We start from the raw sequence: 54,153 nt of genomic DNA on the forward strand, positions 1-54,153 counted from the left end.
CCGAGGTGGTCCTGCCCGCCTTCGACGAGGCCTACGAGCAGGGCAAGACCCGCAACGTCGCGCTCTCCAATTTCTCGCCGGCGTTGCTCGACGAGGCCCGCGAGATCCTCGGCGCGCCGCTGGCGGCCCACCAGGTCGAGTGCCATCCGCTCCTCCAGCAGGAGGAACTCCGGGAGTACGCCGTCGAGCACGACCACTGGCTGGTCTGCTACTCGCCGCTGGGGAAGGGCGCGGTGTTCGACGAGCCGGTGATCCAGGACGTCGCCGAGAAACACGACGTCTCGCCGGCCCAGGTGAGCCTGGCGTGGCTGCTCTCGAAGGAGAACGTCGCGGTCATCCCCAAGGCGTCCAGTCGCGAGCACATGGAACAGAACCTCGCCGCCCGGGACCTCGAACTCGACGACGACGATATCCAGCGCATCGACGACATCGACCGGACCTACCGGGAGATCGACCCCCAGCACGGGGTCTGGAATCAGTAGCGTCCGCGAGATCTGGAACCAGTAGCGTCTGCGAGAAACGGCCGGAATTTCTGCGGTGACCCCGCAGTCGACCCGCAACCGACCAGCGCTCGACTCGCAGCCTATGCGCTAGTCGTCGTCCGAGTGGTCGTGGTCGTGGTCGTGATCGTGGTCGGCGTGGTCGTGATCGTGATCGTGGCCACCGTCGGAGGCGGCCTCCGCGTCGCTGTCGCCGGCACCGGAGATGTCGCCGCCAGCGACGAGGGCGTCGTGGTCGCCCTCGATCATGTCCAGGTTCTTCAGGTTGTCACGCTCCTCGAAGTCGGTGACGGCCTCGCGCAGGTCCTGCTGGGTGAGCGTCGTCCGCTCCTCGGTGAGCGCCTCCAGGACGGCCTCGCGGAGGACGAGCCTGAGGTCGCTCCCGGTGAGTCCCTCGGTGATGTCGGCCAGTTCGTCCGGGTCGAACTCGTCGATGTCCATCTGCTGGGTGACCACGCGCAGGATGTCCGAGCGCATCCCGTAGTCCGGCTTGGGGAAGTTGACGATCTCGTCGAAGCGGCGCCAGACGGCGGCGTCGAGCTGGTCGGGGTGGTTGGTCGCGCCGATGAGGAGCACCTCGTCCTCGATGAGCGAGACCTCGTCGATGCTCTTGAGCAGCGTGTTGACGGCGCGCTTGATGGCGGCGTGTTCGTCCGAGGAGCGCGTCTTGGCGACGAAGTCGAACTCGTCCATGAAGAGGATACAGGGGGCGAGTCGCTTCGCGACCTCGAAGGTCTTCTCGACGTTCTTGGCCGTCTCGCCGAGGTACTGGGAGGTGATCATCGAGAGCTTCACCTCGACGAAGGGGAGCTGGAGGTCGTGGGCGAGCGCTCGCGCGACGCTGGTCTTCCCGGTGCCCGGTGGGCCGACGAACAGGAGCTTCCCGATCTCGCGCAGGCCGATGCGGGCGAGGTAGTCGCGGTGCTCGATGGCCTTGACGATCTTCTCGATCTCGCCCTCCTGGTCCGGCGTCAGGACGAGCTGGTCCATCGTCATCTGGACCTCTTCGGGGGCGCGGATGTCGACGAGGTCGAGCATGTTGTCGCCGTCCTCCTCGTCTTCGCCGTCGTTCCCGAAGGCGTCGTCGAGCAGCGCGTCGATGAACGCGCGGTCGGCCCGCGCGGGGCGGTTCTGCTCCCGGGCCAGTTCGTAGTCGACGCCGTCAATCTGGTCCTCCCACTCGGCGGCGAGCACCGGGTTCTCGTTGACGTGGTCGGCGTCGACGCGCTTGCGGAACCACTCCTCGGCCATGTCGCGGTCGGTGAACTCGACGGTCCCCGCGAACTCGTCGCGGTCGGTGAACATCAGGCTGGAGATGGCCTCCCAGGGGCGCTCGACGTCGGTCGCCTCGGCGATGGCGCCCTGGTCGGCCGTCAGCGGTCGTTCGATGGTCGCGTCGCTCCAGAACGGCGCCCGATACGCCGGGGGGAGGTCGTCCGGGTCCAGGTCGCGACGGTCGTTGAACAGCTGCGTCGTCAGCATGAATTCGACGACATCGACGTCGGGGTCACTCATTCCCACCCAAGTTCGCCGGGCGGTGGGATAAGTGACTCGAATCGGAACGTGGCGCCGTCCTGGGCGCCCTCCCCTGACAATATAAACCGTATAAAAGTATTAGTAAGTCGGTAACATGTGGCATATCATGGCGATGAAAGCTCCGGGGCCGCTCGCAGACTGGTACCAGGCGCGGATCGGGACGCCGTCGACCGGGGACGAAGTGCTCGGTTACTGGATATTCTCGCTGGGTATCATCCTCGGGACGCTAGGGCTGGTGCAGTTCTTCTTCTCGCCGGCCAACTCCGCCTTCCGGATGCTCGGCTACCTCATGGGGGCCGTCGGACTCGTCGCGCTCATTATCGGGCCGACGATCCGGCTCCCGCTGAGCAGGCGGGCGACGACGCTCTCCTCCGTCGGCGCCGTCGCCTGTCTGGCCGCCATCGCCTGGTTCCTCCTGGTCTACCCGGGGAACTGGGAGCGGCCGGTCGGCCACGTCGGGGTCGTGTCGCTGTACGCCGCCGGCCTCGTGCTCACCGCCGTGGGGGCGGTGTTCGCGCCGATCCTGACCGGCCCGCGCGGCACGCTCGAAGAGACCACCGCGGCCGTCGAGGCCGCCGAGGCCGAACGCGACGCCCTCGGCGAGGACCTGTCTGCCCGGGACGCGGCACTCGCGGACGTGCTGGCCGACCGCGACGCCACGGCGGCGGAACTCGCCGTCGCCCGCGAGACAATCGCCGGCCACGAGGAGAGCAAGGCCGCCTTCGAACTGTACGAGGACAAGAGTGGCCAGTGGCGCTGGCGGCTCCGCCACCGCAACACGAACATCGTCGCCGACTCGGGCGAGGGGTACGCCTCTCGCCAGAAGGCGATGCAGGGGCTCCAGAGCGTCAGGTCGAACGCGCTGGGCGCCGCCGTCACCGTCCACGAAGTCGAGGCGGACGCCGTCGACGAACCGCCGGAAATCCTGGTCGCCGAGAGCCAGGGCACCTTCGAGTACTACGAGGACAAGGGCGGCCAGTTCCGCTGGCGCCTCCGCCACGACAACGGCGAGGTCGTCGCGGACTCCGGCGAGGGGTACGCCTCGAAGTCGAACGTCCGCCGCGCGATGGACACCATCCGCCGCGTCGCCGACGGCGCGGTCGCACTGGAGATAGACCCCGTCGGTTTCGAGGTGTACGCCGACGCGGGCGGCCAGTACCGCTGGCGGCTGCTCCACAGGAACGGCAACATCCTGGCCGACTCGGGCGAGGGGTACGTCTCTCGCTCGAACGCGCGCCGGGCCGTCGACACCGTCCGCGAGGTCGCCGCAGACGCCGACAACTTCGACCTGTACGAGGACCACGCGGGGGAGACCCGCTGGCGACTCGTCGCCGGCAACGGCGAGACCGTGGCGGACTCGGGCGAGGGGTACGCCTCGAAGTCCAACGCCGAGGACGCCGTCGAGCGCGTCAGTTCGTACGCGCCCGAGGCCGACGCGCTCGACGTGGGCGCGGCCGCCTTCGAGATATACGAGGACCGCGCCGAGGAGTACCGCTGGCGCCTCCGGGCCCGCAACGGCGAGACGGTCGCGGACTCGGGCGAGGGCTACTCCCGGCGCGCCGAGGCCCGGGCCGCCGTCGACCGGGTGAAGCGCCACGTGCCCGGCGCCGACGAGGAGTCCGTCGAGAACTGAGCAGGTAGCGCCGCGCGCCGTTCAGTTTTCGGGGTCCGATTTTGCGCTGATGCCGCTGGATCAACGCCGAACACCGCACTCGCCGTTTGTCAGGGCTTAACACGACCGGAGCCCTAGGCGGGGGTATGTCAGACCAGACCCCCGTCGTCGTCGCCGCGAAGCGGACCCCGCTGGGCAAGGCAGACGGCGTCTTCGCCGACGTCCGGAGCGAGGACCTCTCCGTGCCTCTGATAGACGAGCTACTCGCCGACACCGGCGTCGAGAGCGAGGCCGTCGACGACCTGATGTGGGGCTGTGCACAGCAGCGCGGGGAACAGGGCAACAACATGGCTCGCGTTATCGCGTTGCTCTCGGAGCTGGGGGAGTCGGTGCCCGGCACGACGATCAACCGCTGGTGTGCCTCGTCGGCCCAGGCCATCGCGTCGGCGGCCGACGCCGTCACCGCCGGCCAGCGCGACTGCGTCGTGGCCGGCGGCGTCGAGTCGATGTCCCGCGTCGAACTCGGCGAGAACATGCACACCGTCCACCCGCGGATGGCCGAGGAGTACAACGTCGGCGACCTCCAGATGGGCATGACCGCCGAGAAGGTCGCCGACCGCTTCGACGTCTCCCGCGAGGCACAGGACGAGTACGCCCTCCGGAGCCACGAGCGCGCGGCGGCGGCCACCGACGACGGCCGCTTCGCCGAGGAGATCGTCCCGATCGACACCGAGGACGGCCTCGTCGAGGTCGACGAGGGGATCCGCCGCGACACCAGCCTGGACCAGCTCGCCGAGCTCCCGACCGTGTTCAAGGGCGACGGGACGGTGACGCCCGGCAACGCCTCGCAGATGACCGACGGCGCCGCCGCGGTCATGGTCACCTCCCGCGCGTTCGCGGACGACCACGACCTGGACGTCCTCGCCGAGGTCGGTGACCACGAGGTCGCCGGCGTCGACCCGACGATCATGGGCGTCGGCCCGGTCCCGGCGGTCCGGAACCTCGCCGAGCGCACCGGCCGCGACGTCGACGACTACGACCTGGTCGAACTGAACGAGGCCTTCGCCAGCCAGTGCCTGTACTGTCAGCGCGAACTCGGCTTCGACGACGAGATATACAACGTCAACGGCGGCGCCATCGCCATCGGCCACCCCCTCGGCGCGACGGGCGCCCGGCTGCCCGTGACGCTGATCCACGAGATGCGCCGCCGCGGCGACGACCTCGGGCTGGCGACGGAGTGCGTCGGTTTCGGCCAGGGCATGGCCATCGAGTTCCACGTGCCGTAGTCGCGCATCCGCCGAACGAAGTGAGGCGGTTCACCGCGAGCGCCCCTCCACGATACGAGACTTTACGGGTGCGCCGACCCATCGTTCACAGAATGAGTTCGGTGCGTCCACGAACGTCGAATCCCGAGTCTTGCAACCGTCCGGTCCGGCCGGGGGGCCACCACGGGATTCGGTGGAGAAAATCGGGGGGCGGCGACGGATCGACGTTTTCATTCACGCCCCACTCCGAGGGGATGACGAATGAGTGACTCGCCCGGCCCGAGCGATCCCGCGGACATCCTGCTCGTCGAGGACAACCCAGGCGACGTTCGCCTCACGCGGGAGGCGTTCGAGGAGGGCCAGATCGCCAACAACCTCCACGTCGCGACGGACGGCGTCGAGGCCCTGGAGTTCCTCCACCAGCGCGGCGACCACGTCGACGCGCCGCGGCCGGACATCGTCCTGCTCGACCTCAACCTCCCGCGGAAGAACGGCGACGAGGTGCTCGCGGAGATCGACGACGACCCCGTGCTCTCCCGCATCCCGGTCATCGTCCTGACGAGTTCGGAGGCCGAAGAGGACGTCGTCCAGTCCTACGAACTGCAGGCCAACGCCTACCTGACCAAACCGGTCGACCCGGCGGCGTTCATCGAGATCGTCCGGTCGTTCCAGGAGTTCTGGCTCTCTGTCGTCCGGCTCCCGCCCATGGAGAGTGACGATGTCGAGTGACCCGCTCAGCGTCCTCCTGATCGAGGACAACCCCGGCGACGCCCGCCTGTTCGAGGAGATGCTGCGGGAGACGGCCGAACTGCCCCGCCGCACCGACGCCGGCGACTCCGGCGACGCCCTCTCGTTCGCCCACGAACAGCGCCTCGACGACGGCCTGGACGCGCTCACGGCGGGCGACGCCGACGTCGTGTTGCTGGACCTGAACCTCCCCGACAGCACCGGGCTCGACACGCTCGCGACGGTCGTCGACGAGACGGGGATGCTCCCCATCATCGTCCTCACCGGCCTCGACGACCGGGAGGTCGGCATCCAGGCGATCGAACGGGGCGCACAGGACTACCTCGTCAAGGACAACGTCACGAGCGACCTGCTGGTCCGCTCGATCCACCACGCGCTCGAACGGAACCGACAGGACCGGGAACAGGCCCGCCGCCGCGAGCAACTGGAGGCGCTCAACCGCCTCAACCGGATCGCCCAGGACGTCACCCACGCCGTCATCACGACCTCGACCCAGGAGGAACTGGAGCAGGCGGTGTGTGACCGACTCGTCGACTCCGACGCCTACCGCTTCGCGTGGATCGGCGACGTGAGCGGTGCGGCCGGCGACGTCACGCCCCGGGCATCGGCGGGCCTCGAGGAGGGCTACCTCGACGGCGTCTCGATCACGGCCAGCGACGACACCGAGAAGGGGCCGACCGGACGGGCGATCCAGACCGGGGCGGTCCAGGTCATGCAGAACATCCGGACGGACCCGGCCTACGAACCGTGGCGCGAGGACGCGCTCGAACGCGGCTACCAGTCCTCGGCCGCGATCCCGATACTCTACGGGGACGTCCTCTACGGCGTGTTGAACGTCTACGCGTCGTCGCCGAACGCCTTCTCCGACCCGGAGGCGGAGATCCTGGCCCGGCTCGGCAGCGTCATCGGCCACGCCATCGCCGCCATCGAGCGCAAGGAGGCGCTGGTGAGCGACGCCGTCACGGAACTCGAGTTCGCGGTCGACGACTTCGCCGAGGAACTGACGTCCGTGACCGCCCAGCACGACTGTACCGTCGAGATCGACAACCTCATCCAGAACGACGAGGCGGTGCTCGCCTACGCCCACGTCGACGGCCTCTCCCGCGAGCGGTTCAGCGAGGCGGTCGACCGCTCGGCCGTCCTCGACGACGCGCGGATCCTGGGCGGTGACGCCGAGGAGTTCGAGGTCGAACTCGTCACCGACGCGGCCATGGCGCTGTTCGAGGCGCTCGCGACCCACGGCGGCAACGTCGACTCCGCTACCGTCGCCGACGGGGAGTTCCGCTTCGTCACAGAGGTCCCGGGCGGCCGCGACACCCGTCCCCTGATCGACATCGTCACGGACCACTGCCCCGGCGCGTCGCTGCTGGCCCAGCGGACGGGCCAGGCTCGTGACGAGAACTCCGCCCGCAGCCTCGCCTTCGAGGACCGGCTCACCGACAAGCAGCGAACGGCGCTTGAGACGGCCTACCTCGCCGGCCACTTCGAGTGGCCCCGGGAGACCAACGGCGAGGAGATCGCCGACCGCCTGGGCATCTCCCCGCCGACGTTCCACCAGCACCTCCGGGCCGCCGAGAAGGAAGTGTTCAGTCTGATGTTCGAAGATGAGTGATCTGTTCTCTGGTGTAGTGTGCGGGTGGTTCTATGGGCTTTCATTGGAAGAAACGGCACCGCTAACACCCAGAAAGCCCTCGCGGCGCTCGACCGCTCCGGGGCTCGCTGCGCTCCAGTTGGTGCTTGCGTCGCCCGGGAGGGTTCGACCGCCGCTCGCCCTTTCATTCCGCCAGGCCCGCTACCGCAGCCCTGCCCTTCCCCTGGTCGCGCGATGAAACGCGCTCCCGGCCGACCGCCGGGCGGTTGCGGGGCGGGCAGGAAGCGTGATTCGCGGCGGACGCCGCGAATTCGGGGAGGTTTGGTGGTAATAATCGCGAGCGCGTTTCATCGCGCGAGCGAGGCTGGACCTGGCGGAATGAAAGGGCGAGGCGCGGTCGCGTGGGCTGAGACGGGCCCTATCCGAGCGACGGAGGAGCGAGGATATCCCGCGCAGCCCGCGACGAGCGCGCCGAGGGCTTTCGAGTTGTTTGACTTCGTGCGAAGACCGACAATCCCCTAACCCACGGATCGATACGTAGCCCACCTGTACCGATCACACGGGAAAGCAGACCCCTCACGCCAGTTGCGCCTCGACGTCGTCGTAGTCGGGGAAGTCGGGCCACTCGGTCGCGACCCAGGCGTACTCGACAGTCCGCTCCGAATCGAGCACGAAGACCGCCGGCCGCGGTTCGACGACGCCGGCCATTCCGTCGAGTTCGTGGGCGATGCCGTACTCCTCGGCCACGTCGGCCGCGGGGTCCGAGTACAGCGCGTAGTCGTCACCAAGCCCGCGCTTCTCGATCAGGTCCTTGTGGGCGTAGGGGGTCGAGATGGACAGGCCGACGACGGTGGCGTCGTCGTGCCACTCCCGGTCGACGATTTCCTTCCAGACGTAGGTCGCCGGGAAGGCGCCGTCCATCGGGTGGAAGACGAGGACCGTCGGGCCGTCCTCGCGCTCGACGAGATCCGAGAGGGCGACGTCCTCCCAGTACTCGTCGTTCACGAGTGGGCGGGTGAACTCCGGTGCCTGGTCGCCTTCCTCGGGGTGGTCTGCGGGCCCCAGATCGACGACGTCGAAGTCCAGTTCCATCAGGCGTCACCTCCGCTACCGTAGGTACGCTGGAGGTAGTCGACGATGTTGGCGCTCTCGCTCATCGTGACGCCGGTGTTCTCGTCGACGATGGCGGGCACCGTCCGCTTGCCCGAGAGGCGCTTGACGACGTCGCGCTCGGAGTGCAGCGGTTCGACGAAGCGCGACCGGTACTCGAGGCCCAGCTCCTGGAGCGCCCGGGTGACGCGCTCGCAGAACGGGCAGGCCTGCAACCGGTAGAACGTGATCGGCTGGTCACTCATACGGTCGCCCCTTGGAGAGTGAGCCCGGTAAGCTCACCGCTTCCGGGCTATTCCATGACAAACCTTAATCCACATGGCGCGTTAGTCCACACGTCGATGGCTCTGGACCCCCCTTTGCGAGCCGAGTCGCTGTTCGCGTCGCCGCTGGCCCTGCAGGTCGGCGGCGTCCCGATCCCTGATAGTCTCGTCATCGCCGGTGGGACCGCCGTCATCGTGGTCCTCATCGGCCTCTCTGCCTTCTTCTCCTCCTCGGAGATCGCCATGTTCTCGCTGCCGTCCCACCGCCTGGAGGCGCTCGTCGAGGACGGCAAGCACGGTGCGAGGACGCTCGAACGGCTCAAGTCCGACCCGCACCGCCTGCTGGTGACCATCCTGGTTGGCAACAACCTCGTCAACATCGCCATGTCCTCCATCGCGACGGGGCTGCTGGCGTACCTGCTCGGTAACCAGGGACTGGCCGTCGCCATCTCGACGTTCGGCATCACCGCCGTGGTGTTGCTGTTCGGCGAGAGCGCCCCCAAGTCCTACGCCGTCGAGAACACCGAGTCGTGGGCGCTCCGCATCGCCAGGCCGCTGAAACTCGCCGAGACCGTCCTGCTCCCGCTCATCGTCCTCTTCGACTACCTCACCCGCCAGGTCAACCGGATCACCGGCGGCCGTGCCGCCATCGAGACCTCCTACGTCACGCGCGAGGAGATCCAGGACATCATCGAGACCGGCGAGCGAGAGGGCGTCCTCGACGAGGAGGAACGCGAGATGCTCCAGCGCACCCTCCGGTTCAACAACACCATCGCCAAGGAGGTGATGACGCCGCGCCTGGACATGGACGCCATCTCCACCGAGGCCTCCGTCGACGAGGCCATCGAGGAGTGCATCAACGGTGGCCACGCCCGCCTGCCCGTCTACGAGGGCAGCCTGGACAACGTCATCGGCATCGTCCACATCCTCGACCTGGTCCGCGACCGCACCTACGGCGAGGCCGACCGCGACGTCGACCTGGAGGACCTCATCGAACCGACGCTCCACGTCCCCGAGTCGAAGAACGTCGACGACCTGCTGACCGAGATGCGCAGCGAACGCCTGCACATGGTCATCGTCATCGACGAGTTCGGCACCGCCGAGGGACTGGTGACGATGGAGGACCTCACCGAGGAGATCGTCGGCGAGATCCTCGAGGGCGAAGAGGAGGTCCCCATCGAGTTCGTCTCCGAGGACGTCGCCGTGGTCAAGGGCGAAGTCAACATCGAGGAGGTCAACGAAGCCCTGGGGATCGACCTCCCCGAGGGCGAGGAGTTCGAGACCATCGCCGGCTTCATCTTCAACCGCGCCGGCCGCCTCGTCGAGGCCGGCGAGACCATCGAGTACGACGGCGTCGAGATCCGCGTCGAGCGCGTCGAGAACACCCGCATCATGAAGGCCCGGCTGCGCCGCCTCGAACCCGAGGACGTCGAGGGGGAACCCGAAGCCGACGCCGAAGCGTCGCCGGAGTGACGGGGAATCGGGTCCAGTTTTCCGCTACCTGTGGTAAGTGAGCCGCGCTATCGCGTCGTCGATCCGCCGTTTCACGCCGCCGAGCCACGCCGACGGCGAGACGGCGCGAACGGCAGACTCGTCGATCTCGATGTGGCCGCCGGCGAAGGGGTCGGTGCTGGCAGCGTCGCCCGCTCCGTCAACGCCCTCGCTGCCGGCGTCTCCCTGACCGTCCTCTCCCTCGTCCGCGTCGCCGTCGGCGGTCAGGTCCACGACGGTGCTCATCGAGCACCGGCCGCAGGTCTCCGTTCGCTTCCCGTTCACGTCCGGTGGTTCGGGCCGAAGCGTGTTAACTGTTGTCGCGGGGTCGATCAGGCCAGCTCGTCGTCGCTGGTGACGCCCGGTTCTGCCTTCGCTACCGTCGCGGGATCGATCCGCTACCGCCCCTCGGGGTCGAACAGCTCCTGGAACACCTTCTGCTGGGCGGCTCGCAGGTGCTGGTGGTAGGTCGGCCGGGAGATGTCCATCCCCTCGGCGAGCTCGTCGCCGTCGACCTCCCGGGGCCAGTCGAAGAACCCGCCGAGGAAGGCCGTCCGCAGGGCCGTCTCCTGGCGGTCGGTGAACCGGTCGAACAGCGCGGCGCGGAACTCCTGCTGGGTGTGGACGGGGCGCTCGTGCTCGTGGTAGCCCACGAGGTCGGTGTTGTCGTAGCGCTCGTCGACGAGGCCGAACACGTCGCGGGCCTCGGCTTCGTAGGGGAGTTCGATAGTGTAGCGGACGACGCCGTGTTCGCTCTCGATGCGCTTGGGGACGGCCCCCAGGTCGACGAGCGTCTCGACGAGCGACCCGTCCACGGTCACGTCGAACAGCGCCTCGCCCTCGTATTCGGCGACACGACTGGCGGCCGTGACCGCCCCGTCGTCCTGGAGCGCGTCCATGACGTCGTCGCTGTCGGCCCCGGTGGTGGTGAAGTAGATGCGCAGCGAGCCGTCCTCCTGGGTGACGGTCCCGGTGGAGCTGATCAGGGCGCCCGTCGTGGCCGAGAGCCGGGAGAACAGCAGGTCGTGGTCCTCGACGGCGAACTCCAGTTCGATCACCCGGTCGGCCGAGAGGATGCGCCCGCTCTCGAAGGCGTTGATGGTGTTGGCGACCGCGCGGCCGAGTGACTCCAGGACGACCTGCTCGCGACCGTCGAAGGCGTCCTCCCGGCCCGCACAGACGTAGAGGACGCCGTAACTGGCGTCGGTGTACTCGAGCGGGATGGCCATCACCGACTCGACGCCGGCCTCGTGGGCGGTCCGGAGCCAGCCCGACTCTGCCTCGGCCAGCGCGCGCACGTCGACGACCTGCGATTCGCCCGTCTGGTAGGCGGCCGCGCCCGGCGAGTCGCCGTCCATCGGCACGCTCTCGTCGGCGACGTAGAGGTTCGTCTCCCCGGTCCACTCGTGGGCGACCAGCGCCTCGCCGCGGACGTCCGGGCGGGCCAGCCAGGCGAAGACGTACGGGTCCGCCGCCGCGAGCTGGGTGCAGACGCCGAGTTCGACTTCCTCGCGCGTGTGGGCCTCGACGAGCACCTCCACGGTGTCCTGGACGAGTCCCTCGATGCGGTCGAGGATGGTGGCGATGCGGTGGCGCGCCTCGCGGACCTCCCGTTCCCGGCGGGCCCGGTTGCACGCAGCCGCCGCGTTAGTGGCCAGCAGCGCCGCCATCGTTCGGTCCACTTCGTCGAACGCGCCTGGCGTCGTCGCGCCGATGCTCAACGTTCCGTGGACGCCGATGGGGAAGAACATCGCTCCCCGGACGGGGTCGCGGTCGAAGTCGTCCTCGAGGGTCTTCACGTCGTCGTACACCGCCGGCTCGCCGGAGGCGAACACCTTCCCCGGCAGTCCTTCGTCGAGGCTGTACGTCGGGCGATCACCCATCCGCTCGACGGCGTTCTCGCTGGCGGCGACGGGTTCGAGCACCCCCTCTTCGGGGTCGTACAGCCGGACGACACTCATGTCGTAGTCCAGCACCGTCTCGACGGCCCGCGTCACGACGGCGGCGATGGACTCGCGGCTGGGCGCCTGCATGAGATCCCGCGAGATGGCCTGGAGCTGTGTGATGGTCTCCGGGCTCTGCGCGACGCTCGTGGGGGCTCCGTCGCCAGCACGCTCGATAGCTGCGTTCCCGCTCTCGGCCTCCCGGTGTGCCCGTTCGATCCGGTGTGCGAGGACGGCGTAGCGTTCGTCGCCGCTCCGCTGGACGTAGTCGGCCGCGCCGTCGGCCAGCACCGCCTCGACGGACCGCTCGTCGCCGTCGCCGAACAGGACGACCGGCGCCTCCGGGTGTCGCTCGCGGATGCGTTCGAGGACGGTCTCCTCCGTCCCGTCGGCGACCAGGCAGTAGGCGTCCGCCGACTCCCCCGATTCCCCCGATTCCCCCACCGCCCCAGATTCCGGTGCCGTCGCGACAGCGAACGAGTCCGTGAGCTTCCGGAGCGTGCTCGCGGTCCGGGCGACTGCCTTCTCGTCGGCCCCCGTCACGACGACTGTTGGTCCCTCGGCCATACCTAACAGGTTAGTGCATCAGCAAATATAAGATACTGTCGCTCGCCGAACAGGTGCCCCCGACAGCCCGCCTGCCCGGTCGCGATAGGCCCCTCAGCGGTCGAGTTCGGTGACGTCGACGGCGCCGCTGCCAGTCACCGACACCGCACAGCCCGCGTAGGTGAACTCGACGCGCACGGGCGGCGCGGTGGTCGTCGGTCCGTCGCCCGCTACCAGCGCGTCCAGCGCGTCCGGGTCGAGGACGCCGTACAGTGGCTCGAGCGTCATCGGATCCGAACCGGTCTCCGCCGCGACGGCGGCGACGACAGCCTGACTCGCTGACTCCGAACTCGCCGTCTCGACCGCACCCAGTGTCGTAGACATGTTCTGTCCGTACACTATCGACCCCCATTTCTCCAGTGGCTATCCCTGTAGTGGCAGGCCGATTTCGGGGGCTATTCTGATAGGGGTCGGGTGACGAGGTGACCCGCTGATTCGGTCGTACTGGTCGTCGCCGGCGCGTCTCGGGCGGGAACGAGTGGACCTGGATGGGGCTTTGGAACGACTCACATCACTGACGGCGGCAGTCGCTCCTCACGTCCGTTCACCGGAGCGGCAGAGCCGCCCCGAGCCCTCACTCACTCTGTTCGCGAGGACCTCGCAGAATGGTTCGCGGCTCCGCCGCTCGCCGTTTCGAGGTTCTCACTGCGTTCGAACCTCCTATGCGCCGTTCGGGAATTGAACCAGAGGGAGACGTTCCGGGCGTGCGGCGCTATCGCGCCGTTCCGGGGCTGCGACTCCCAGGGTTCAATTCCCGGTGACGATGATGTCTCTCACTGGCGTTCGAGACAATCATGCGCCGTCCGGGAATTGAACCCGGGCTCTAGCCTTGGGAAGGCTATGTCCTACCACTGGACCAACGGCGCTCACTCGGTTCGGCCAAATATTCCCCGTGGCGTCACTTGAACGTAGCGCTTCGCTCGAACTGCCCGTTCGTCCGGAAACGTTGCGCCATCGGGGAGCTATTTGTCGCTCGACGGCCAAGAGTCGTCCATGTCCGAGTCCACCACTGTCCGGCGGGCGGAGTCGCCGCTGGACGTCTCGTTCTCCGAGGACGAACTGGCGGCCCACCGCGAGCACATCACCGGGTTCATCGAGTCGATGGTCGCGGAGGCGGGGGCCGACGGGGCGGTCATCGGCCTCTCCGGCGGCATCGACAGCACGCTCACGGCCTTCCTCGCCGTCGAGGCGCTGGGCGCCGATTCGGTGTACGGCCTCGTGATGCCCAGCGAGGTCAACCGGGAGGCGAACATGAGCGACGCCGAGCGCGTCGCCAGCGACCTGCTGGGCATCGAGTACGACGTCGTCGGGATCGAACCCATCGTCGACACCTTCCTGGAGGCCTACCCCGACGCCGAGGGCGACACGATGGCGGAGGGCAACCTCATGGTCCGCACGCGCGCCGTGCTGAACTACCTCGCCGCCAACCACCGCAACGCGCTCGTGCTCGGCACCGGCAACAAGAGCGAGGCGCTGGTGGGCTACTTCACCAAGTACGGCGACGGCGCCGTCGACTGCCACCCCATCGCCAACCTCTACAAGGCCCAGGTCCGCCAGCTGGCCAAACACGTCGACGTCCCCGCCGACCTGGCCGAGAAGACCTCCTCGGCGGAGATGTGGGTCGGCCAGACCGACGAGGAGGAGATGGGGCTGGACTACCCGACGCTCGACTCCATCCTCGCGCTCCATATCGAGGGCGGCGTCTCCAAGTCCGCGACGGCGAAGGAGATCGGCGTCGACGAGGCCGCCGTCGAACGCGTCCGCGAACTCAACACCCAGAGCGAGCACAAGCGCCACGTCCCACCGGAGCCGGACCCGCTGTACTGAGTGGGTTTAGCCCCGCTGATTGGAACGGTTGGATTAGCCATCACCGGGGCTGCCTTCGATCTGATCTTCACTTCTGTCGAAGCTGTGGGCCGTGGTCGGTACAGGCTAACGAGCGACGGAACGAGAACAGAATTCCGATTACGATTTTGGTTTATACCAGGATTAATTTATGGGTGAAATGTACCGTTCATTATGGCTGCTAATAATTCAATCTGGCTTGATATCCTCGCTGCTCTTAGAGGGATCGTATTACTACTCTTTGCCCTCCAATTGACTGTAATTGGTGTCTTCGCAGGTGATGGTTCGTTCTTTTTACTCCTCGCAGGATTTTTTATTGGTGTGATTGCAATTCTGTCGATATACTGATCTGGAAGCGCCCTCTATCGTGGAATCCTCAGTGCTCAGTTTACGCACTGCTGGACCACTCGGTTCACCTGATCACGACTGCGTAGCGAAGGCCAAACTCGAGCGAAACCACCCGCTCACTCCCTATCGCGGCCGGACCGGATTCTCGGGGCCGCGGCCGATGAACTCGGCCGTGAACTGGCGGACGGTCTCGGGGTCGTACTCGTCCATCGTCAGGCGCTTCTCCCAGGCCGTCAGGACGTAGGCCGCCTCGGGGTCGTCCTCGGGATTCGGGACGGCGATGAATCCCTGCCAAGTACCCGTGTGCGTCTGGGCGTAGGACCGGAGGTTCTCCTCGGCCTCGGGACTCAGCTGGTCGGGGTCGTAGTAGACGACGATGTGGCCGTGTTCGAGCGAGTGGACGAGCAGCCCGTAGGGCTGGGGCTCCTCGTAGAAGCCCGCGTTCACGACGCCGAAGTAGTGGGTGCCGCCGGTCGGGGGCGTCCGCTCGTAGTCGATGTCCGTCCCCTCTTCGACGTGGTTGTTGCCGGACGACGGTTCGTTCTGGACCTGCGAGATGACCGCCTGGTCGCCGCGGTTCGGGAGGTCGGTGGCGCCGCCGCCGCCCGACCCCGCGAACAGCGTCAGGTAGGCGACGAGTCCCAGCCCGACGACGAGGACGAGGCCGAGGACGGCGGGGCCGGTCGGGATGGCACTCCCGCTGTCGCTCTCGAGATCGTCGACTCGTCGCTGGTCGATCGAGCCGAGCTCTCCCTCGTGTGCGTCCCGGAGGTGAGCCAGGTAGGAGTCCTCGTCCTCGAACGTCGCGTCGCAGTAGTCGCACTCCGGCATTGGTCCACCGTGGGCGCTAGAAGGATTCAACTGTTACGCTTCCAACGATATACGAATCGACAGGCCCAGTTACCCATCCTCGTCAGACCGTGTGCCGACCAGGTCGGCGAAGGTCTGCCGTTCGCGTTCCTCCTGGCTCGTGGGGTCCGCCGGATTCCGGAGCAGTTCGGCCACTGCGCGGACCGCGTCGTGGTCGTTGGCGGCTATCTCCTTTGCGACGGTCCTGGGGTCCTCGACGACGCGGGAGACCAGGCCCACCGCCCTCGCTTCCTCGGCGTCGAGGGCGCGACCGGAGAGGGCCAGGTCCGCTGCGACGCCGCGGCCGACGACGTCGGGGAGGCGGGCCGTCCCACCCCAGGCGCCGAACAGTCCCAGCGAGACGCCGCTCTCGGCCAGCGTCGCGTCGGGCGTACAGACCCGGACGTCGCAGGCGAGGGCGAGTTCCACGCCACCGCCGCGGGCCGCGCCGTCGATTCCGGCGACGGTCGCCCCGTCGTAGGTGGCGAGCGCGCGAGCGACGTCCTGGCCCGCGGCGGCGAACTCGGCCGCCTCGCGCGTTTTCAGCCCGTCGACGACGTCGAGGTCTGCACCGGCGCAGAACGCCTCGCCCGCGCCGTGGAGGTAGAGGACGGGCGCCGACGCGTCGTCGACGGCATCTCCGAGCTCGGCCAGCCCCTCGCGGGTGAGCGCGTTGCGGCGCTGTGGGCGGTCGAGCGTCACCACAGCGACGTCGCCGTCGGTGGCCGCGTGAATCACGGTTCACTGGTGCCTCGGCGTTTCCAAAGGTCTTTGGCCTCCCCGTCGTTACCGTGAATCAATGGAGGAAGCCGCGGCGGTCCGCCGGGCCGCGCTGGCGGCGGTCGAAGACGTCGAACCCGACCGCCTCCACGCCCGGATCGAGGACCGTCTCGACACCGCGTCGGTGACGCCGGGTGTTCTCACACTCGCCAGTGCCCGCGCAGTCCGCGAGGAGTCCGTCGAGCGCCTCTCCGAGCGCGCCGCCGGCGTCCAGCTCATCTACGAGGGGCTCGGCCTCACGCGGACGCTCGCCCACGAGGACCCCTGGGCCGACGCCGACGTCAGGCCGGCCGAGAACGGCCACGACGAGTCGGCGAGCCCTGCGTCGCAGACGCAGCGCGACGAGGCCGACCTGGACATCCTCATCGCCGACATCCTCGTCTCCCGGGGGTTCTACCTGCTCGCCCGGACCGAGGCCGCCGAGGCCGCCGTCGCCGTCGTCCGCGCCTTCGGCACGGACCAGACCGTCCGCCGCGTGACCGGCGACGACTCCCCCGACACCGACCTGGAGGCCGACGTCCTCGAACTCGCCGTCGTCGCCGGGACGACCGCCGCCGGCGGCCGCGCCCCGGCCCGCCTGCGCGAGTACGCCACCGAACTGGCCGCCGACGGCCTCCCGCCGGTCGACCGCGTCGCCGAGGGCGACGTCCTGGAGTCGCTGGGCACGCTCGCCGGGACGGAGCCGCCGGCCAGCGACGGCGTCCGCACCTCCGCCGACCACTAGTGAGAGGGATTCGCGTGCCCGCTCCCGAATCGAAACGACTAAAGACGACTCAGGGTAACCAAGAGATGCCTGCCTGGGTAGCTTAGCGGTAAAGCGCGTCCTTGGTAAGGACGAGAGCCCGGGTTCAAATCCCGGCCTAGGCTCTTCTCGAAAAACAAATTGCGAGCGACGCGTTTCATCGCGCCGCGTCCCTGTTGTGGTTCGAGCCGTATCCGGGAGTTGAAGGAGACCAGCCCCAGACCCGGAACGGCCGAGCGACAGAGAGACCGCAGGCCCGGACCGTCTTCTTCCGGTTCGAATCCGTCCGCTCGTCCGCTATTCGCCCTGATCTTCGTCAGATCCCTCATCTTCCGCGTCGCTCTCCGGCTCCTCTGTAGCGGACTCCCCGTCCTCGGTCGGCCACTCGAACTCCACCTCCAGTTCCTGCTCGTCGTCGTCCTCCTCGAACTCGACTTCCACCTCGAAACGCTCGGGAACGGTGACCGTCCCCTCGTCGCCACCGAGGTCCACGGTGCCGCTCTCGACGCCGTCGGCGAGGCGGCGGAGGACCGCCGCGCCCTGTTCGCGGTCCATGTCCCCTTCGAGTTCGAACTCCTCGTCGTCGTCCTCGGACTCCGCTCCTCCGTCCACGTCCTGGCTCTGGTCTGACACGAATGGTTCTTCGCACCCCGGGTTCAAAAAACTCGGATCGGACGCCGCGGTCGAGCCGTCTCGGCGACAACAATGATACCGGAGCCGTTCGAACGTGGTGGTATGACACTCGACGTCGAGGTTCCCGACCCGCCGGCGCTGCGCGGCCCGCAGGACCCGGGCGACTACGACGCGGTCGAGGAGCTGGACGAGGAGACGGGCGGCAACTACCGCCGCGAGGAACTCGCCGCGCTCCTCGACCAGGGCGCGTGGGAGGCGGCCTTCACGGAGTGGGCCGAGCACACCTACCTGACCGAGGACCAGTTCCGGGCGGTCCGCGACGCCGGTCTGGTCGACGCCCTCGACCTCTACTGGAACCCCGCTGCCGAAGACGTCGGGTACCGGGCGCCGTCGGTGCCGGATGACATGGCGGGGGCCGACGGCCCGCTCGACCGGACCGACGTCGAAGACGTCGAGGAGGCGCTGGACGAACTCGGCCGGACCGTGAGCGAGGCCCTGGAGAACGACTACATCCACCGGGACGGCGACGAGTTCGGCTACGACTGGGAGTGAGCGCCGCCGGGTCGTCGGAGCGACGTCCCGCGAGAAGCGGGGCTCGACAGACGAGCGCAGCGACTCTCTCGGCGTCGTTCCGTCGCCGGGCACCGAAAGGCCTTGTATGTCGACGAACTAACAACTACCATGGACAAGCAGGTGCTCGTCGTCGGCTGGGACGGGGCGACTGAGTCACACCTCGCCGAGTACGACCTCGAGTGGTACGGCGGGCTGGACCACGGCGGCGTGTTGCTCCCGGAGCCGTTCTGGCAGTCGAGAGAGATCGACAGCGGGAGCGCCTGGACGACGCTGACGACCGGGCTATCGACCCGGGAACACGGCGTCGCGATGCTCAGCGGGCTGATCGAGGACGAGCGCCGGTTCGACCTGTTCTCGTCGGTCGACCGGCTGATCCCGCGGAACCTGTTCGGCCGGCCGGCGCGGATCTGGGCGCGGCGGCAGGTGCTCGGTCGCCAGCCCACGAACGACGACATTCCGTACAAACGCGTCTGGCACTACGTCCCCGACTCGCTGGCGTTCGCCGTGCCGCTCACGTACCCGCCGAAAGAGACCGACGGCGTCACGGTCAGTGGCTTCCCCAGTCCGGAAGTGAGCGTCCAGCCGGAGTCGCTCGAGGCGTGGGTCCGGGAGCGCTACGACGGCGAACCGTCGAAGTTCGACGACGCGGGCGAGATCCGCGAGGGCTACGTCGAGGACCTGTTCCGGACCCACGAGGCCGAACGCGACCTCGTCCTCGAGCTGGTCGACCGCGAGGAGTTCAGGCTCCACTTCGTCGTCTTCACACTCCTCGACCGGTTGCTCCACGTCACCGACGACGAGGCGGTCATCGAGCGGGCCTACCGGACGATGGACGAGACGACGGCCCGACTCGCGGACGCCATCGACCCGGACGACGTGCTCGTGGTCAGCGACCACGGGATGAAACACGACCCGCGCGGGAAGTGGGTCCACGTGCACGACGAGACGACGGGCATCTGGGCCGGGACGCGCCCTTGGGGCGTCGAGACGCACCTCGACGTGACGCCGGCGCTCGTCGAGTACTTCGGCCGTTACATGGGCGATCCGACGTACACGGCCCCCGAGACGGACGCGGAGCGCGAGCAGATGACGTCCCAGTTGCGCGATCTGGGATACCTGTAGGGTCGCTCGCCGACTCGTCGACGGCGCTTTTCGCGGTTCGCCGGTCTCTCGCTGTCGGTCTCTCGCCGCTGAGGCCGGCCGCCCCTCCCGAATCTATTAGTAGTCAGAAAGCTAACATGCTGGCAGACGCGGTATCGCCGACGCAACTGCCCTGCCCGAATCTCCACCGACCCTTCGACCCCTGCCGACTCATCGATGTCCCACATCGCAGACGCCTACACCACTGTACAGTACGTCCTCGACGAAGTCCGTGAACACGGCGCCTCGGCCACCTGGTGGAAGAGCAGATTCCTCCACCGGATAGCCGGCGGGCTCTGGTTCCGCCGGGTCGAGGGAAACACCGGCGAGTACGTGATGGCGAAGGACTGGGACAACCTCCTCGTCCTCGACGCCTGTCGGTTCGACCTCTACCGGGACGTCGCCGATCCGAACTGCGAGAGCGTCCGTTCGCGTGGCGCGTCGACGCCCGAGTGGGTCGCGGAGAACTTCGAGGGTCGGTCGTTCCCCGAGACGGTGTACGTCACCGCGAACCCGTACGTCTCGACCATCACCGAAGACGAGTTCCACGCCAGGTACGACGTGTGGGAGGAGGGGTGGGACGACGAGGAGGGGACCGTCCTCCCCGAAGTCCTCGCCGAGCGGAGCCGGGAAATCGCGGAGATGCATCCCGACAAGCGACTGATCGTCCACTTCATGCAGCCCCACCAGCCGTTCGTCGGGAGCGACCTCCCCGGGAGTTTCTGGAACGTCGACGAATCTCCCTGGGACGCCCTGCAACACGGCACCGTCGACCGATCGGCCGTTCTGGAGGCGTACGCCGACAACCTCCGGGTCGTGTACCCGGTCGCGAGGGAGCTCGGCCTGGACCTCCCGGGCAAGTCGGTCCTCACTGCCGACCACGGCAACATGCTCGGCGAACGCGTCTGGCCGTTCCCCGTCCGGGACTACGGCCACCGGAAGTCGATATACACGCCCGGGAACGTCCGCGTCCCCTGGGACGAGTTGCCTTTCGAGTCCCGGAAGACGATCACGGCGGGAGACACGATGGTGGAGAGCGACGTCACGGCCGACGTGACCGAGAGACTGGCCGATCTCGGGTACGTGACGTAGCATGCTCCGGGAACCGACGACCACCCCGACGCTGGCGGAACCGACGGCCATCTGGTTCGACACGCACTACGACAGCAAGAGCAGCGGCCTGTACTGCATCGAGCAGATAAAGTCGTACGTGCTCGAGGACGAGCACGCCTTCGAGGTCGACGAGTGGCGGGACGCGGATCTCGTCCACCTCAACACTATCCCCTTCCGCCGCCGGGACGTCGGCGTCTGGCGCTCGTCGAAGCCGATGGTCGTCACCCAGCACGGCGGCTACCACTGGTGGCGCTCGCGCCGCGACCTCCTGGAACGCCCCGACCACCGGATCTTCCTGCTCATGCGGGCGATATTCCGGCTCACGTCCCGTCGGCCACAGCGGATCGGTTTCAGCACCGAGTACACCAGGCGACTCGCGGTAGAGCGGGGCGGCGTTCCGGCCGACCGGACGCAGGTGATCCCGCTCGGCCGGAGCGAGGAGTACGAGGACAAGGGGCCGACGGACACGGCCGACCCGTTCGTGCTGGTCGTCGTCAACAACCGGAATCCGCGCAAGAACGTCCCCACCATCGTCGAGACGATGGCTGAACTGTCCGACGTCCGGTTCGTCCTCCCCGGAAAGATGTGGGCCGACTACCCCCACGACCTGCCGTCGAACGCCGAGGTGACGGGGTACGTCGCCGAGGAGACCCTGATCGACTACTACAACCGCGCCTCGGCGCTCTACCTGCCGACGCTGTACGAGGGCTTCGGCCTGCCGTTCGTCGAAGCGATGGCCTGCGGGACGGCGGTGGTCACGACCCGTCGCGGCTCGCCGCTGGAGGTGTGTGGCGACGCCGCGGCGTACGTCGACGACCCGATGGACGCGACCGAACACGCCGCCCTGTTGCGCCGCCTCGTCGAGGACGACGACTACCGGGCCGTGCTCGAAGCCCGCGGCCGGGAGCGCGCCGAGGCGTTCTCCTGGGAGAAGACGGCCAACACCTACCTGCAGGTCTACGACGACGTCCTGTACCAGTGATGGCCAGCCAGCGGACCCTCGAACTCGGCGGCGGCGAGAACCCGGCGACCGACGGGGTGAACGTCGACGTCGCCGCGGTGCCGGGCGTCGACGTCGTCGCGGACGTCACCGAGGAGTGGCCCTTCGAGCGGGATTCGTTCGACCGGATCGAGGCTCACCACGTCCTCGAACACCTCCCCCACGACGACCTCCCGACGGTGTTCCGCCAGGTCGCCGAGACCCTCCGGGACGACGGCGAGTTCTACGCCGAGGTCCCGCTGGCTCACAGCCGGAGCGCCAAGAACGACCCCACCCACCGGTCGACGTGGTACTGGCGGACGCCGATGTACTACACCGCCGAGGACGAGCTGTCCTACGAGGTCGGGGCCGACGCCGGGCTGACCGTCGTTCACCGGCACGTCCGGCTGTTCGGAACCTCCGGCAAGTGGTACGCGCGACCGCCGTCCTGGCTCCTCAAGCAGCTTTCGAGGCGGAACCCGTCGCTGATCGAATTCGTGAAACTACCCTACGTGACGGGCGTGCTCGAGTTCACGATGCGCAAACGGGGGTGAATCGATGGGCTCGGCCATCCAGGCAGAACGGCTCCGGACGCTGTTCAAGGGGGCCGGCATCGTCTTCGCCGGCGTCGTCCTCGAACTCGTCGTCTCGTTCGTCGCGAAACTCCTGATCGCGCGCTATCTCGGTCCGACCGACTACGGCGCCGTCTCCATCGGGCTGAAGCTCATGACGGCGACGTCGATATTCGTGCTCGTCGGCCTCGACAGCGGGGTCGGCCGGTACCTGCCGCGGCGCGACGACCCCGCAGACCGCCGTGGGGTCCTGAAGTCAGCCCTTGAGATCGCGCTCCCGGTCGGGTTCCTCGCCGGCGTCGGCCTCTTTCTCACCGCCGACCCGATCGCCGTCCGCGTCTTCCACGACCCCGCCGTCGCGCCGGTGATCCGCGTGTTCAGCGTCGTCCTGCCGTTCGCGGTCGTCTTCCGGATGGCGATCGGCGGCGTCCAGGGGATGCAGCAGTCGCTCCCGAAGGTCTTCATCCAGAACCTCACGCTCCCGATCTCCCGCTTTCTCCTGATCGCCGTCGTCCTGCTGTACGGCCTCGGGACGGTCGCGGCCGCGTGGGCCTACGGGGCCGCCTACGTCTTCGCCGGTCTGCTCGGGGGGTACTACCTGGTCCGCTACACGCCCCTGTTCGCGGACGCGCCGGCCACGCCGATGCACCGCGAACTGGTCGCGTTCTCCGCGCCGCTGATGATAACCGCCGCGATGCTCCAGGTGCTCTCCCACATCGACACGTTCTTCCTGGGTTACTTCGCCTCGACCACCGTCGTCGGCGTCTACAACGTCGTCTATCCGCTCGCCCAGCTACTCACGGTCGTCCTGTCGGCGTTCGGGTTCATCGTGATGCCGGTCATCTCGTCGCTCGACGCCGGCGACTCCGTCGGGGAGATGCGTCGGACCTACCAGCTCTCCGCGAAGTGGATCCTGCTCGCCACGCTGCCGGTGTTCCTCGTCGTTGTCCTGTTTCCGGAGATGGTCATCCGGGTGACCTTCGGTGCGGAGTACGACGGGGGCGCGCTGGCGCTGTCGGTCCTGGCGGTCGGCTTCTTCACCCACGCCGTCGTCGGCCCGAACGGGAACACGCTGACCTCCGTCGGGCGCACGCGGCTCATCATGTACGACAACGTCGCCGTCGCCGCCACGAACGTCGCCCTCAATCTCCTGCTGATCCCGGAGTACGGGTTGCTCGGCGCGGCCGTCGCGACGTCGGTCTCCTACGGGCTGTTGAACGCGCTGTACACCTACCAGCTCTACGGCGAGACGGGCATCCAGCCGTTCACGGCCGGGATGGTGCGACCGAGCCTGATCGCCCTGCTGGTCGTCGGCGTCGTCTACTGGGTCACGACGACGTTCTTCGCGGTCACGCTCCCGCTGCTCGTCGTCGGGTTCGGCGCGTTCGTCTCGCTGTACGCGCTCGTCGTCCTCAGGTTCGGCGGCATCGAGGAGGAGGAACTCCTCCTCCTCTGGAGTTTCGAGGAGCGGTTCGACGTCGACCTCGGTCCCCTCAAGCGGATCGCCGAAAAGATCGTTCCGTGACCGCCCGGCGAATCTTCAAGTGCGCCCCGGGCCGCGCGGTCGTCGCCGTCACTCCTGGTAGCCGAGGAGTCGCAACCGCTCGGCGACGTCCTCCTCCATCCTCACGTCGCCCAGGTCCCGGTTCGTTTCGGCCAGCAGCTTCCGGTGGTCCCGCAGCCGGGCGCGGAACTCGTCGGCCACTTCCGGCATGGCGTCGACGACGTCGTTCCGCTCGCCCGGGTCAGACGGCAGGGCGAACAGCCGTTCCGTGCCGTCGTCCAGCCGGACGTACTTCCAGTCCTCGCTCCGTATCGCGTATCGGCGGGCCTCGGACTCCGGGTCGGTGTCGGCCCACTCCGCGATCACCTCCGACCGGTCGAAGTCGTCGTCGAGCAGGCTCGACCCCTCGAAGGCGTCCGGTCGCGCGAGGCCCGCGCAGTCGACGAGCGTCGGCGCGAGGTCGAGGAGGCCGACGAGGTCGTCTGACTCCCCGCTCGTTCCGTCCGGCTGTTCGTTCGTCCTGTCCGGCTCCCCGCTCGTTCCGTCCGCCAGCAGGAACGGCACGTGGAGCACCTCGTCGTAGAACGTCGCGCTGTGGCTGAACCCGCCGTGGTCCGCGAACTCCTCGCCGTGGTCCGCCGTGAACGCGACGACGGTGTCGTCGCCCCAGGCGGACCTGACCGCCTCGAGGAGGCGGTCGACTTCCCGGTCGACGTACGCTATCTCCGCGTCGTAGAGGTCGAGGAGCGTCTGTCGCTCCCCGTCCGTGACGTCTTCGGGGGCTTCGAGCATCTTTCGCCGGAGCTGGACGGCGTCCCGGTCGGAGACGGGGTCGTCCCGGAACCGCCGCTGGTAGTCGGCGGGCGGAACGTAGGGGTGGTGGACGTCCATGTAGTGGACCCAGAGGAACCGTGGCCCCTCCTCGGCTTCGTCCCGGACCCACTCGAGCGCGAGGTCGGTCAGCTCCGCGGCGTCGACGTACGGCGACCCGACCTCGATGCCGGTCCGTTTCTCGGTGGCGTTGAACAACCCCTGGAGCGTCCGGTAGACCAGCCCGTCGCTGTCGAGGTTACGTTTGACGGCGTTCCTGGCTTTCGCCGTCACCGACGGGTCCGTCCGGGAGTCGTAGAACGCGTCGAATCCCCTGTCGTAGCCGAAGTCGGCCGACAGGTAGAGGTTCGAGTGGAAGCCGGCGGTCCGGTAGCCGCCGCGCGAGAGCGCTTCCGCGAGGGTGGTCCTGTCGGCCGAGAGCCGCTCGAACCCGCCGTACATCAGCGCGTACGACGACGTCAGGATGCTCGGGAACGACGGGCGGGTCGAGCAGGCGTGTGCAAACGCGCGGGAGAAGACGCGCGCCTCGTCCGCGAGCTCGTCGAGATTCGGCGTCGTCTCCCGGTCGTACCCCTGCCAGCCGACGTGGTCGGCGCGGAGCGAGTCGACCGTGACGAGGACGACGTCACGCATCGGTTCGAGCGGCCGTCGAGAGGATCGCTCGTCGGTACTGTGCGCCGATGTCGCCCCAGTCGTAGGCGCGGACGAACTCCCCGAGCGCCTCGCCGTCACGCTCACTGGCCCGCTGGATTGCCCGGGCGATGCTCTCCGGATCCGCGTCGCAGTACTCGAGCAGGCCGCCGAACCGGCTCTGGGACCGACCACGGAGGTGGACGGTCGGGAGCCCCGCGGCCCCGTACTCCAGCACCTTCAGCGTGCGCGGGTCGTCGACGAGGCAAACGCCGACGTCGGCGAGGTGCAGGAAGCCGGCCATCTCCTCGTGGGGAACGCTGCCCGGGAAGACGATGGCGTCGTCGCTCGCTGCGGCGCGTTCGACGTCGTCCGCGAGCGACCCGGTGCCCAGGATCAGCAGGCTCCAGTCGTCGAGATAGTCGACGCTGTCGAGGAGCGACTCGACGTGGTAGATCGGTTCCAGCCCGCCGACGTATATCGCGACGTTGTCGTTCAGGTCGTAGTCGGCCATCCGGTCGCGAGCGGCCTCGACGGCGGCCGGTGACGGGTTCGCTATCTCCTCGTAGTCGACGCCGAGTTCGGTGGGCGAGGACGCGTCCGCGAACCGGTTGACGCGGGATTCCTCCTCCTCGTAGACGAAGAGGACGCGTTCGGACAGCCAGAAGGCGAGGTTCTCGAACCAGCGGACGACGACCGCGAGCCACAGCGGATGGGTCTCCTCTAGCTGGCGGATCGGGTCGACGTGGTCGACGACCAGCGGTTTGCCCGTGAGTGCGCTCAGGAACGCGCCGGCCATCGCACCGGAGCGCGTCGTGCCGACGATGGCGTCGTACCGCTCTCGCTCCCGGAACGAGGCGAGCACCGTCGACGCCGTCGTTCCCCGGACGGTCACCTCGATGCCGTCGGCGTCGAGACGCTCGGCGATCCGGCTCCGGCCGACGCTGATGTTGTCTGGTTTGTCCGGCGTCAACCAGAGGACGTGCGGGGGACGGGTCCAGACCGTCTGGTCTTCGACCCTCGACGGTGGTTCCTGGCTGGGACGTTCGGTGACACTCCCGCCCGCAGAGGCTTTCATGACCCAGTGATGGGCGTAAGCCACCGAAGTTATAGGCCGAGTATCGAGGAGACGCCGGCTTCGATTCCAGTAAGACCGGCTTATCGGCGTCGAGTCGGCCGACGGCCGCTCCGTCTCTCCCGCGAGGATCGTGCTCGCCTCGCCATCTTCCTATCCGCCGACTGCGTCCGCTCAGAGCGCCCCTCTCCCCGGTCGGGCGATGCTTCCGTTCGGGGGACCACGCCGGCGATCCGTTCGATAATCTCGCACTATCCGTCTTTGGTCGTCATTTCGGCGACCAGTCTGGTGCCGGTCGACTCGCCATCGCGTGGTCGGCTCGTGCTGCCGCCAGTCGGCCCGCTCACTCGCGCGCCGCGGCTTTCCCCTCGTCGCGCTGGACGAACAGGCCGCTGACGTAGGTCAGAATCGCGAGCAACAGGAGGGGAAACAGCGTCAGGAAGTGCGAGACGACGATGATAAGCGGGTCCCAGCCCCAGGGGTTGACGACCCAGAAGAGGACGTCCATGAACGCCAGAATTGCCAGTGGGACGAGGTTCACCGTCAGGTCGAGCCAGGTCTCATTGGTGAGGTTGAGGTATGACATGGTGGGGCGGGAACGTCTCGCTTTCGTATAGCATTCCTAACCATTTCAACGCTCGGTCGGCGTCGCGCCCCTCCGGGAACGAACCACCACTATCAGTCCCCGAACAGTTACGGTGTGGCCGCGCGAGGCCCCGTACATGGCAAATACGGCCGCTCGCGGCGCGGACTGGGCCCTGCCGGTCCTCGAACTGTTCGGCCTCACCGTCCTCGCCTTCCTCGTCTCGCTCGTCGCGGGCGTGGCGTTCATCGTCCCGATGTTCGTCCTCGGCTACGACCTGGCGGGCACGGCGGTCCTCCTCGGCGCGACAGCCGCGGGTCAGGTCGCGTTCCTGGTCGTCGGCTACGCCTACGTCCGGGTCCGGGACGTGTCGGTCCCGGTCAGACGTCCTTCCGGACGCGACCTCGTCGTGATCCTCGCTGGCGTGGTGCTGGCGCTGGTGATCGCGACCGGACTCTCGGTTCTCCTCTCGGTCCTCGGTCTGGTGCCGGACTCCGTCGTCGGCGACGTCGCCGCGACCGACCCGACGTTCCTGCTGGGTCTGGCCGCGCTGTCGGTCGTCCTGGTCGCGCCGGCCGAGGAACTGCTCTTCCGGGGGGCGATCCAGGGACGGCTCCGCCAGCGGGTCGGGCCAATTCCGGCGGTGCTCGGAGCGAGCCTCCTGTTCGGGTCGATGCACCTCGCGAACTACTCGGGCGCGCTCGCGTCCGTCGTCGCCGGTGCGCTCCTCATCACCGCCGTCGGCTGCGTCTTCGGGGCGGTGTACGAGTACACCGACAACCTGGTCGTCCCCGTCGTCGCCCACGCCGTCTACAACGTCGTGCTGATGGTCGTCGCCTACCTCACGGTCTGACGGTCGGGCTCGCCGACGGCGCTTCCTCGTTCCCCCGTCAGTCCCAGCGTCGGCTCCGCGTCGTCGTCACCTCGGTGCCGGGGCTGAACAGCAAGAGGGGGTCACCGCCGGGGTGGTCGAAGCCGTTGGCCTCGAACAGGGTGTTCACCTCGACGTCGGCCTCGGCGGGGTACAGCGTCCACGGCGGGTGGTCCACGTCGGTGTACCGGACCGACCCGTCGGGGGCCTGCGTGTAGAGGCGCCGGCGCTCGGTCAGGAACTCGGCGCGCGAGCCCGGCTCCGACTCGAAGGGCTCGCCGGTCGGCCAGTAGGTCGCCCGGTAGTGGGCCGGCCGGTCTCCCGGCTGGCGCCGATAACTCGAGAACTCCACGCGCCCGTCGACCCAGTCGATGTCGACGTCGGCGTTGTAGTACGGCAGGTGGTGGGTCAGCCGCGCCGCGATCGTCGCCAGCAGGCTGTCGGCGTCGAGGCTGAAGAAGTAGACGCCGGGCTCGCCGTCGACGGTGACGTACGTCCGGAGGTTCAGTTCCGGGAGCGGGAGTCCCAGCCACGCCGGCAGTCCCCGCGGTCGCGTGTCCACGTTCGTGAACGGGACGACGGTGAGCCAGCCGGTGCCGTCGAACTCCTGGACGGCGAAGGCGTCGGGGAGGTGGGCGTCGAGCACGTCGCCGTCGACGGGCCAGTTGGCGAAGAGCACGTTCTGCCAGCCGAACGCGAGCGGGAGCATGGGCCTCCTACGGCCCTTCGTCGGTTAATACCCGACCTTCACAAGTCGGCGGCCGCGTCTGGGCCGGTTCCAGTCCGGATCCTGGCCGGTCGACCGACGGGAAGCTGTCCGGTCGCGGCCAGGTGGTTTTAAGGCCGGATACGGTCTGGTCCGGGTATGACCACGCTCGAAGTCGCCCTCGGCGCGGCGACCGTCGTCCTCGCGCTGTCGGTGCTCGTCCTCGCCGTCCGTGACGGCGGCGGCGGTGGCGGTCCCGCCCAGCTCGACGAGGCCCAGCTCCAGTCCTCCGTCGGCAACGCCATCGCCGGGCTCGGCCTGGACGGCACCGCCGCACAGATCGAGACCCACGCCCGGGAGATGAAGCAGTTCCACAGCGACGTCGAGCAGATGCTGCGGACGCCCCAGCACCGGGGGAGCTTCGGCGAGCAGCAACTGGAGACCATCCTCGCCGACCAGCTCCCGCCGGACATGTTCGGCACGCAGGAGGCCGTCGTCGGCAACAGGCGCCCCGACGCCCACGTCGAGACCGCCGACGGGCTCGTCGCCATCGACGCGAAGTTCCCGCTGGAGGCCTACGAGCGCGCCGTCGACGCCGACGACCCGGAGGTTCGCGCGCACCACGAACAGGAGTTCGCGCGCCGGGTCGACGACCAGCTCGACAAGATCGCGACGGCGTACGTCCGCCCGGACGAGGGGACCGCCGAGTTCGCCTTCGCCTTCATCCCGAGCGAGAGCGTCTACTACCACCTCGTCACCGAGGAGTACGACATGCTGCGCGAGTACACGTCCCGGGGCGTGCAGGTCGTCTCGCCGCTGACGCTGGGCCAGAAGCTCGAACTCGTGAAGGCCGGCGTCCACGCCCAGCGCCTCTCCGAGGAGGCCCTCGCGGTGCAGGACCGGCTCCAGCGGCTGGGCCAGCGCTTCGAGGACTTCGCCGACGACTGGAACACCTGCGTCCGCCACCTCTCGAACGCGAAGGACCGGGCCGACGACGCCGACGCCGCCTTCGAGCGCCTCCACTCCGAGTTCGACCGCATCGACAGCCTCTCGCTCGACGGCGAGGGCGAGGCGACGGCCCGCGACACCCTCTCTCGCGGTCGGGAGGACTAGGGTCGCCGTCGCTGCTGGTCGCGTTCCACGGTCGAGACTGGCTGCCACGTCCCGCGTTCCCCTCCCCGCTCGCTCCCAGCCTCGATCCCGTGTCCGCCTCCGACCTCGCCCCCGCCAGAGGGCTCGACACCGAGTCCGCGGGCGCGGGCCTCGAAGGTTCCGTCGGTCCCGTCGCGGACGTCGATGGCGCCGTCGCAGAACCGCTCGATGGCGTCGACGGTCCGGTCGTCCTGCATCGCCTCGTCGACGACGAACACGCCCAGGTCCCCCGTCGCGATGACCCGGCCGGTGAGCATGTGGACGAACCGGGACACCGCCCGGAGGTCGGCGTGGGCCAGCAGCGACGAGACGGAGAACACGCCCAGTCGGACCCGGTCGAGCCCGCGCTCGACGAGCGTCTCGTACAGCACCGAGAATTCCATCTGGATCCCCAGCAGGTCGCCGGGGTCGTCGATGGTCCGCCCGTACTCGTCGAAGCGCTGCTGGTCGTCATCGATACCGGAGCAGTCGACCACGCCGACCCGGGACCGGTCGAACCCGCCGGTCACGCGCTCGGCCCGGTCGAGCAGCGACCGGCCGCCGACGTCGGCCGAGAGGAGGACGACGCCCTCGTCCTCGCCGCCCGCCATCGCCAGTCGGAGCGCCACCTCGCGGGCGCCCCGGCCCGACGGCCCGCCGACCATCACGTTCGTCCCCGGGTCCACGCCGTCGACCGGGAGGCCGGCCGGAAACCGGAACTGCGCGTCCGCGTTCCGGGTCATCGGTCACCTCGCTCGCCACCGGCGCCGGCCCAGTGGTCGCGGCGTTCGACCGGCCCACCCTCGACATCCCGGAGTACCGCCAGCCAGTCCGCGGCCGCCGCCGCCAGCAGTTCCAGGAACGCCTCGTCGTCCTCGGTGAACGCCCGGGGCTCGTCGTCGTAGACGCAGACGGTCCCGAGCGGGAGCCCGTCGTCGGTCGTGACGGACGCGCCCGCGTAGAAGCGGACGCCGAGTTCGTCGAGGACCTCGTTCCCCTCGAATCTGGGGTCCTCCAGGGTGTCCTCGACGACGGTGACGCCGTCTTCGAGGATGGCGTACGCGCAGATGGACTGCTCTCTGGCCGTCGCGTCCCACTCCTCGCCGTGGCAGGCGAGGAACTCCTGGGTCCGCTCGGTGACGAGGTTCACCGAGCTCTGGGCGACGTCGAAGTGCGCCGCGGCGACGTCGGCGAGCCGGCGGATGCCGGAGCGGAACCGCTCGGAGTCGAAGTCGTAGCGCTCCATGGCCGCCAGTCGGTCGTCCTCGTCCTGTGGCAGCGGATAGGCCGTCTGGCTCCGGTGTCGGGCGGTGGCCTCGACGAGCTGGGCGACTCTGGTCGTCGCTCCGGGGCTGTCCGTGCGGACGAACTCCGCGACGTGGTTCGTCTCCGTCCCGGTCGCCGCGTCGGTCAGGTCCTGGGACGCGTCGCCACAGAGGATACAGCCCGTGTCCGGGTCGACCTCGCGGACGTGGCCGATCAGCTCGGTCCCGGTCCCGTCGGGCAGGTCGTACTCCGTGACGAGGCAGTCGACGGACCGGTCTGCCAGCGTCGCCGCCGCCGCCGCGACCGTCTCTCGCCGGAGGACTCGCACGTCGCCGTCGCTCGCCAGGCGGTCCACTGGAGGGAGCCCGTCGGACTCGTCTGCGCCCACGCACAGGACGGTGGTCTCGGACATTCCTGTCCGGATCAACCGCGCCGAAGGGGGTAACTGTACCTCGAAGTTGGCCGTCAGGTTGTTACCGGATGGCGTCGCGTGGCGTCGTCTGCAGAACGCGCAGTGGAACTGGGAGTAGAACGGGGAGGGCCGGCCGTCACTGGGCGGGCTGTGAGAGCACCCGCGCCACGTCGAGCGGGAGGTTCCCGCGGACGTACCCCTCGGTGCGCCCGTCCGGGCGCATCCGGAAGACGACCACGGGCTCGTGGCCGACGGCGGGCTTTTCGCCGATGATCTGGCGCCAGTGGTCGTCACGGAAGGAGGTGCAGTCGACGAACAGCGCGGCGTTGCCGTGGACGGCGATCTGGTCGCTCGTCTTGGCCTTCCCGGAGGCCTTGATCGCCGCGACGGGCGAGTCGACCCGCCGGCGACGGGGCGGCTGTGGCCGGGTCACCTCGACGAGGACGTCGCCGACCTGGAAGTCCAGCGCGTGGCCCGAGCCGAGTTCGACCTCCGGCTCGAAGTCGTGGTCGGCGTCGTAGAGGAGCCTGGCGACGTTGAACTCGCCCATCGTCGCCTGCATCCGCGTCAGGTCGACGCCGGCGCTCGTCCCGAGCTTGCTCGCCATCGTGTAGCGGTAGTCGTCGAGCATCCCGGTCGAGAACAGTTCCTCGTAGAATTCGAGCCCTTCCTCCTGGCTCGCGTCCGGGAATCCGGCGGCGTGTTCGCGGAAGAAGTTGCGCGTGCTCTCGCGGCCGTCCTTCGAGAAGAAGACCGGGAGGAAGAACCACGCGAGGTGGTCGTAGGCGGCGAGCCAGGGGTCCTCCTCTTCGAGCTGGGCGAGCAGTTCGCGCTGGGCCCACCGCGTGACCGGATAGGGCGCCTCTTCGAAGGTGCACTTGTCCGTTCGCCAGAGCGTCTCGGGCGTCTCGGTGTTGCCGAGCCAGTAGGCGTCGTCGTCGGACCAGGAAAACAGCGCGAGGTCGCCGTTGTCCATCTCCAGACGCCGGGCCTCGTACCCGGGCGGCGGGGAGAACCACGGGGACGCAAGCGTCGCACCGAGATTCGCGTCGAGGGGCTGATAGAGGGCGTCGTGAACCCGTTGCTCGCTCCAGCCCTCGAGCGAGTGACGGAACCGGACGGGACCTGCCATGAGGAGTCATTGATTGTGGATGGGTTTGAGGCTTCTGGAGGACGGGGCCGAGCGTAGCGAGGGCCCGTCTTACGAGCGAGCGGGAGCGACCAGAGGGAGCGACACGCGAGCAGGCTGGCGCCGACCGAAGGGAGGGGCCAGCTTATGGCGAACGGCGAGCGTAGCGAGCCGTGAGCAGGGCCGAGCCCGACCGAAGGGAGGGGCCAGCTTACGAGCGAGCGGGGAGGAACGACCCGCGAGCAGGCTGGCGCCGACCCCATTCGCGATCCCAGTCAGCCCGCCCTTCCATCGGTGCGCGTTCGCCCGCCGATCTGCACCGAACGTATCGCCGACCTGAGGGACCGTTACATTGATAGGCACTACCATGCAAGATTGTGTGTGGTAACCAATGTCGATGGGCGCCTACGATAACGAAGAACACGAACGCCGCGAACGCAAGAACACCGAAGTCGACCTGAGCGAAGACGACGACCGGACCGAGTACCGCGGCAAGGTGGACTTCGACTCGGGCGACTCCACGGAGGAGTTGCTCGACCAGTTCCAGCAGATCAAGTCCTCGTGACGGCACTCGCTCCTCGCTTCCGGCTACTCGTTTCTCGCTGAGCTGTCGGCAATCAGGATGGCCAGCGCGCTCACCAGGACGACGGCCAGCACGTGGCCGGCGACGGCGACCAGCAGGACCCACTCGTCGCGGACGAAGGGGACGAGCCCGAGCTGTAGCAGGCCGAAGGCCATCGTCGCCAGGTCGGCCCGGCGGTGGGCGCTGCTCTCCTGGGGGTCGACGGTGTACCGGAGCGACCGCCAGAGCGCGACGACGCTCGCCCACCAGCCGGTGCCGATGCGGTAACACAGGTCCCACAGGATCAACAGCGTCAGGAACACGACGGGCGCCGGCGGTTCGGGACCGAACAGGGAGGTGACCAGTCCCGCGTCGGGTCCCCTGGGGTCGACGACGAAGAGGTACGTGACGAGGGCGACGAAGGCGACGACGCCGAGGACCACCTCGATGCTCGACCCGAACAGCAGTTGTCGGTAGGCCTGCGGTGCGTCGGCGCGGCGGGCGAGGCGGGCGATGGTCAACATGGCGACGCTGCCTGCCGCCGCCACGAGCACGGCGGCGGTCCCGGCCAGCGCCGCCGCCCAGAGGTCGTAGACGGCGGCCAGCGCCAGCACGGCGCCCTCGAAGAGGACGAACTGGACGGCGACCGCGGCCCGGGCCGACAGATCGAGGCCCGGGATCGCGCCGACGATGCTCTCGTACACCCACGTCTCCCCGTACTCGACCGGTGGGGTGGGCTCTCGACTCATCGCTCGCCCTCGCCGTCGCCCTCGCCGTCGTTCATCTATTTCCCTCGTTCATCGCTCGCCCTCGCTGTCGCTCTCGCCCTCGTTCATCGCTCGCCCTCGCTCCCACCGTCGCCCTCGGCTTCGTTCGCGAGCGCCCGCGCGACTGCCTCGTCGAACGGCGTCAGGTCGACGGGGACGAGTTCGCGTATCGGCTCGTCGTCGGCGACGACGGGCGTCTTGAGGCCGTGGATGAGCGGCCGGGCGACGCTCGTCGGGACGTCCGTCACGAGCCCGATCCAGTACGCCGACAGCTCGGGGGTCAGCACCGGCACGCCGAGGATCACGGGCTCTCGTCGGCCCATCACCGTCGCAGTGCGGCGCATGATGGTGGCGTAGTCCAGCACCTCGGGGCCGCCGATCTCGTAGGTCTCGCCGGCCGTCTCGGGGACGTCGAGCACGCCGGCGAGGTAGGCGACGACGTCGTCGATGGCGATGGGCTGACACGGCGTGTGGACCCAGCGCGGCGTCACCATCACCGGGAGGCGCCGGTCGAGCTGGCGGATCATCTCGAAGCTCGCGCTCCCCTTGCCGATGATCACTGCGGCCCGGAGCGTCGTCAGGTCGTAGCTCCCGCCGGCCAGGACCCGTTCGACCTCACGCCGGGAACGGAGGTGGGCGGATAGCTCCTCGCCCTGACCGTCGTCGTCCTCGCCGAGGCCGCCGAGGTAGACCACGCGGTCTACGCCGGCCTCGCCAGCGGCCCGCGCGAAGTTCGCGGCGGCCCGGCGGTCGCGCTCGGCGAAGTCGCCGCCCGAGCCCATCGAGTGGACGAGGTAGTAGGCGGCCTCGACGTCGGCCAGCGCGGCGTCGAAGCTCCCCGGTTCGAGCAGGTCGCCGGTGACCACGTCGACGCCCTCGGGCGGGTCGTACCCCTCGGGGTCGCGAACGAGCGCGCGGACGTCGTGGCCGCGGTCGAGCAACACGGGAACGAGGCGGCCGCCGACGAATCCGGTCGCGCCGGTGACGAGAACGCGCATACCGTCTAGTCGCGGCCGCGGCGCCTTAACTGTCGGACCCGACGGGGCCTCCCTGTGGCCCCGACGCGTCCTATCCGTCGGTCTCGACGGTGTCCCAGCCCGGCGTCTCCGGCGCGCCCGCTTCTTCCTCGATCTCCTCGGCGAGGGACGCCGGTGCCGGCGCGGCCGTCCCCGCTTCGTCGGCCCGATCGCTCCACCGCTGGATCGCCCGTCCGGCCCAGGAGTCCGCGTCGAGTACCTGCTCGCGCGTCTCCTCGTAGACGGGGTCGCTGACCGCCAGCATTGCGGGGCTGGACGCGGCGGCGATGGCGACGAACTCGGCGCGGTCGGCGCGGGTCGACTCGTCGTTCTGCAGTCGCTCGACGACGCCCGTCAGTCGGTCTGGGTCGGGGTGGGCGAACACCGTCGTCCCGACCGCCGCGGGCCCGAAGGTCGGGTCGGCGTCGTCGGGCGGTTCGTCGTCGACCAGACGGGACCCACCGAAGACCCCTTCCACGCGCTCGCATCCCGTCTCTACCTCCAGTGCGAGGTTCTCGCCGGGATAGCGCCGACAGGTCTCCGGGTACAGGTCGTCGCCGTGGATGCGACACTGCAGCGTCGTCGGGTCGAGGAAGGCACACGTCGGCAGCCACGTCGGGTCGTGGTCGAAGGGACCGACGGGTTTGGGCGGCTTGCGCAGACCGACGAGGAAGGCGGGTCGGCCGCGAATCGCCGCCACCTCGGTCCCGTCGATGGTGACGGTCGCGTCGCCCTCGCCGGCGAACAGTCGCGGCTGGAGGACGTCGCCGAACCCCTCGTCGACGAAGGCCCGGACCTCGTCGCGGCGGATGGGTGCGAGGTTCCCCACGTCGTCGAGCGGGACGTACCGGCCGCGACGCTCGTGGTCCACCGTCGCGTCGGTCAGCGCGCGCCAGTCGATACAACAGCCGGCACACCCTTCGCAGTTCACCTCCATACTGTCCGCTTCGCGACCGAGCTACAAAAATTCGGGGCGCGAATCAGCTCTCGGGAGTGTGGACGTTCCCGAACTTGAAGCACGCGCCGCCGCCGTCGCTCTCGGTCACCGTCACGTGCCAGCCGTGGGCGTCGGCGACGGTCCGGACGATGTTGAGGCCGAGTCCGGTGCCGTCCTCGGTCGTCGAAAAGCCCGCGTCGAAGATGCCCTCTCGCTCGTCTTCGGGGATACCGACGCCGTCGTCAGCGACGAGAAAGCCGTGTGCTTCCCGGAGGTCTGCGACGGTGATAGTGAGGGCGTCCGGCCGGTCTGCGGCGTGTTCCAGGGCGTTGCGAAAGAGGTTCTCGAACAGCTGTGCCAGCCGACTCGGGTCGGCCATGACGACGAGGTCGGCGTCGACGACGAGCGTCGCGTCGCCGGAATCGACGACGTTCCAGGCGTCCCTGGCGGCGGTCGCGACGGCGACGGCGTCCGGTTCGGTAACGGTCCCGCCCTGCCGTGCCAGAGTCAGGACGTCTTCGACGAGTTCGTCCATCCGGTCCAGCGAGCGTTCGATCGCGTCGAAGTGTTCCGGGTCGCGGTCTTCCCTGGCGAGCCTGAGGTGGCCCTGGGCCACCTCCAGCGGGTTGCGCAGGTCGTGGCTGAGGACGCCAGCGAACCGTTCGAGCCGTCCGTTCTGGCGTTCGAGCTGGTGTTCGTACTGCTTGCGTTCGCTGATGTCGCGCGTGACGCCGACGAGGCCGACGACGTTGCCCTGCTCGTCGTACCACGGCGCCTTCGACGTGGCGACGTAGGTGCCGTTGACCACCGAGCCGTGCGTGTGTTCGACCTGGTCGACGACCGGCTCCTCGGACTCGATGACTCGCTGGTCGTCGGCCGTCGCGCTCTCGGCCAGCTCCGGGGGATAGAGGTCGAAGTCCGTGAGGCCGACGACGTCCTCGGGCGTGTGGTAGCGGCAGCCGTCGGGGCTCTCGATGTACGGATTCCCGCTCGCCGACGGCATCTCGTCGCTCACTTCGACGTGGCGACTGTCGTGGTCTTTGAAGTACACCGACAGCGGGATGTTCTCCAGCAGCGAGTCGAGCATCGTCCGGTCTCGGCGCCGGGAGTGATGCTGTTCGACGACCGACTGGAGTGCGTCGAGCGTCTCGACCGGGTCGTCCTCGCCGACGTCGACGAAGTGGGCCGCGCCGTGTTCGAGCGCGGTGGCGGCGTCGATGTCCCCCCGCCCGAACACGACTACCTGGAGGCCAGGAACCGACGCCTGGGCGTCGTCGGCGACGGCCAGCACGTCCTCGCCGCCCGCACAGACCAGACAGTCGACGTCGTCTTCGGCGAGGGCGTCGCGCACGTCGTCGGCCGCGGACAGGCCGCGGAGGTCGAAGGGCCGGCGTCGCCGGTCCCACCGCTCCGTGACCGCTGTGGCGTCGGGGCCGTGGTACAGCACCAGGGGGGGCTCCTGCATCGGTGTCTGTCTCGTCTCCCCCTCTCGTGCTGACGGGGGCGATGTCACTATCGGATCGACCTACTCATGCATAAATGGCGGGGAGAGCCGGGGACTTATCGCCGTGGTCGGCCTACGTGGGGTATGACGACCCGGCCCTGCGACGGCTGTAGCGAGGACGTCACCATCGCCGGCGGCATCGCCGGCATCTGGTCGTCGTCGGAGACGACCGGCGGGATGACGCTCGAACTCGTCGACGACACCGAGCACTTCCTCTGTTACGCCTGCATCGACCGGCTACCCGACGACGAGGAGATCACGCGCGAGCACGTGGCCGACCTGTAAGCGGCAACCGGGAAGACGCGGGCCCGGTTGTGACCGCTCAGCGTCCCTTCTCGGCGACGTTCTTGAACTCGAAGCGGGCGCCGCCGCCCTCGCTCTCGACCGCCTCGACGACCCAGCCGTGGGCGTCGACGATGGACCGGACGATGTCGAGGCCGAGCCCGGTCCCCTCCTCGTCCGTGCTGAACCCGGACTCGAAGACGGAATCGCGCTCGTCCTCCGGGATGCCGACCCCGTCGTCGGCGACGTAGAACCCCGACCTGTGGGGGAGGTCGTCGACGGTCACGGTGAGGTCGGTCGGGTCCTCGGCGCCGTGTTCGACCGAGTTCCGGAACAGGTTCTCGAAGAGCTGGGAGAGCCGGCCTGTGTCTGCGCGGATGACCAGTTCGGTGTTCACCGCGAGCGTCGCCCCCTGGGAGTCGATGACGTCCCAGGCGTCGCCGGCGACGGTGGCGACGTCGACCAGGTCGGGGTCATCGACGGTCTCCCCGTAGCGCGTGATGGTCAACACGTCGGCGATGAGGTCGTCCATCCGGTCGAGCGACCGGTCGATGGCGTCGAAGTGCTCCGACTCGCACTCCTCCCTGGCGAAGCGGAGGCGACTCTTGGCGACCTCGAGTGGGTTGCGAAGGTCGTGACTGATCACTTCGGCGAACCGTTCGAGCCGCTCGTTCTGGCGTTCGAGCTGGTGTTCGTACTGCTTGCGTTCGCTGATGTCGCGCGTGACGCCGACGAGGCCGACGACGTCGCCCTGCTCGTCGTACCACGGCGCCTTCGACGTGGCGACGTAGCTCCCGTCGAACGCCGGGCCGTAGGCGTGTTCGACCCGGTCGATCGGCTCTTCGTTCTCCATCACCGACCGGTCGTCGGACGTGGCGGGTTCGGCCAGGTGGTTCGGGAAGACGTCGAAGTCCGTGGTGCCGACGATGTCCGCCGGCGCGTAGTAGCGGACGCCGTCGGGACTCTCGATGTACGGGTCGCCCATCATCGACGTCATCGCGTCGCTCACCCGGAGAAACCGGCTCTGCCGGTCCTTGAAGTACACCGAGAGCGGAATGTTCTCCAGCAGCGAGTCGAGCATGGTTCGCTCGCGGCGTTCGTCCCGGTAGCGACTGACGACGGGTTCGAGGTGCTCGATCACGTCGACGCGGTCCCGTTCGTCCACGGAGAGACAGTGCGTCACGCCGTCGGCCAGGGCCGCGACGGCGTCGGTCTCCCCGTCGTCGAGGACGACGACCGGCACGTGGCCGACGGTGTCGCGGACGTCGTCGACGACGGCCATCGCGTCCGGCCCCGAGCAGACGAGTGCGTCGACGGCCGTCCCGGCGGCGAACTCCCGGGCCCCTCCGGCGTCGTCGAACGCCGACAGCGCGAACGGTCGCTCGGTCGTCTCCCACCGCTGCTCGAGCGCGGCGGCGTCGGGACCGTAGTACAGTACGCAGACTGGTTCTTCCATTGGTCTGGTGCTCTGGCGCGCCGGAAGCGCGCTCCCGGGCGGGTTGTCACCGGGTTATTGTCGTACTCGTGTATAAACGCCCGGGAGGGTGGCCCCAGCTCGGTCCGGTTCGAGTCGCTTCTCGGGCCCGCTTCCGCCGCTGGAGAGCGTCGTGACGAGTCGCCGGTCGCAGCGACGTCGCGCCTGTCGCGAGGCGGGTGAGGCCAGTGACACTCTCGTTCTCTCGTCTGCTTGACGCAATCGCCGTCCAGTAATGTGTTTTGTGCCTCTGGACTCCGGTACTCGACCGTGAGATCGCAATCGGCCGTCACCCCGACGACCTCGCCCGTGTCTGTCACGGTTCCGTCGCCGCCCGCCTGCTCGCTACAGCCGGCGAGAGCGGTCACGGCGAGTCCACCGATACCCGTGAGGTACGGACGGCATCTCGGTCACACGGCCACGTCGAATCCGGCGGGTGGTACGTAGCTGGCCGATTTGCTCCGATGGATTGACGTGGACCCGGAGACTGCGAGTGGACGTGAACGCCGCGCGAATCTTCGACGAGTTTCCCGCGCCCTCCTATCGCGGCAACCAGAAACAGGCGCTCGCGGACATCCAGGCGGCCTTCGAGGACGGGGCCCGCGTCGTGCTGGTGCGCGCGCCGACGGGCAGCGGCAAGTCGCTGCTGGCCCGCGCCATCGCCGGCTGTGCCCGCACCGCCGGCGAGGCCGACGCGGAGGAGGTCATCGACGCCTACTACACCACGCCGCAGGTCTCCCAGCTCGACGACGTCGCCGAGGAACCGATGCTCGACGACCTGAACGTCATCCGGGGGAAGAACAACTACAACTGCATCCTCCCGGGCGAGACGGAGACGCCGGTCAACCAGGCCCCCTGCGCTCGCGAGCGGATGTTCGATTGCCAGGTCAAACACCGCTGTCCGTACTTCTCGGACCGGGCCATCGCCTCGAACCGGCGCATCGCCGCGATGACGCTGGCCTACTTCATGCAGACGGCGGGCTCGGACGTGTTCGGCACGCGCGACGTCGCCGTCGTCGACGAGGCCCACGGGCTGGGCGACTGGGCGGAGATGTACGCTGCCATCGAGCTGGGCCCCGACACGGTGCCCATCTGGGAGGACAAGGCCCCGCCCGCCATCGACGACCTGGAGGACGCCGCGAACTACGCCGACGGTCTGGCCGCCACGTCCGAGCGCCGCGTGAAGGAACTCCGCCAGAAGGAGGAGCTGACCGCGGAGGAGGTGGCCGAACGCGACCGCCTGAACAAGCTCCGCCAGGAGCTGTCGTGGTTCGCCGAGGACTACCGCGACCCCGACAGCGTCACGACGTGGGTCGTCGACCAGCCCGACGGCGAGGGGACGAGCGTGACGATCAAGCCACTCGACCCCGAGAAGTACCTCAAACACACCGTCTGGGACCGGGGCCAGCGCTTCGCCCTGCTGTCGGCCACCATCCTCAACAAGGACGCCTTCTGCGCCAACGTCGGCCTCTCGACTGACGACGTCGCCCTCGTCGAGGTGGGCCACACCTTCCCCGTCGAGAACCGACCGCTGTACGACGTCACGCAGGGGAAGATGACCTACGAGGAACGGGACGAGACGCTGCCGAAGATCGCCCGCCAGGTGGTTCGAATCATGCAGAAACACCCCGACGAGAAGGGGCTGATACACTGTCACTCCTACGCGATCAAGGAGAAGCTGGAGTCGCTCTTGCGCGATTTCGGCGTCGGCGAACGACTGCGGAGCCACGAGTCCGAGGACCGGGACGCCCAGCTGACCTCGTGGAAGCGCACCGACGACCCCGACGTCTTCCTCTCGGTGAAGATGGAGGAGGCCCTGGACCTGGAGGGCGACCTCTGTCGCTGGCAGGTCATCTGCAAGGCGCCCTATCCCAACACCCGCGACTCGCGGGTCGCCCAGCGCCTCTCGGACGGCCAGTGGGGCTGGTACTACCGCGCCGCGCTGCGGACGGTCATCCAGGCCTGCGGCAGAGTCGTCAGGGCGCCCGACGACTACGGCTCGACGTACCTCGCAGACTCCTCGCTGCTGGACCTGTTCGACCGCGCCCGGACGGACATGCCCGACTGGTTCGAGGAACAGGTCGACCGGATGTCCGAGCCCGACCTGCCGGAGTTCTCGCCAGTGGACGCGCTCGGCGGCGAGAGCGTCGAGGGCAAGAGCGACGGGTCGGAGAGCGGGTCGAGCGGCCGGTCGCGCTCGCGGTCCGGGTCGCGTGCGGGCTCTCGCTCCCGCAGCGGCGCCTCGACGCGGTCGAGTCCGATGGCCGACGTCTGGGACACCGAGTAGCGGGCGCCTCACCCGGACTCGCTCGCCGGTGTGTTGAGTGGCGCGGTAACGTCTGCCAGGTACACCGTTCCGTCGAACGCGACGAGCCACGTGCCGTAGTCTTCTCCGTCGCCCTGGAGCGGGCGGTGGGGACGGAACCGGTCGAGGAGGTCGACGAACGCCTGGCTCGGCGTCTCCTCGGTGACGTAGCGTCCGCTCTGGACGGCCTCACGCATGATCTCGCGTTCGTCCTCGGGAAGGTCCGCCAGCGTGAACAGGTACCGCTCGCGGACCCGCGCGGCCATCTCGGCGTGGGTCGCGGCCACCCGCGTGGTTTCGTACCGATACCGGTTGATCTCCACGGAGCCCCCGTCATCGATCTCGACGGGGTAGGTGGCCCCGTCCCTGGTCACGGCGTCGTATTCGGGATCGGGAACGAGGACGGATTCGGCCTCCTCGGCCGGCGAGTAGGTCCCCATGTGGAAGACGTCGGCTCCGTCCGACTCGGGGTGGTCGTCCGAAATCGGGAAGAACCCGGCCACGACGTCGCGGTCGACCGGCGGCAGGTCCGCGACGGCGATCGCTCCCTCGGACGGCGAGAAGTCCTCCGGCGGGTTCAGGTCGAGTCCGACTCCGTAGCGCGCGTACTGGTAGGTCTCGACGACCTCGTGAGAGACGTTGTAGTACGACCCGGCGTGGGCGACGGGCGCCCGCTGGTCGTAGGGCCCCTCCTCGAAGTGCGGCTGGGAGCCGTTCAGCTCCGGTTCGTCGCCGGCGACGGCGTCGTCGAGGATCCGCTGTTCGTCGTCGTCGAGCTGGTCATCCGTCTGTGCGTACCGCCGGGCGAGCGTCTCGTCGTCGTCGACGTTTTCCAGCGAGAGTCGGCCCGACGGGTCCGAACACCCCGAGAAGGGAACGGAGAGGAGGGCGGCGGTCGTCGCGAGGAATTTGCGGCGTCGCATATCCGCTGGTCTCGGAACCTGTATGAATATCTTGTGTTACAGCCGACACGATCTGCGGCCAACGTCTGCTCGACCCTGTCTGGGACTGATTCGGTGGACGGCGCTCTTGCCCCAGTCACACCGAGTCGACGTCCGTCCCCACCGAACAGACGTACTCGCCGGTGGCGACCTGCGGGAGGCGCCGGGAGCGCCAGAAGACGCCCGGGGCGTCGGCCGTGACGGTGGCCTTCACCTCGCCGAAGACGTCGGTGATGCGGTAGAGCGCGTCGCCGCGATTGACCCGGTCGCCCAGGTCCGTCTCGAAGCTGACCAGGCCGCCGGCGGGGGCGCCGTACTGGTCGAAGCCGGTCGCGCGGGTCTGGGTTTCGGGTGCGTGGCGACCGCCGAGGAAGTCGTAGTACCGGAGGACGTTGAACACGCCCTCGACGCCGGTCTGGATGGCGCCCTCGTCCCAGCCGACGCTGCCGCCGAGTTCCGGGTCGATGGTGGGGATGCCCTCGTCCGGCGCGGCGCGGGCGAGTTGCCCGTCGGGGCCCTTCTGGTCGAGGACGTAGCCGCAGCCGAAGACCTTCGCGAGTTCGAGACACTCGTCGTGGAGCCGGTGGCGCTGCCCACAGCGGACCCGGCACTCCTCCAGCATCCGCGAGGTCGACCCCTGGTGGAGGTCCAGGATCCGGTCGGCGCGTCTGGCCGCCTGGAACGTCGCGGCGGCGATGCGTTCGGAGGACGTGCCGTTCTCGTCGCCCGGGTAGGCCCGGTTCATCTTCGTGTCGTCGATGGGGTTGCGGTGCTCGGCCACCTGGAAGGCGTGGTAGTTGACGATGCCGACGACCAGAATCGTCCCCGACAGCTCCGCCGGGTCTAGCTGAGGGAGCACGCGCTGGACGACGCCGACGCCATTGAGTTCGTCGCCGTCGCTCGCGGCCTGCATATAGAGCGTCTCGCCGTCCTCGGCCCCGTTGACGACGGCGACGGGCAGCCCGAACGGGCTCCCGTCGCGCGTCTCGCCCACCTGCAACCGCCCCGTGTCCACCCCGCCCGGGGCGGCACTCGCCGTACCGAGGGATACCATTACACCACGGTTCGTGTTGGGCGCCTTTACTAATTCGGTCTCCGGCTATGTGTGTGCTCTGGAGCGGGAGTGGCTGGCGTTCTTCGCGTGAGTGCTGTTCGATGAGGTGACCGAAGCTACAGACGGCGAAAAATCTCAGTCCGTTCGTGTGCAGTGAGCAAAACCGCCAACAACTCGAAAGCCCTCGGCCCGCTCGACTCACGGGACTCGCTGCGCTCCTCGCTCCGCTGCGGTGCTTGCTTCGTCCGGCATCGTCGACCGTACCTCGCCCTTTCAGTCCTCCAGGCCAGCACCGCAGCCCTGCCCTTCCCCTGGTCGGCCGACGAGACGGCCTCCCGGCCGTGCGGTGCGGTCAGGAAGCGTGATTCGCGCCGGACGGCGCGAATTCGGGGAGGTTTGGTGGATGTCATCCGCGAGCGCGTTTTATCGCGCGAGCAATGCAGTTCCTGGAGGAATGAAAGGGCGAGGCCCGGTCGGGGAAGCCGGGACCCCCAAGCACCGGAGCGAAGCGAGGAGCGCAGGGTGGTCCCCGCGACCCGAGCGGCCCGAGGGCTTTCGACGTGTTTGCGGTACCGTTGACCCCAGCACGACACCCCACACGTCCACCTAGTCCAAGTCGCGAGGTTTAGGGACGGCCAGAGACACAACAGAACCAATGGAGGTCACGTTGCTCGGGACGGGCGACACCACGGGAACCCCTACCCCCAGATGCGACTGCGAGACGTGCGAGCGCGCACGCGAGGAAGACGTCGAACGCACTCGCTTCTCCGTCCACGTCCGCAACGAGCAGACGGACCAGTCCCTCCTGATCGACGCCAGCCCGGACTTCCGGCGGCAGTTCCGCCGGGAGGACGTCCCGCTCCCGGACGCCGCCGTCATCACCCACGTCCACTTCGACCACCTCGACGGGCTGGGCAACGCCTACCGTCTGCTCGACCACCTGCCGGTCCACGCCGCCGACGAGCACGACCCGAACCTGGGCGAGAGCGTCGCCGAGCACGTCGACTCCCGGTACCACTACCTCGACCAGGTGACGGTCAACCCCGAGACCCCCTTCGAGCGTTTCGAGGCGGCGGGGTTCGAGGTAACGCTGGTGCCGGGCGTCCACCCGCCGCTGTCGACCTACGGGCTGCGGATCGACGAACCCGAGACCGGTGCCTCGCTGGCCATCTCCGGCGACACGAGCTACGCCTTCCCACAGGAGTCCCGCGACGTCCTGCGCGGCGCGGATCTGGGCATCGTCGAGGGCATCGTCCACGCCGACCTCTGCGAGGGGCACCCCGCCGGCGGCGACCACTACGACGCCGACGGCGTCCCGCGGACCTTCGGCACGAAGCACATGACCCTCACGGGTGCGCGGGCGCTGGCCGAGGACCTCGACGTGGACAATTACCGCATCGTCCACACGGCGCACTTCGTCCCCGCATCGCAGGCGTTCGCCGACGACGTAGCTCTAGACGGCGAGCGATTCGAGCTGTAGGGGAGAAGGCACTTGTCGGACCGTTCTGAACCGGCGCGTATGCCCTCCCTCACGCGCTATCAGGCCCCCAGCCTCGCGCTGGTCCTCCTGGGTCTCGGGCTCGTCGTCTCGTTGCTGGTCACGTTTCCGCACGCCGGCCAGCAGGAGTATCACCACGAGGTCCAGCCGGTAGACGAGAGTCAGGTCGAGGAGACGTACTACTCACAGGTCCTGACGTTCGGGGAGCTCTCACCACAGGGGAAGGAGGTGTTTCGGCAGACGATGAACAGCGACGGCGGGGAGCACGTGGTCTACGGGGACTCGAATGCGCCGGATGACTGGAATTATCCGACCGATACGGGCCCGGGCCTCGCCTACGTCGAGTACAATGGCTCCTACTACGAACTCGAGACGAGCGCCGGGTCGTTCGAAGCGGTGTTCGGCTTCGCCGTTGCTCTGGTCGGCCTCTTCGGGCTGGGAATCGCGGCCGTCGGCGGCCTGGGTCTTCGCCGCGAGCAACCACGGGCGCCCGCGACGATACTCGTCATTTTCGCGAGCACCGCAGCCCTGGTCGTCCTCGGACGCTACGTCCCGCCTTCCTCCCGGGACGTCTTCGCCGTCGTCGGTGCCGGTGTCGTGGGCGCCGTGGCGGCTGGAACCTGGCTCCTTCTCGGGCGACGCTGGAGAACCCCGTAGCACATCGGATCGCGAGACAGCCCCAGCGACTATAGTGGAGAACGTCTAGAACCGGTGCATGGACCAACGCGGCGCGGCGGAGTCGGGTGGGGCGGCGCTGGCCTGCGCCGTCGCGGCCGCAGCGACGTTCCAGGTCGTCGCGAGTACCGTCGACTGGGCGCTGGTGCTCGGCATCGGAATGTGTGCCGGCATCGCCGGCGCGGCGAACTACCAGGCGCGGACGAAACACTCCGACCACGTCGCGGACGAGGCGCCCGTCGAGACAACCGGGGCGGACGGCGAGCCGAGCGGTCAGGACTAGCCGAATCGGACCGGTCGGCCGAACCGGTTAGCCGAACCGGTCCAGCCCCGACTGCTGCCGTTTTCGACCCGCCGGCTCCGGCTCCCAGGGCGACCGCTCGGCCCGGAGCGAGTCCGTGTCGACCGCGACTGCTTCACTTTCCTCGTAGCCCGCGCAACTCGTTCCGCACTCGTCGCTCGCACGGACGGAGCGCCCCTTCCACGCGCACTGGGGCAGGCCGTCGTCGTCGGGCGAGCACTGGGCACAGGCCGGATAGTCGAACGTCCGCCAGCCCTTGCCGTAGGCACGCTCGGCGAGGCGACGGCGGGCCCGTTGCTTCTCCTCGGACCCCACGACCCGGACGTCGGTCCGGCCCGGGTACGATTCGACCACCTCGACGCCGGGGTCGTCGACGGCCAGCGGCGTCGCATCGCGGATCACCTCCCGTTCGCCAGTTTCGGGATCGAAGCGCCACACCCCCACCTCGTCGGGGATGCGGTTCAGGTGCGCCCGCGTCACGTGCGAGGCCGTCGCCAGCACGACCTCGTCGACGAGGCCCAGCGAGACGTCGGTCCGCAGTTGCATCTCCAGGTCGCCGGGGCGGCCCAGGTCCGGTTTGTTCTCGATGGCGACCAGCGAACCGAACCAGTCGGGATAGCGGGCGACCTGGCGGACGTAGGTGCGGCCGCCGCGGCGTTCGGCCTCGAAGAAGCCCCGCTCGACGGCCAGGTCCTTCGCCCGCTCGGCCCGCTCGGGGTGGCAGTCGAAGGCGTCCTTCCAGTAGCGGGCCCGTCCCGGGCCGACGTCGGCCTCGACGGCGGCGGTGGGGATGCGCTCGGGCGTGATGGCCGCGCGCTCGGCGAACTCGGGACCGGGGTCGACGGCGAGCACGTCGACGACGCGGCGACCGTGGACGTGGGCGCCGAGCTGGCGGCTGAGGAGGGCGTCTCCCCCCGGCCCCTCCCCGCCTTCGAGGTGGGCACACAGCGCCAGTTCGAACGCGAATTCACGCACGGGAAAGGGCAGGACGCCGGCGGGGAAAAGCACGTCGCCCTTTGCGAGTCGAGCGGTGTTCTCAGCGCGCGAAAGCGCTCGTGTCGATATATGGTGACCGGGGCTCAAGGAGTGGGCAACATGGCGGTGGTGGAGGACGTGGGACAGGACACAGACCCCGAAGGAGACGAGGTGGACGCGCCCGTCGAGGTGCTCGTCGTGGACGACGAACCGGATCTCGCGGACCTCGTCCAGGAGTTCCTGGAGCGGGCCGACGACGCGCTGGTGGTGACGACGGCGACGAACGCCCGGACGGGCCTGCAGCTGGTCCGCGAGCGATCCTTCGACGCCGTCGTGAGCGACTACCACATGCTGACGATGGACGGGCTGACGTTCCTCGACAGAGTGGCGGACACGGAGCCGGCGCCCCCGGGAATCCTCTTCTCGAGCGACGACGCGCCCGAACTGGTCGAGGCTGCACACGACGCGGGCGTCCCCTTCGTCCACAAGCGAATGCGTTCCGAGCGGTTCGACCGGCTGGCGAGCCGCGTCCGGACACTTGCCGAGGACCGCCGGAACTGACGCGCGGCGAGGCCGCCTGCCCGCAGTCTGGGGCGCAAACAGTAGGCTTATCAGTCCCAGGGGGCGAAATCACACCAAGATTACTCCCGAGATGACATCCCACAACCACCCGGAGGTGAACATCGGCCTCGTCGGCCACGTCGACCACGGCAAGACGACGCTGGTCCAGGCGCTGTCTGGCGAATGGACGGACCAGCACTCCGAAGAGATGAAGCGCGGCATCTCCATCCGCCTTGGCTACGCCGACGCGACCTTCCGGCGCTGTCCCGAGGAGGAGGAACCGGAAGCGTTCACGGTCGAGGAAACCTGCGGCGAGCACGACGTCGAGACCGACGTCCTGCGGACCGTCTCCTTCGTCGACGCCCCCGGGCACGAGACGCTGATGGCGACGATGCTGTCGGGCGCCTCGATCATGGACGGCGCCGTCCTCGTCGTCTCCGCGTCGGAGCCGGTCCCCCAGGCCCAGACCGAGGAGCACCTCATGGCCCTGGACATCATCGGCATCGACAACATCGTCGTCGCCCAGAACAAGGTCGACCTCGTCGACCAGGAGCGGGCCCAGGAGAACTACCAGCAGATCCAGGAGTTCGTGAAGGGCACCGTCGCCGAGGGCGCGCCCATCGTTCCGGTCTCGGCCCAGCAGGGCGTCAACACCGACCTGCTCATCCAGGCCATCCAGGAGGAGATTCCGACGCCCGAGCGGGACCCCGACGTCGACGCGCAGATGATGGTCGCCCGGAGCTTCGACATCAACCGCCCGGGGACGACCTGGGCGGACCTCAAGGGCGGCGTCCTCGGCGGCTCGCTCGTCCAGGGCAGCCTCGAGGTCGACGACGAGATCGAGCTTCGCCCCGGCCGCGAGGTCGACGAAGGCGGCCAGACCGAGTGGCGCCCCGTCACCACGAGCGTCCGGTCGATACAGGCCGGCGGCGACTTCGTCGACGAGGCGACGCCCGGCGGCCTGCTCGGCGTCGGTACCGGGCTCGACCCCGCGATCACGAAGGGCGACGCGCTGGCCGGTCAGGTCGCTGGCCCGCCGGGGAGCCTGCCGCCGACGCTCGAACAGTTCACGATGGACGTCGACCTGCTCGAACGGATCGTCGGCGACAACGCCGGCGAGGTCGAGGAGATCAGCACGGGCGAGCCGCTGATGCTCACCATCGGCACCGCGACGACCGTCGGCTCGGTGACGAGCGCGCGCGGCGGCGAGGCGGAGGTCGCCCTCAAACGGCCCGTCTGTGCCGCGCCGGGCTCGAAGATCGCGATCAACCGGCGCGTCGGCGCCCGCTGGCGCCTCATCGGTGTCGGCACGCTGCGTGAATGATCGTCGTCGACACGAACGCACTCATGATGCCAGTCGAATGCGACGTCAGGCTGTTCGACGAACTCCGGCGACTCGTCGGAGACCAGCCCCTCGTCACCCCCGAAGCCGTCGTCGCCGAACTCGAGAAACTCGCCGACGGCAACGGGAAAGAGGCCACCGCGGCGAGCGTGGGCCTGGACCTCGTCGACCGCTGCGAGGCCGTCGCCACCGACGCGGACTACGCGGACGACGCGGTCCTGGAACTGGCGAGCCACCCGGACGCGACGCACGCGGTCACGAACGACAAGCCCCTCAAACGCCGCCTGCTCGACGCGGGCGTACCAGTAATTAGTTTAAGGGGCCAGCACAAACTCGCCATCACTCAACCATAACACATGTACAAACGGGTCAGACTACGCGACACGGTGGAGGTACCGCCCAGGCATCTCGCAGAGGTGACGCCGGACCTCGTGAAGAAGCTGCTGCAGGACAAACTCGAAGGCCGGATGGACGAGGACGTCGGCTCGGTCGTCTCGGTCATCGAGGTACAGGACATCGGCGACGGCGCCGTCCTCCCCGGCGAGGAGGGCGTCTTCTTCGAGGCCGAGTTCGACGCGCTCACCTACGATCCGCAGATGCAGGAGGTCGTCGACGGGGAGGTCGTCGAAGTGGTCAACTTCGGCGCCTTCGTCGGTATCGGGCCGGTGGACGGCCTGCTGCACGTCTCACAGATCTCCGACGAGTACCTCGCCTACGACGAGGAGGGGCAGGCGCTTGCCTCCCGCGAGTCCAACGAGACGCTCGCGGTCGGCGACGCCGTCCGCGCCCGCATCGTCACCAAGAGCATCGACGAGCGCAACCCGCGCGACTCCAAGATCGGCCTCACGGCCAAGCAGGTCGGCCTCGGCAAGCACGGCTGGCTGGAGACCGAGCGCGAGAAACGCGCCGCCCAGCAGGCGGAAGCCGGTGAGAGCTGATGGCCGACAGACTGGTCTGCCGCGAGTGCCACCGCGTCCAGGACGCCTCGAACGAGGAGGTCTGTGACGCCTGCGGGTCGAGTTCGCTCACCGAGGACTGGGCCGGCTACGTCGTCATCGCCCACCCCGAGAGCTCCGACATCGCCAAGGAGATGGAGGTCACGGAGCCGGGGAGCTACGCGCTGAAAGTCCGTTAAGCGACCGTGTCCGACGTCGTTCTCGAACTGCCCGACACGCTTCGCGGCGAACTCAAGGACCCGCTCGGGCCGATCTACACCGACGCTGAGCAGTTGCTCTCCGCGGCGACCGAACCCGTTGTCGCCGTCGGCGACGTCGTCACCTATCACCTCCTCCAGGCGGGTCGCGTCCCCGCCGTCGCCTTCGTCGACGAGAAGACCAAGCGCCAGACCGTCGACGAGGAAATTCGCGAGGGAATCAGTGGTTTCGACCGCGAGCGAACGATCGACAATCCAGCGGCGACGCTGACGAGCGAACTGCTGGAGACGCTCCGGACCGGGATCGACGAGGGCGGGACGACCCTGGTCCGCGTCGACGGCGAGGAGGACCTGGCCGCGCTCCCCGCGATTCTGGCCGTCCCCGAGGGCGCGAGCGTCGTCTACGGCCAACCCGACGAGGGCATGGTGCTGGTGACGGCGGACGGGGATGCCCGGGAATTCGTCCGCGGACTCCTCCGGCGGATGGACGGGGACGGCGACGCGGCGCTGGCGCTGCTGGACTGATTCTACTGCTGAGACGACGGGACGCTCAGGCGACGAGCACGTGGACGTGCCTGACCAGCGACCGGTGGACCCGCCGTTCAAAGCGCGCGTCGACGGTCCAGCCCGCGTCCTCCGCTGCGTCCTCCCACGACCGGTCGGCCATCAGGACGCACCGTGAGGATACTCGGCGGGCCTCGGCGAGTGCGCTGGACACGAGGTCGGTGAGGTCCCCCTCTATCTTCGACTGGCGGCCGTATGGGGCGTCGAAAACGACGCCATCGACGGTGTCGGCTCGTATCGGAAATTCGGTGGCGTCGGCGCGATAGACGTCCCACTTCCCGGGGTCTGGATAGCGGGGGTCCTTCGCGTCCCGGTCCTCACCGAGCGCGTCGGCGAGGTTCTGACTCGCGCCGCGGACCATCTTCCACTGGGCGTCGCCGCCGACCACCCGGGCCCCGAGCAGGCCCGCCTCGATGAGGACGCCGCCGGTGCCACACATCGGGTCGAGAATCGTCGCGCCGGGTTCGGCCCCGGCGAGGTTGGCGAGCGCGCGGGCGTCCATCGGGGCCATGCTCCCGGGCTGGAAGAACGGCCGGTCCGAGGGCATGCGCTGGCCGAAGTCGCGGACGGAGGCGGCGACGGCCCAGCCGACGGCGCAGATAGTTCCTGAAGTGTCGTCGTCGACGTCGCCCGCCTCGTCGCTGAAGACGACCCGGAGTTCGTGGTCCGGATTCTCCAGGTCGACCGAGAACCCCCGGTCGACCAGGACGCCGCCGAGTTCCCGCTCGACGGCCTGCGTGTCGACGTCGGTGGTGTACCGGACGTCGACGGCGCGGACGGCGACGGATCCCGAACGGTCGGTCGGCGGGGCGTCTTCGAGGAGCGCGCGGGCGCTCTCGACGTCAGGGTCGCAGGTCCCCACCAGTTCGCTCGCGTGGTGAGTGTACGCGAGCGTCCGCGCGCGGGCGTGATCGAGGTCGCTCGCCGTCGCGAGACCCGGCGCGACGAGGGTGACGTCGGTCGCCACGCTGGCCGCTTCGCGCGCGGCGAAGTCGTCGTCCTGGCCCGCCAGTTCGAGGACGTACACACCCTAGAGGACGGCGGTGCGCCAATCAGCCTACCGGTCCTAGGATGAGTCGCTGTAGAACTGGGTGGAAACGCCGATAGTGCGAGCTCTGTCAACGCACTCAACGACAGGGGAAAGCCCCGGACCTGTGCGGTCCCGCGGCTCGCTGCGCTCCTCAGTCGCTCCGCTCCCTCCGGTGCTTGCTTCACCGGGATTCCCGCACAGGTCCGCCCCTTTCAGTCCCACCCGGTATCGGCCTTCAAACCCGATGAGCGGGTGAGACTGAAAGGGGCCGTCCTCTCGGGGAAGGCGGACCCGACAAGCGACCGCGAGAGCGGAGCTCTCGCGTAGTCCTCAGCTTGCGCTGAGGGCACCGCAGTGAGCGTAGCGAGCGAGGAGCGCAGTCGTGGGCCCCCGACCCGAGAGGACGGGGGCTTTCCTCTGTCGTTGTTCACGGTAGTGTGGCCGATTCTATCCACTAGTACGACTTTCGAATCCCCGCGCCGTCCGGGAGAAATGTCGGTTAATAGAGGAACTTATCAATGGATGCATGAACCTTTATAAACCTTAAATACGTGACTTAAAACGAGACATGGCAGATCCCAAGGAAACTATAAATATCGAGAACGTCGTCGCCTCGACTGGTATCGGGCAGGAACTCGACCTCCAGAGCGTGGCGATGGACCTCGAGGGCGCGGACTACGACCCCGAGCAGTTCCCCGGCCTCGTCTACCGGACCCAGGAACCCAAGTCTGCGGCACTGATCTTCCGGTCGGGGAAGATCGTCTGTACCGGTGCCAAGAGCACCGACGACGTCCACGAGAGCCTCCGCATCGTCTTCGACAAGCTCCGCGACCTGAACATTCAGGTCGACGAGGACCCCGAGATCGTCGTCCAGAACATCGTCACCTCCGCGGACCTCGGTCGCACCCTCAACCTGAACGCCATCGCCATCGGCCTCGGGCTGGAGAACATCGAGTACGAGCCCGAGCAGTTCCCCGGCCTCGTCTACCGGCTGGACGACCCCGACGTCGTCGCGCTGCTGTTCGGCTCCGGGAAGCTGGTCATCACCGGCGGCAAGAAGCCCGTCGACGCCGAGGAGGCCGTCGACAAGATCGTCTCGCGACTCGAAGAGCTCGGCCTGCTCGAATAACGCCGTCGAGGCGGCGGTCGTTTTCACGCGTTATTGGCCCGCGAGCGATTCGTTCGGTCCCGTGACCGACAGCCGACGCCGTCGCGGCTACAGGTCCCGGGAGTGGCCGAGATAGCGCATCGACGTCCCACAGTCCGAACAGGTTCGGTCGTCGGGGTCGCTCGCTCGTGCGCCGCAGGACGGACATTCGTACTGACTCGATTCCGGAACGGATGTGTTCGGCCTCATAGCTACCTGTTCGTGATTTGCTGGCACGGTTAAGCGCTATCCTGACATTCATTATACGATTTTACTTGACGTTCGTTCAACCGACTGCCTTCTCGCGATTTGCCCGCTGTCGTTTATATGGTGTCGGCGGGCCGCCGCTGGAACGACGCGATACCGTTCGAATACCGACGATCGAACTGGACGAACGGCTGGGGAAATTTTATACTAACTCCGATACATATCACTATCGGCCATGACGGAGTACGTTTGTCAGAACTGTGGCCGAGAATCGGAACGGAGTCCGCTCTGTGTCACCTGTCCGTCGTGTGGCGGCCCCCTCGAGTCCGCCGTCGCGCGCCAGAACGACGAGTCCAGCCGCCGTCTCGAATAACAGGACCCAAGCCAGCGGCCCGAGAAGCGCGGGTATGCTCGCGCTGACCTCGGGCGTCGCCCCGCTCCTCCAGTCGCAACCGGACCCCACCGGCGGGGGGCTGCTCGCCGTCGTCGGCACCGTCCTGCTCGGCTGGCTGTTCTACGCCGTCACGCTCCACCTCGCCGCGACGTTCTTCGTCGGCGACGTGCCGACCCAGCCCGCCGCCGCGGCCGGCGTCGTCCCCGCCGTCGTCTCGCTGTTGCTCGGTCGGTACGGGCTCGGCGAGCAGACCCTCGTCTCGCCGGGTGTCGACTTCGTCGTCGCCCTGGTCGCCATCCTCGTCGCCGACGCGCTGGCCATCAACTACGCCTACGACCTGCCCTGGAAGGCGACGGCGGCGCTCACCGCGCTCCACTTCGCCTTCGCGAGTGTGCTCATCGTCGCGCTGAACAACATCTTCGGCTTCGTCTGAGCGCCCGCGGTCACCGACGGCTTCCGGGACGGAGACTACGACGCCCGCGGGGGAGCGGGTGGGGATTGAAAATGGAGACTATTCCACGAGCCGTTCGATCTCGGTGACCAGCACGTCGCTCGCGCCGACCCCCTTCAGCGCGTTGATGGTCTCGAACACGTCGCGCTCGTCGACGACGGCGTGGACGGCGACGTCGTCGGTGCCGGCGATGTCCATCACCGTCGGGCCGCCCATCCCGGGCAGGACCTCCTTCACGTCGTCGAGCGCGTCGGCGGGCGCGTTCATCATCAGGTAGCGCTTGTCCTCGGCGGCGATGACGGAACTCAGCGCCATCGCGACCTGCTGGACCTTCTCGTCGTCGGCCACGTCGTCGCGGGCAAAGAGGCGGACCGACGATTCGAGCACGTCGGCGACGACCTCCAGCCGGTTCATCCGCAGCGTCGTCCCGGTCGAGGTGATGTCGACGATGGCGTCGGCGATGTCGACGTGCGGAGTCAGCTCCGTCGCGCCGGAGACCTCCGCGATGTCGACGGCGACGCCCTTCTCGGCGAAGAACTCGCGGGTGACGTTGGGGAACTCCGTCGCGACGGTGCCGCCGGCGAGATCCTCGACGGACTCGATGTTGCCCTCTTCTGGGGCTGCGAGGACGAGCTTA

Annotated in this window: 57 protein-coding genes and 2 tRNA genes (2 of these 59 only partly in view); 31 read left to right on the forward strand and 28 right to left on the reverse strand. The window is 68.5% G+C overall.

Annotated elements, in window-relative coordinates; translation table 11 throughout:
- A protein-coding gene (locus BM337_RS18685; RefSeq protein WP_089818828.1) for an aldo/keto reductase crosses the window boundary here: on the forward strand, positions 1–482 show its 3' portion. Its footprint begins 331 nt before the window's first position; only the last 482 of its 813 coding nucleotides appear in the window; the start codon falls outside the window, past its left edge; the stop codon is at positions 480–482.
- Positions 483–590: 108 nt separating this feature from the next.
- On the opposite strand, the gene BM337_RS18690 is transcribed toward BM337_RS18685, so the two are convergent.
- On the reverse strand, positions 591–2,015 hold the full coding sequence (locus tag BM337_RS18690) for an ATP-binding protein (protein ID WP_089818830.1): 1,425 nt from the start codon (positions 2,013–2,015) through the stop codon (positions 591–593).
- Between the two features lie 133 nt (positions 2,016–2,148).
- On the opposite strand from BM337_RS18690, the gene BM337_RS18695 reads away from it, so the two are divergent.
- The 4 genes from BM337_RS18695 to BM337_RS18710 all read left to right on the forward strand — a co-directional run bounded on the left by BM337_RS18695 (position 2,149) and on the right by BM337_RS18710 (position 7,272).
- On the forward strand, positions 2,149–3,669 hold the full coding sequence (locus BM337_RS18695) for an HVO_2922 family protein (RefSeq protein ID WP_089819179.1): 1,521 nt from the start codon (positions 2,149–2,151) through the stop codon (positions 3,667–3,669).
- Positions 3,670–3,794: 125 nt separating this feature from the next.
- On the forward strand, positions 3,795–4,934 hold the full coding sequence (locus BM337_RS18700; RefSeq protein WP_089818832.1) for a thiolase family protein: 1,140 nt from the start codon (positions 3,795–3,797) through the stop codon (positions 4,932–4,934).
- Between the two features lie 240 nt (positions 4,935–5,174).
- On the forward strand, positions 5,175–5,642 hold the full coding sequence (locus BM337_RS18705; protein ID WP_089818834.1) for a response regulator: 468 nt from the start codon (positions 5,175–5,177) through the stop codon (positions 5,640–5,642).
- Entirely contained in the window at positions 5,632–7,272 is a 1,641-nt protein-coding gene (locus tag BM337_RS18710) for a bacterio-opsin activator domain-containing protein (RefSeq protein ID WP_089818836.1), read from the forward strand. The genes BM337_RS18705 and BM337_RS18710 overlap by 11 nt, the downstream gene beginning before the upstream one ends.
- 555 nt (positions 7,273–7,827) lie before the next feature.
- Here BM337_RS18710 and BM337_RS18715 read toward each other — a convergent pair.
- Both BM337_RS18715 and BM337_RS18720 read right to left on the reverse strand, forming a co-directional pair.
- Complete coding sequence (locus tag BM337_RS18715; protein WP_089818838.1) at positions 7,828–8,343, reverse strand: redoxin domain-containing protein; 516 nt, start codon at positions 8,341–8,343, stop codon at positions 7,828–7,830.
- Positions 8,343–8,606 (reverse strand): glutathione S-transferase N-terminal domain-containing protein, encoded by a 264-nt coding sequence (locus tag BM337_RS18720; RefSeq protein WP_089818840.1) that lies wholly within the window; start codon positions 8,604–8,606, stop codon positions 8,343–8,345. The genes BM337_RS18715 and BM337_RS18720 overlap by 1 nt, the downstream gene beginning before the upstream one ends.
- 96 nt (positions 8,607–8,702) lie before the next feature.
- Here BM337_RS18720 and BM337_RS18725 point away from each other — a divergent pair, with 96 nt between their 5' ends.
- Positions 8,703–10,097 carry a hemolysin family protein gene (locus tag BM337_RS18725; protein ID WP_089818842.1) on the forward strand — a complete coding sequence of 465 codons (1,395 nt, stop codon included), beginning with the start codon at positions 8,703–8,705 and terminating at the stop codon, positions 10,095–10,097.
- Between the two features lie 24 nt (positions 10,098–10,121).
- Here the strand turns inward: BM337_RS18725 and BM337_RS18730 are convergent, their stop codons facing one another.
- From BM337_RS18730 to BM337_RS18745, 4 genes are all read right to left on the reverse strand, one after another.
- The gene (locus tag BM337_RS18730; protein ID WP_089818844.1) at positions 10,122–10,400 is read right to left on the reverse strand and encodes a DUF8007 family protein; all 279 of its coding nucleotides are present in this window, start codon (positions 10,398–10,400) and stop codon (positions 10,122–10,124) included.
- Positions 10,401–10,513: 113 nt separating this feature from the next.
- The gene (locus BM337_RS18735; protein WP_089818846.1) at positions 10,514–12,625 is read right to left on the reverse strand and encodes a bacterio-opsin activator domain-containing protein; all 2,112 of its coding nucleotides are present in this window, start codon (positions 12,623–12,625) and stop codon (positions 10,514–10,516) included.
- A 93-nt stretch (positions 12,626–12,718) separates the two neighbouring features.
- The gene (locus tag BM337_RS18740; protein WP_089819181.1) at positions 12,719–12,988 is read right to left on the reverse strand and encodes a DdfA family disk-determining factor; all 270 of its coding nucleotides are present in this window, start codon (positions 12,986–12,988) and stop codon (positions 12,719–12,721) included.
- Positions 12,989–13,459: 471 nt separating this feature from the next.
- Positions 13,460–13,530 (reverse strand) — tRNA-Gly (locus tag BM337_RS18745).
- 127 nt (positions 13,531–13,657) lie between these two features.
- Here BM337_RS18745 and BM337_RS18750 point away from each other — a divergent pair.
- The gene (locus BM337_RS18750) at positions 13,658–14,491 is read left to right on the forward strand and encodes an NAD+ synthase (RefSeq protein WP_089818848.1); all 834 of its coding nucleotides are present in this window, start codon (positions 13,658–13,660) and stop codon (positions 14,489–14,491) included.
- A 489-nt stretch (positions 14,492–14,980) separates the two neighbouring features.
- On the opposite strand, the gene BM337_RS18755 is transcribed toward BM337_RS18750, so the two are convergent.
- Complete coding sequence (locus tag BM337_RS18755) at positions 14,981–15,688, reverse strand: DUF3105 domain-containing protein (RefSeq protein WP_089818850.1); 708 nt, start codon at positions 15,686–15,688, stop codon at positions 14,981–14,983.
- Positions 15,689–15,757: 69 nt separating this feature from the next.
- Entirely contained in the window at positions 15,758–16,441 is a 684-nt protein-coding gene (locus tag BM337_RS18760) for an enoyl-CoA hydratase/isomerase family protein (RefSeq protein WP_089819183.1), read from the reverse strand.
- A gap of 64 nt (positions 16,442–16,505) precedes the next feature.
- Here BM337_RS18760 and BM337_RS18765 point away from each other — a divergent pair, with 64 nt between their 5' ends.
- Both BM337_RS18765 and BM337_RS18770 read left to right on the forward strand, forming a co-directional pair.
- Complete coding sequence (locus tag BM337_RS18765; protein WP_089818852.1) at positions 16,506–17,210, forward strand: DUF7114 family protein; 705 nt, start codon at positions 16,506–16,508, stop codon at positions 17,208–17,210.
- Positions 17,211–17,281: 71 nt separating this feature from the next.
- Positions 17,282–17,353: transfer RNA gene (locus BM337_RS18770), tRNA-Thr, on the forward strand.
- Positions 17,354–17,525: 172 nt separating this feature from the next.
- Here the strand turns inward: BM337_RS18770 and BM337_RS18775 are convergent.
- Entirely contained in the window at positions 17,526–17,861 is a 336-nt protein-coding gene (locus BM337_RS18775) for an amphi-Trp domain-containing protein (RefSeq protein ID WP_218155601.1), read from the reverse strand.
- A 102-nt stretch (positions 17,862–17,963) separates the two neighbouring features.
- Between BM337_RS18775 and BM337_RS18780 the strand changes: the two genes are divergently transcribed.
- The 6 genes from BM337_RS18780 to BM337_RS18805 all read left to right on the forward strand — a co-directional run bounded on the left by BM337_RS18780 (position 17,964) and on the right by BM337_RS18805 (position 23,763).
- Entirely contained in the window at positions 17,964–18,413 is a 450-nt protein-coding gene (locus tag BM337_RS18780) for a DUF7992 family protein (protein WP_089818854.1), read from the forward strand.
- Between the two features lie 129 nt (positions 18,414–18,542).
- On the forward strand, positions 18,543–19,556 hold the full coding sequence (locus BM337_RS18785; protein WP_089818857.1) for an alkaline phosphatase family protein: 1,014 nt from the start codon (positions 18,543–18,545) through the stop codon (positions 19,554–19,556).
- Positions 19,557–19,751: 195 nt separating this feature from the next.
- Complete coding sequence (locus BM337_RS18790; protein ID WP_218155602.1) at positions 19,752–20,666, forward strand: LTA synthase family protein; 915 nt, start codon at positions 19,752–19,754, stop codon at positions 20,664–20,666.
- Between the two features lies 1 nt (position 20,667).
- The gene (locus BM337_RS18795) at positions 20,668–21,669 is read left to right on the forward strand and encodes a glycosyltransferase family 4 protein (protein WP_089818859.1); all 1,002 of its coding nucleotides are present in this window, start codon (positions 20,668–20,670) and stop codon (positions 21,667–21,669) included.
- The gene (locus BM337_RS18800; protein WP_089818861.1) at positions 21,669–22,220 is read left to right on the forward strand and encodes a class I SAM-dependent methyltransferase; all 552 of its coding nucleotides are present in this window, start codon (positions 21,669–21,671) and stop codon (positions 22,218–22,220) included. The genes BM337_RS18795 and BM337_RS18800 overlap by 1 nt, the downstream gene beginning before the upstream one ends.
- A gap of 4 nt (positions 22,221–22,224) precedes the next feature.
- On the forward strand, positions 22,225–23,763 hold the full coding sequence (locus BM337_RS18805) for a flippase (protein ID WP_089818863.1): 1,539 nt from the start codon (positions 22,225–22,227) through the stop codon (positions 23,761–23,763).
- A gap of 48 nt (positions 23,764–23,811) precedes the next feature.
- On the opposite strand, the gene BM337_RS18810 is transcribed toward BM337_RS18805, so the two are convergent.
- The 3 genes from BM337_RS18810 to BM337_RS18820 form a co-directional block, all read right to left on the reverse strand.
- Complete coding sequence (locus BM337_RS18810) at positions 23,812–25,206, reverse strand: sulfatase family protein (RefSeq protein WP_089818865.1); 1,395 nt, start codon at positions 25,204–25,206, stop codon at positions 23,812–23,814.
- Positions 25,199–26,281 carry a glycosyltransferase gene (locus BM337_RS18815; RefSeq protein WP_089818867.1) on the reverse strand — a complete coding sequence of 361 codons (1,083 nt, stop codon included), beginning with the start codon at positions 26,279–26,281 and terminating at the stop codon, positions 25,199–25,201. The genes BM337_RS18810 and BM337_RS18815 overlap by 8 nt, the downstream gene beginning before the upstream one ends.
- Before the next feature lie 340 nt (positions 26,282–26,621).
- Positions 26,622–26,864, reverse strand: coding sequence for a DUF6684 family protein (locus BM337_RS18820; protein ID WP_089818869.1), 243 nt, complete (start codon positions 26,862–26,864; stop codon positions 26,622–26,624).
- Between the two features lie 136 nt (positions 26,865–27,000).
- On the opposite strand from BM337_RS18820, the gene BM337_RS18825 reads away from it, so the two are divergent.
- Positions 27,001–27,714 carry a CPBP family intramembrane glutamic endopeptidase gene (locus BM337_RS18825; RefSeq protein WP_089818872.1) on the forward strand — a complete coding sequence of 238 codons (714 nt, stop codon included), beginning with the start codon at positions 27,001–27,003 and terminating at the stop codon, positions 27,712–27,714.
- A gap of 37 nt (positions 27,715–27,751) precedes the next feature.
- On the opposite strand, the gene BM337_RS18830 is transcribed toward BM337_RS18825, so the two are convergent.
- Positions 27,752–28,441 carry a YqjF family protein gene (locus tag BM337_RS18830; protein ID WP_089818874.1) on the reverse strand — a complete coding sequence of 230 codons (690 nt, stop codon included), beginning with the start codon at positions 28,439–28,441 and terminating at the stop codon, positions 27,752–27,754.
- 156 nt (positions 28,442–28,597) lie between these two features.
- Between BM337_RS18830 and rmuC the strand changes: the two genes are divergently transcribed.
- Positions 28,598–29,551, forward strand: a complete 954-nt coding sequence (gene rmuC / locus BM337_RS18835) for a DNA recombination protein RmuC (protein WP_089818876.1) — start codon at positions 28,598–28,600, stop codon at positions 29,549–29,551.
- Here the strand turns inward: rmuC and BM337_RS18840 are convergent.
- The 3 genes from BM337_RS18840 to BM337_RS18850 form a co-directional block, all read right to left on the reverse strand.
- Positions 29,548–30,312 (reverse strand): DUF7504 family protein, encoded by a 765-nt coding sequence (locus BM337_RS18840; protein WP_089818878.1) that lies wholly within the window; start codon positions 30,310–30,312, stop codon positions 29,548–29,550. The two genes, rmuC and BM337_RS18840, sit on opposite strands and share 4 nt — an antisense overlap.
- A complete protein-coding gene (locus BM337_RS18845) occupies positions 30,309–31,247 on the reverse strand; it encodes a GAF domain-containing protein (protein WP_089818880.1) in 939 nt (312 codons plus the stop codon). Before BM337_RS18845 ends, BM337_RS18840 begins: the two co-directional genes overlap by 4 nt.
- Positions 31,248–31,383: 136 nt before the next feature.
- Complete coding sequence (locus BM337_RS18850; RefSeq protein ID WP_089818882.1) at positions 31,384–32,379, reverse strand: DUF5784 family protein; 996 nt, start codon at positions 32,377–32,379, stop codon at positions 31,384–31,386.
- 388 nt (positions 32,380–32,767) lie between these two features.
- On the opposite strand from BM337_RS18850, the gene BM337_RS21315 reads away from it, so the two are divergent.
- Positions 32,768–32,941, forward strand: a complete 174-nt coding sequence (locus BM337_RS21315) for a DUF5786 family protein (protein ID WP_245778705.1) — start codon at positions 32,768–32,770, stop codon at positions 32,939–32,941.
- 23 nt (positions 32,942–32,964) lie between these two features.
- Here the strand turns inward: BM337_RS21315 and BM337_RS18855 are convergent, their stop codons facing one another.
- From BM337_RS18855 to BM337_RS18870, 4 genes are all read right to left on the reverse strand, one after another.
- A complete protein-coding gene (locus BM337_RS18855) occupies positions 32,965–33,687 on the reverse strand; it encodes a DUF7530 family protein (RefSeq protein ID WP_089818884.1) in 723 nt (240 codons plus the stop codon).
- An 83-nt stretch (positions 33,688–33,770) separates the two neighbouring features.
- Positions 33,771–34,703, reverse strand: a complete 933-nt coding sequence (locus tag BM337_RS18860) for an NAD(P)H-binding protein (RefSeq protein ID WP_089818885.1) — start codon at positions 34,701–34,703, stop codon at positions 33,771–33,773.
- 70 nt (positions 34,704–34,773) lie between these two features.
- Positions 34,774–35,658, reverse strand: a complete 885-nt coding sequence (locus BM337_RS18865) for a YkgJ family cysteine cluster protein (RefSeq protein ID WP_089818887.1) — start codon at positions 35,656–35,658, stop codon at positions 34,774–34,776.
- 43 nt (positions 35,659–35,701) lie between these two features.
- Positions 35,702–37,123 (reverse strand): sensor histidine kinase, encoded by a 1,422-nt coding sequence (locus BM337_RS18870; protein ID WP_089818889.1) that lies wholly within the window; start codon positions 37,121–37,123, stop codon positions 35,702–35,704.
- A gap of 123 nt (positions 37,124–37,246) precedes the next feature.
- Between BM337_RS18870 and BM337_RS18875 the strand changes: the two genes are divergently transcribed.
- Positions 37,247–37,447: a DUF7561 family protein gene (locus tag BM337_RS18875; RefSeq protein ID WP_089818891.1), complete on the forward strand. Its 201-nt coding sequence runs from the start codon at positions 37,247–37,249 to the stop codon at positions 37,445–37,447.
- Between the two features lie 37 nt (positions 37,448–37,484).
- Here the strand turns inward: BM337_RS18875 and BM337_RS18880 are convergent, their stop codons facing one another.
- Positions 37,485–38,900 carry a sensor histidine kinase gene (locus tag BM337_RS18880; RefSeq protein ID WP_089818892.1) on the reverse strand — a complete coding sequence of 472 codons (1,416 nt, stop codon included), beginning with the start codon at positions 38,898–38,900 and terminating at the stop codon, positions 37,485–37,487.
- Positions 38,901–39,417: 517 nt separating this feature from the next.
- On the opposite strand from BM337_RS18880, the gene BM337_RS18885 reads away from it, so the two are divergent.
- Positions 39,418–41,205, forward strand: a complete 1,788-nt coding sequence (locus tag BM337_RS18885; protein ID WP_089819189.1) for an ATP-dependent DNA helicase — start codon at positions 39,418–39,420, stop codon at positions 41,203–41,205.
- Positions 41,206–41,213: 8 nt separating this feature from the next.
- Here the strand turns inward: BM337_RS18885 and BM337_RS18890 are convergent, their stop codons facing one another.
- Positions 41,214–42,146: a hypothetical protein gene (locus tag BM337_RS18890; protein WP_089818894.1), complete on the reverse strand. Its 933-nt coding sequence runs from the start codon at positions 42,144–42,146 to the stop codon at positions 41,214–41,216.
- Between the two features lie 115 nt (positions 42,147–42,261).
- Positions 42,262–43,218, reverse strand: a complete 957-nt coding sequence (locus BM337_RS18895) for a succinylglutamate desuccinylase/aspartoacylase family protein (RefSeq protein ID WP_089818896.1) — start codon at positions 43,216–43,218, stop codon at positions 42,262–42,264.
- 655 nt (positions 43,219–43,873) lie between these two features.
- Between BM337_RS18895 and BM337_RS18900 the strand changes: the two genes are divergently transcribed.
- Genes BM337_RS18900 through BM337_RS18910 form a run of 3 tightly spaced genes read left to right on the forward strand, consistent with a single transcriptional unit; the run spans position 43,874 to position 45,674 of the window.
- The gene (locus BM337_RS18900; RefSeq protein ID WP_089818898.1) at positions 43,874–44,698 is read left to right on the forward strand and encodes an MBL fold metallo-hydrolase; all 825 of its coding nucleotides are present in this window, start codon (positions 43,874–43,876) and stop codon (positions 44,696–44,698) included.
- Between the two features lie 39 nt (positions 44,699–44,737).
- Positions 44,738–45,373: a DUF7979 domain-containing protein gene (locus BM337_RS18905; RefSeq protein ID WP_089818900.1), complete on the forward strand. Its 636-nt coding sequence runs from the start codon at positions 44,738–44,740 to the stop codon at positions 45,371–45,373.
- A 58-nt stretch (positions 45,374–45,431) separates the two neighbouring features.
- Positions 45,432–45,674, forward strand: a complete 243-nt coding sequence (locus BM337_RS18910) for a hypothetical protein (RefSeq protein ID WP_089818902.1) — start codon at positions 45,432–45,434, stop codon at positions 45,672–45,674.
- Between the two features lie 27 nt (positions 45,675–45,701).
- Here the strand turns inward: BM337_RS18910 and BM337_RS18915 are convergent, their stop codons facing one another.
- Positions 45,702–46,667, reverse strand: coding sequence for a DUF5787 family protein (locus BM337_RS18915; protein ID WP_089818904.1), 966 nt, complete (start codon positions 46,665–46,667; stop codon positions 45,702–45,704).
- A 138-nt stretch (positions 46,668–46,805) separates the two neighbouring features.
- Here BM337_RS18915 and BM337_RS18920 point away from each other — a divergent pair, with 138 nt between their 5' ends.
- The 6 genes from BM337_RS18920 (at position 46,806) to BM337_RS18945 (ending at position 50,248) form a co-directional block, all read left to right on the forward strand.
- On the forward strand, positions 46,806–47,228 hold the full coding sequence (locus BM337_RS18920; RefSeq protein WP_177227720.1) for a response regulator: 423 nt from the start codon (positions 46,806–46,808) through the stop codon (positions 47,226–47,228).
- Positions 47,229–47,319: 91 nt separating this feature from the next.
- Complete coding sequence (locus tag BM337_RS18925; RefSeq protein ID WP_089818908.1) at positions 47,320–48,552, forward strand: translation initiation factor IF-2 subunit gamma; 1,233 nt, start codon at positions 47,320–47,322, stop codon at positions 48,550–48,552.
- A complete protein-coding gene (locus BM337_RS18930; protein WP_089818910.1) occupies positions 48,549–48,923 on the forward strand; it encodes a twitching motility protein PilT in 375 nt (124 codons plus the stop codon). The genes BM337_RS18925 and BM337_RS18930 overlap by 4 nt, the downstream gene beginning before the upstream one ends.
- Before the next feature lie 3 nt (positions 48,924–48,926).
- Positions 48,927–49,508 carry a DNA-directed RNA polymerase gene (locus BM337_RS18935; RefSeq protein WP_089818912.1) on the forward strand — a complete coding sequence of 194 codons (582 nt, stop codon included), beginning with the start codon at positions 48,927–48,929 and terminating at the stop codon, positions 49,506–49,508.
- Positions 49,505–49,705: a transcription elongation factor subunit Spt4 gene (gene spt4, locus BM337_RS18940; protein ID WP_089818914.1), complete on the forward strand. Its 201-nt coding sequence runs from the start codon at positions 49,505–49,507 to the stop codon at positions 49,703–49,705. Before BM337_RS18935 ends, spt4 begins: the two co-directional genes overlap by 4 nt.
- Before the next feature lie 6 nt (positions 49,706–49,711).
- On the forward strand, positions 49,712–50,248 hold the full coding sequence (locus BM337_RS18945) for a GTP-dependent dephospho-CoA kinase family protein (RefSeq protein ID WP_089818916.1): 537 nt from the start codon (positions 49,712–49,714) through the stop codon (positions 50,246–50,248).
- A 25-nt stretch (positions 50,249–50,273) separates the two neighbouring features.
- On the opposite strand, the gene BM337_RS18950 is transcribed toward BM337_RS18945, so the two are convergent.
- Positions 50,274–51,314 carry a THUMP domain-containing protein gene (locus tag BM337_RS18950; protein ID WP_089818917.1) on the reverse strand — a complete coding sequence of 347 codons (1,041 nt, stop codon included), beginning with the start codon at positions 51,312–51,314 and terminating at the stop codon, positions 50,274–50,276.
- A gap of 571 nt (positions 51,315–51,885) precedes the next feature.
- Here BM337_RS18950 and BM337_RS18955 point away from each other — a divergent pair.
- A complete protein-coding gene (locus BM337_RS18955; RefSeq protein ID WP_089818919.1) occupies positions 51,886–52,446 on the forward strand; it encodes a TATA-box-binding protein in 561 nt (186 codons plus the stop codon).
- Positions 52,447–52,533: 87 nt separating this feature from the next.
- On the opposite strand, the gene BM337_RS20820 is transcribed toward BM337_RS18955, so the two are convergent.
- Positions 52,534–52,674 carry a rubrerythrin-like domain-containing protein gene (locus BM337_RS20820; RefSeq protein WP_143117763.1) on the reverse strand — a complete coding sequence of 47 codons (141 nt, stop codon included), beginning with the start codon at positions 52,672–52,674 and terminating at the stop codon, positions 52,534–52,536.
- Positions 52,675–53,078: 404 nt separating this feature from the next.
- Between BM337_RS20820 and BM337_RS18960 the strand changes: the two genes are divergently transcribed.
- The gene (locus BM337_RS18960; RefSeq protein WP_089818921.1) at positions 53,079–53,498 is read left to right on the forward strand and encodes a DUF7473 family protein; all 420 of its coding nucleotides are present in this window, start codon (positions 53,079–53,081) and stop codon (positions 53,496–53,498) included.
- A 78-nt stretch (positions 53,499–53,576) separates the two neighbouring features.
- On the opposite strand, the gene hisG is transcribed toward BM337_RS18960, so the two are convergent.
- On the reverse strand, positions 53,577–54,153 hold the 3' portion of the coding sequence (gene hisG, locus BM337_RS18965; RefSeq protein ID WP_089818923.1) for an ATP phosphoribosyltransferase. It continues 272 nt past the right edge of the window; the window shows 577 of its 849 coding nt (coding positions 273–849); its start codon lies beyond the right edge, outside the window — the gene reads right to left on this strand; the stop codon is at positions 53,577–53,579.

It is taken from the genome of Halomicrobium zhouii, assembly GCF_900114435.1.
GTDB classification, from domain to species: Archaea; Halobacteriota; Halobacteria; order Halobacteriales; family Haloarculaceae; genus Halomicrobium; species Halomicrobium zhouii.

What these genes read in the sequence shown, in the direction of transcription:
- BM337_RS18900 (WP_089818898.1), top strand. Translation starts at nt 43,874, where the DNA reads ATGGAGGTCACGTTGCTCGGGACGGGCGACACCACGGGAACCCCTACC.
- BM337_RS18815 (WP_089818867.1), bottom strand. Translation starts at nt 26,281, where the DNA reads ATGAAAGCCTCTGCGGGCGGGAGTGTCACCGAACGTCCCAGCCAGGAA.
- BM337_RS18800 (WP_089818861.1), top strand. Translation starts at nt 21,669, where the DNA reads ATGGCCAGCCAGCGGACCCTCGAACTCGGCGGCGGCGAGAACCCGGCG.
- BM337_RS21315 (WP_245778705.1), top strand. Translation starts at nt 32,768, where the DNA reads ATGTCGATGGGCGCCTACGATAACGAAGAACACGAACGCCGCGAACGC.
- BM337_RS18910 (WP_089818902.1), top strand. Translation starts at nt 45,432, where the DNA reads ATGGACCAACGCGGCGCGGCGGAGTCGGGTGGGGCGGCGCTGGCCTGC.
- BM337_RS18710 (WP_089818836.1), top strand. Translation starts at nt 5,632, where the DNA reads ATGTCGAGTGACCCGCTCAGCGTCCTCCTGATCGAGGACAACCCCGGC.
- BM337_RS18860 (WP_089818885.1), bottom strand. Translation starts at nt 34,703, where the DNA reads ATGCGCGTTCTCGTCACCGGCGCGACCGGATTCGTCGGCGGCCGCCTC.
- BM337_RS18855 (WP_089818884.1), bottom strand. Translation starts at nt 33,687, where the DNA reads ATGAGTCGAGAGCCCACCCCACCGGTCGAGTACGGGGAGACGTGGGTG.
- BM337_RS18875 (WP_089818891.1), top strand. Translation starts at nt 37,247, where the DNA reads ATGACGACCCGGCCCTGCGACGGCTGTAGCGAGGACGTCACCATCGCC.
- BM337_RS18720 (WP_089818840.1), bottom strand. Translation starts at nt 8,606, where the DNA reads ATGAGTGACCAGCCGATCACGTTCTACCGGTTGCAGGCCTGCCCGTTC.
- BM337_RS18925 (WP_089818908.1), top strand. Translation starts at nt 47,320, where the DNA reads ATGACATCCCACAACCACCCGGAGGTGAACATCGGCCTCGTCGGCCAC.
- BM337_RS18735 (WP_089818846.1), bottom strand. Translation starts at nt 12,625, where the DNA reads ATGGCCGAGGGACCAACAGTCGTCGTGACGGGGGCCGACGAGAAGGCA.
- BM337_RS18960 (WP_089818921.1), top strand. Translation starts at nt 53,079, where the DNA reads ATGCTCGCGCTGACCTCGGGCGTCGCCCCGCTCCTCCAGTCGCAACCG.
- BM337_RS18935 (WP_089818912.1), top strand. Translation starts at nt 48,927, where the DNA reads ATGTACAAACGGGTCAGACTACGCGACACGGTGGAGGTACCGCCCAGG.
- BM337_RS20820 (WP_143117763.1), bottom strand. Translation starts at nt 52,674, where the DNA reads ATGAGGCCGAACACATCCGTTCCGGAATCGAGTCAGTACGAATGTCCG.
- BM337_RS18895 (WP_089818896.1), bottom strand. Translation starts at nt 43,218, where the DNA reads ATGGTATCCCTCGGTACGGCGAGTGCCGCCCCGGGCGGGGTGGACACG.
- BM337_RS18765 (WP_089818852.1), top strand. Translation starts at nt 16,506, where the DNA reads ATGGAGGAAGCCGCGGCGGTCCGCCGGGCCGCGCTGGCGGCGGTCGAA.
- BM337_RS18840 (WP_089818878.1), bottom strand. Translation starts at nt 30,312, where the DNA reads ATGACCCGGAACGCGGACGCGCAGTTCCGGTTTCCGGCCGGCCTCCCG.
- BM337_RS18755 (WP_089818850.1), bottom strand. Translation starts at nt 15,688, where the DNA reads ATGCCGGAGTGCGACTACTGCGACGCGACGTTCGAGGACGAGGACTCC.
- BM337_RS18785 (WP_089818857.1), top strand. Translation starts at nt 18,543, where the DNA reads ATGGACAAGCAGGTGCTCGTCGTCGGCTGGGACGGGGCGACTGAGTCA.
- BM337_RS18890 (WP_089818894.1), bottom strand. Translation starts at nt 42,146, where the DNA reads ATGCGACGCCGCAAATTCCTCGCGACGACCGCCGCCCTCCTCTCCGTT.
- BM337_RS18880 (WP_089818892.1), bottom strand. Translation starts at nt 38,900, where the DNA reads ATGGAAGAACCAGTCTGCGTACTGTACTACGGTCCCGACGCCGCCGCG.
- rmuC (WP_089818876.1), top strand. Translation starts at nt 28,598, where the DNA reads ATGACCACGCTCGAAGTCGCCCTCGGCGCGGCGACCGTCGTCCTCGCG.
- BM337_RS18930 (WP_089818910.1), top strand. Translation starts at nt 48,549, where the DNA reads ATGATCGTCGTCGACACGAACGCACTCATGATGCCAGTCGAATGCGAC.
- BM337_RS18825 (WP_089818872.1), top strand. Translation starts at nt 27,001, where the DNA reads ATGGCAAATACGGCCGCTCGCGGCGCGGACTGGGCCCTGCCGGTCCTC.
- BM337_RS18905 (WP_089818900.1), top strand. Translation starts at nt 44,738, where the DNA reads ATGCCCTCCCTCACGCGCTATCAGGCCCCCAGCCTCGCGCTGGTCCTC.
- BM337_RS18725 (WP_089818842.1), top strand. Translation starts at nt 8,703, where the DNA reads ATGGCTCTGGACCCCCCTTTGCGAGCCGAGTCGCTGTTCGCGTCGCCG.
- BM337_RS18740 (WP_089819181.1), bottom strand. Translation starts at nt 12,988, where the DNA reads ATGTCTACGACACTGGGTGCGGTCGAGACGGCGAGTTCGGAGTCAGCG.
- BM337_RS18850 (WP_089818882.1), bottom strand. Translation starts at nt 32,379, where the DNA reads ATGGCAGGTCCCGTCCGGTTCCGTCACTCGCTCGAGGGCTGGAGCGAG.
- BM337_RS18845 (WP_089818880.1), bottom strand. Translation starts at nt 31,247, where the DNA reads ATGTCCGAGACCACCGTCCTGTGCGTGGGCGCAGACGAGTCCGACGGG.
- BM337_RS18715 (WP_089818838.1), bottom strand. Translation starts at nt 8,343, where the DNA reads ATGGAACTGGACTTCGACGTCGTCGATCTGGGGCCCGCAGACCACCCC.
- BM337_RS18690 (WP_089818830.1), bottom strand. Translation starts at nt 2,015, where the DNA reads ATGAGTGACCCCGACGTCGATGTCGTCGAATTCATGCTGACGACGCAG.
- BM337_RS18810 (WP_089818865.1), bottom strand. Translation starts at nt 25,206, where the DNA reads ATGCGTGACGTCGTCCTCGTCACGGTCGACTCGCTCCGCGCCGACCAC.
- BM337_RS18820 (WP_089818869.1), bottom strand. Translation starts at nt 26,864, where the DNA reads ATGTCATACCTCAACCTCACCAATGAGACCTGGCTCGACCTGACGGTG.
- BM337_RS18870 (WP_089818889.1), bottom strand. Translation starts at nt 37,123, where the DNA reads ATGCAGGAGCCCCCCCTGGTGCTGTACCACGGCCCCGACGCCACAGCG.
- BM337_RS18790 (WP_218155602.1), top strand. Translation starts at nt 19,752, where the DNA reads ATGTCCCACATCGCAGACGCCTACACCACTGTACAGTACGTCCTCGAC.
- BM337_RS18780 (WP_089818854.1), top strand. Translation starts at nt 17,964, where the DNA reads ATGACACTCGACGTCGAGGTTCCCGACCCGCCGGCGCTGCGCGGCCCG.
- BM337_RS18695 (WP_089819179.1), top strand. Translation starts at nt 2,149, where the DNA reads ATGAAAGCTCCGGGGCCGCTCGCAGACTGGTACCAGGCGCGGATCGGG.
- BM337_RS18830 (WP_089818874.1), bottom strand. Translation starts at nt 28,441, where the DNA reads ATGCTCCCGCTCGCGTTCGGCTGGCAGAACGTGCTCTTCGCCAACTGG.
- BM337_RS18795 (WP_089818859.1), top strand. Translation starts at nt 20,668, where the DNA reads ATGCTCCGGGAACCGACGACCACCCCGACGCTGGCGGAACCGACGGCC.
- BM337_RS18955 (WP_089818919.1), top strand. Translation starts at nt 51,886, where the DNA reads ATGGCAGATCCCAAGGAAACTATAAATATCGAGAACGTCGTCGCCTCG.
- BM337_RS18865 (WP_089818887.1), bottom strand. Translation starts at nt 35,658, where the DNA reads ATGGAGGTGAACTGCGAAGGGTGTGCCGGCTGTTGTATCGACTGGCGC.
- BM337_RS18705 (WP_089818834.1), top strand. Translation starts at nt 5,175, where the DNA reads ATGAGTGACTCGCCCGGCCCGAGCGATCCCGCGGACATCCTGCTCGTC.
- BM337_RS18700 (WP_089818832.1), top strand. Translation starts at nt 3,795, where the DNA reads ATGTCAGACCAGACCCCCGTCGTCGTCGCCGCGAAGCGGACCCCGCTG.
- BM337_RS18805 (WP_089818863.1), top strand. Translation starts at nt 22,225, where the DNA reads ATGGGCTCGGCCATCCAGGCAGAACGGCTCCGGACGCTGTTCAAGGGG.
- BM337_RS18750 (WP_089818848.1), top strand. Translation starts at nt 13,658, where the DNA reads ATGTCCGAGTCCACCACTGTCCGGCGGGCGGAGTCGCCGCTGGACGTC.